The organism is Geomonas agri, from assembly GCF_020179605.1.
GTDB classification, from domain to species: Bacteria; Desulfobacterota; Desulfuromonadia; order Geobacterales; family Geobacteraceae; genus Geomonas; species Geomonas agri.
The window spans coordinates 454,975-512,224 of the sequence record NZ_JAINZO010000002.1 but is presented as its reverse complement, the minus strand read 5'-3'; the positions used below and the strand labels follow the sequence as shown (position 1 = coordinate 512,224).

General features: G+C 59.2%; 52 protein-coding genes (2 of these 52 running past the window's edge). 37 read left to right on the top strand and 15 right to left on the bottom strand.

The window, feature by feature from the left end; genetic code table 11:
* A protein-coding gene (locus tag K7R21_RS13715) for a GspE/PulE/PilB domain-containing protein (RefSeq protein ID WP_224983862.1) crosses the window boundary here: on the top strand, nt 1-546 show its 3' portion. Its footprint begins 510 nt before the window's first position; the window shows 546 of its 1,056 coding nt (coding positions 511-1,056); its start codon lies off the left edge, out of view; its stop codon occupies nt 544-546.
* Between the two features lie 342 nt (nt 547-888).
* A complete protein-coding gene (locus tag K7R21_RS13710; protein WP_224983861.1) occupies nt 889-1,917 on the top strand; it encodes a GspE/PulE/PilB domain-containing protein in 1,029 nt (342 codons plus the stop codon).
* 88 nt (nt 1,918-2,005) lie between these two features.
* Here K7R21_RS13710 and hemL read toward each other — a convergent pair whose 3' ends face one another.
* Complete coding sequence (gene hemL, locus K7R21_RS13705) at nt 2,006-3,289, bottom strand: glutamate-1-semialdehyde 2,1-aminomutase (RefSeq protein WP_224983860.1); 1,284 nt, start codon at nt 3,287-3,289, stop codon at nt 2,006-2,008.
* Nucleotides 3,290-3,693: 404 nt separating this feature from the next.
* On the opposite strand from hemL, the gene K7R21_RS13700 reads away from it, so the two are divergent.
* From K7R21_RS13700 to K7R21_RS13625, 16 genes are all read left to right on the top strand, one after another.
* Nucleotides 3,694-4,050 (top strand): NADH-quinone oxidoreductase subunit A, encoded by a 357-nt coding sequence (locus K7R21_RS13700; protein WP_216508830.1) that lies wholly within the window; start codon nt 3,694-3,696, stop codon nt 4,048-4,050.
* Nucleotides 4,041-4,553 carry an NADH-quinone oxidoreductase subunit B gene (locus tag K7R21_RS13695; RefSeq protein ID WP_216508829.1) on the top strand — a complete coding sequence of 171 codons (513 nt, stop codon included), beginning with the start codon at nt 4,041-4,043 and terminating at the stop codon, nt 4,551-4,553. The genes K7R21_RS13700 and K7R21_RS13695 overlap by 10 nt, the downstream gene beginning before the upstream one ends.
* A gap of 33 nt (nt 4,554-4,586) precedes the next feature.
* The gene (locus K7R21_RS13690) at nt 4,587-5,072 is read left to right on the top strand and encodes an NADH-quinone oxidoreductase subunit C (protein ID WP_224983859.1); all 486 of its coding nucleotides are present in this window, start codon (nt 4,587-4,589) and stop codon (nt 5,070-5,072) included.
* Between the two features lie 57 nt (nt 5,073-5,129).
* Nucleotides 5,130-6,299, top strand: coding sequence for an NADH dehydrogenase (quinone) subunit D (gene nuoD / locus K7R21_RS13685; RefSeq protein ID WP_224983858.1), 1,170 nt, complete (start codon nt 5,130-5,132; stop codon nt 6,297-6,299).
* A gap of 30 nt (nt 6,300-6,329) precedes the next feature.
* Nucleotides 6,330-6,836 carry an NADH-quinone oxidoreductase subunit NuoE gene (gene nuoE, locus K7R21_RS13680; protein WP_224983857.1) on the top strand — a complete coding sequence of 169 codons (507 nt, stop codon included), beginning with the start codon at nt 6,330-6,332 and terminating at the stop codon, nt 6,834-6,836.
* Nucleotides 6,837-6,872: 36 nt separating this feature from the next.
* Complete coding sequence (gene nuoF, locus K7R21_RS13675; protein ID WP_224983856.1) at nt 6,873-8,654, top strand: NADH-quinone oxidoreductase subunit NuoF; 1,782 nt, start codon at nt 6,873-6,875, stop codon at nt 8,652-8,654.
* A 96-nt stretch (nt 8,655-8,750) separates the two neighbouring features.
* Entirely contained in the window at nt 8,751-11,216 is a 2,466-nt protein-coding gene (locus K7R21_RS13670) for a molybdopterin-dependent oxidoreductase (RefSeq protein WP_224983855.1), read from the top strand.
* A gap of 41 nt (nt 11,217-11,257) precedes the next feature.
* Nucleotides 11,258-12,307 (top strand): NADH-quinone oxidoreductase subunit NuoH, encoded by a 1,050-nt coding sequence (gene nuoH / locus K7R21_RS13665; protein ID WP_224983854.1) that lies wholly within the window; start codon nt 11,258-11,260, stop codon nt 12,305-12,307.
* A gap of 42 nt (nt 12,308-12,349) precedes the next feature.
* On the top strand, nt 12,350-12,748 hold the full coding sequence (gene nuoI, locus K7R21_RS13660) for an NADH-quinone oxidoreductase subunit NuoI (RefSeq protein ID WP_216500200.1): 399 nt from the start codon (nt 12,350-12,352) through the stop codon (nt 12,746-12,748).
* A gap of 10 nt (nt 12,749-12,758) precedes the next feature.
* Entirely contained in the window at nt 12,759-13,262 is a 504-nt protein-coding gene (locus K7R21_RS13655; RefSeq protein ID WP_224983853.1) for an NADH-quinone oxidoreductase subunit J family protein, read from the top strand.
* Nucleotides 13,263-13,281: 19 nt separating this feature from the next.
* A complete protein-coding gene (nuoK, locus tag K7R21_RS13650; RefSeq protein WP_224983852.1) occupies nt 13,282-13,584 on the top strand; it encodes an NADH-quinone oxidoreductase subunit NuoK in 303 nt (100 codons plus the stop codon).
* Nucleotides 13,585-13,721: 137 nt separating this feature from the next.
* Entirely contained in the window at nt 13,722-15,725 is a 2,004-nt protein-coding gene (gene nuoL, locus K7R21_RS13645) for an NADH-quinone oxidoreductase subunit L (RefSeq protein ID WP_224983851.1), read from the top strand.
* Between the two features lie 50 nt (nt 15,726-15,775).
* Nucleotides 15,776-17,455 (top strand): NADH-quinone oxidoreductase subunit M, encoded by a 1,680-nt coding sequence (locus K7R21_RS13640; protein ID WP_224983850.1) that lies wholly within the window; start codon nt 15,776-15,778, stop codon nt 17,453-17,455.
* Between the two features lie 31 nt (nt 17,456-17,486).
* Nucleotides 17,487-18,941, top strand: a complete 1,455-nt coding sequence (locus K7R21_RS13635) for an NADH-quinone oxidoreductase subunit N (protein ID WP_224983849.1) — start codon at nt 17,487-17,489, stop codon at nt 18,939-18,941.
* Between the two features lie 638 nt (nt 18,942-19,579).
* A complete protein-coding gene (locus tag K7R21_RS13630; protein WP_224983848.1) occupies nt 19,580-20,026 on the top strand; it encodes a glycoside hydrolase family protein in 447 nt (148 codons plus the stop codon).
* Nucleotides 20,023-20,556 carry a hypothetical protein gene (locus K7R21_RS13625; protein ID WP_224983847.1) on the top strand — a complete coding sequence of 178 codons (534 nt, stop codon included), beginning with the start codon at nt 20,023-20,025 and terminating at the stop codon, nt 20,554-20,556. The genes K7R21_RS13630 and K7R21_RS13625 overlap by 4 nt, the downstream gene beginning before the upstream one ends.
* 15 nt (nt 20,557-20,571) lie before the next feature.
* Here K7R21_RS13625 and K7R21_RS13620 read toward each other — a convergent pair whose 3' ends face one another.
* Nucleotides 20,572-20,811, bottom strand: a complete 240-nt coding sequence (locus tag K7R21_RS13620; protein WP_224983846.1) for a DUF2442 domain-containing protein — start codon at nt 20,809-20,811, stop codon at nt 20,572-20,574.
* Nucleotides 20,812-20,813: 2 nt separating this feature from the next.
* A complete protein-coding gene (gene dhiT / locus K7R21_RS13615; protein ID WP_224983845.1) occupies nt 20,814-21,086 on the bottom strand; it encodes a type II toxin-antitoxin system toxin DhiT in 273 nt (90 codons plus the stop codon).
* A 274-nt stretch (nt 21,087-21,360) separates the two neighbouring features.
* Between dhiT and K7R21_RS13610 the strand changes: the two genes are divergently transcribed.
* From K7R21_RS13610 to K7R21_RS13555, 12 genes are all read left to right on the top strand, one after another.
* Nucleotides 21,361-22,011 carry a fibronectin type III domain-containing protein gene (locus K7R21_RS13610; protein ID WP_224983844.1) on the top strand — a complete coding sequence of 217 codons (651 nt, stop codon included), beginning with the start codon at nt 21,361-21,363 and terminating at the stop codon, nt 22,009-22,011.
* Nucleotides 22,012-22,691: 680 nt separating this feature from the next.
* The gene (locus K7R21_RS13605; protein ID WP_224983843.1) at nt 22,692-23,711 is read left to right on the top strand and encodes a restriction endonuclease; all 1,020 of its coding nucleotides are present in this window, start codon (nt 22,692-22,694) and stop codon (nt 23,709-23,711) included.
* Nucleotides 23,696-24,070: a hypothetical protein gene (locus K7R21_RS13600; protein ID WP_224983842.1), complete on the top strand. Its 375-nt coding sequence runs from the start codon at nt 23,696-23,698 to the stop codon at nt 24,068-24,070. Before K7R21_RS13605 ends, K7R21_RS13600 begins: the two co-directional genes overlap by 16 nt.
* Before the next feature lie 159 nt (nt 24,071-24,229).
* Nucleotides 24,230-26,479 carry a GmrSD restriction endonuclease domain-containing protein gene (locus K7R21_RS13595; RefSeq protein WP_224983841.1) on the top strand — a complete coding sequence of 750 codons (2,250 nt, stop codon included), beginning with the start codon at nt 24,230-24,232 and terminating at the stop codon, nt 26,477-26,479.
* A gap of 115 nt (nt 26,480-26,594) precedes the next feature.
* Nucleotides 26,595-27,926: a PIN-like domain-containing protein gene (locus K7R21_RS13590; protein WP_224983840.1), complete on the top strand. Its 1,332-nt coding sequence runs from the start codon at nt 26,595-26,597 to the stop codon at nt 27,924-27,926.
* Nucleotides 27,927-28,664: 738 nt separating this feature from the next.
* Nucleotides 28,665-29,693: a hypothetical protein gene (locus tag K7R21_RS13585; protein ID WP_224983839.1), complete on the top strand. Its 1,029-nt coding sequence runs from the start codon at nt 28,665-28,667 to the stop codon at nt 29,691-29,693.
* A gap of 87 nt (nt 29,694-29,780) precedes the next feature.
* The gene (locus tag K7R21_RS13580; protein WP_224983838.1) at nt 29,781-29,975 is read left to right on the top strand and encodes a hypothetical protein; all 195 of its coding nucleotides are present in this window, start codon (nt 29,781-29,783) and stop codon (nt 29,973-29,975) included.
* Between the two features lie 204 nt (nt 29,976-30,179).
* The gene (locus K7R21_RS13575) at nt 30,180-31,220 is read left to right on the top strand and encodes a formylglycine-generating enzyme family protein (protein WP_224983837.1); all 1,041 of its coding nucleotides are present in this window, start codon (nt 30,180-30,182) and stop codon (nt 31,218-31,220) included.
* Nucleotides 31,221-31,576: 356 nt separating this feature from the next.
* A complete protein-coding gene (locus K7R21_RS13570) occupies nt 31,577-32,128 on the top strand; it encodes a chalcone isomerase family protein (protein ID WP_224983836.1) in 552 nt (183 codons plus the stop codon).
* A 107-nt stretch (nt 32,129-32,235) separates the two neighbouring features.
* Entirely contained in the window at nt 32,236-33,882 is a 1,647-nt protein-coding gene (locus tag K7R21_RS13565) for a PhnD/SsuA/transferrin family substrate-binding protein (protein ID WP_224983835.1), read from the top strand.
* A gap of 417 nt (nt 33,883-34,299) precedes the next feature.
* Nucleotides 34,300-35,565: a porin family protein gene (locus K7R21_RS13560; protein WP_224983834.1), complete on the top strand. Its 1,266-nt coding sequence runs from the start codon at nt 34,300-34,302 to the stop codon at nt 35,563-35,565.
* Between the two features lie 159 nt (nt 35,566-35,724).
* Nucleotides 35,725-36,210 carry a VOC family protein gene (locus K7R21_RS13555; protein WP_224983833.1) on the top strand — a complete coding sequence of 162 codons (486 nt, stop codon included), beginning with the start codon at nt 35,725-35,727 and terminating at the stop codon, nt 36,208-36,210.
* A gap of 59 nt (nt 36,211-36,269) precedes the next feature.
* On the opposite strand, the gene K7R21_RS13550 is transcribed toward K7R21_RS13555, so the two are convergent.
* From K7R21_RS13550 to K7R21_RS13525, 6 genes are all read right to left on the bottom strand, one after another.
* Complete coding sequence (locus K7R21_RS13550) at nt 36,270-36,626, bottom strand: hypothetical protein (protein WP_224983832.1); 357 nt, start codon at nt 36,624-36,626, stop codon at nt 36,270-36,272.
* A gap of 256 nt (nt 36,627-36,882) precedes the next feature.
* Nucleotides 36,883-37,773 carry a YMGG-like glycine zipper-containing protein gene (locus K7R21_RS13545; RefSeq protein ID WP_224983831.1) on the bottom strand — a complete coding sequence of 297 codons (891 nt, stop codon included), beginning with the start codon at nt 37,771-37,773 and terminating at the stop codon, nt 36,883-36,885.
* Nucleotides 37,774-37,910: 137 nt separating this feature from the next.
* Nucleotides 37,911-38,525 (bottom strand): hypothetical protein, encoded by a 615-nt coding sequence (locus K7R21_RS13540; protein WP_224983830.1) that lies wholly within the window; start codon nt 38,523-38,525, stop codon nt 37,911-37,913.
* Between the two features lie 88 nt (nt 38,526-38,613).
* A complete protein-coding gene (locus tag K7R21_RS13535; RefSeq protein ID WP_224983829.1) occupies nt 38,614-39,327 on the bottom strand; it encodes a DUF3108 domain-containing protein in 714 nt (237 codons plus the stop codon).
* A gap of 44 nt (nt 39,328-39,371) precedes the next feature.
* Nucleotides 39,372-39,554 carry a hypothetical protein gene (locus K7R21_RS13530; protein ID WP_224983828.1) on the bottom strand — a complete coding sequence of 61 codons (183 nt, stop codon included), beginning with the start codon at nt 39,552-39,554 and terminating at the stop codon, nt 39,372-39,374.
* Between the two features lie 224 nt (nt 39,555-39,778).
* Nucleotides 39,779-41,341, bottom strand: coding sequence for an acetyl-CoA hydrolase/transferase C-terminal domain-containing protein (locus K7R21_RS13525; RefSeq protein ID WP_224983827.1), 1,563 nt, complete (start codon nt 41,339-41,341; stop codon nt 39,779-39,781).
* Between the two features lie 186 nt (nt 41,342-41,527).
* Here K7R21_RS13525 and K7R21_RS13520 point away from each other — a divergent pair, with 186 nt between their 5' ends.
* Nucleotides 41,528-42,118 carry a TetR/AcrR family transcriptional regulator gene (locus tag K7R21_RS13520; RefSeq protein WP_224983826.1) on the top strand — a complete coding sequence of 197 codons (591 nt, stop codon included), beginning with the start codon at nt 41,528-41,530 and terminating at the stop codon, nt 42,116-42,118.
* Nucleotides 42,119-42,479: 361 nt separating this feature from the next.
* Nucleotides 42,480-44,534, top strand: a complete 2,055-nt coding sequence (locus K7R21_RS13515) for a PAS domain-containing sensor histidine kinase (RefSeq protein WP_224983825.1) — start codon at nt 42,480-42,482, stop codon at nt 44,532-44,534.
* A 20-nt stretch (nt 44,535-44,554) separates the two neighbouring features.
* On the opposite strand, the gene K7R21_RS13510 is transcribed toward K7R21_RS13515, so the two are convergent.
* From K7R21_RS13510 to K7R21_RS13500, 3 genes are all read right to left on the bottom strand, one after another.
* Entirely contained in the window at nt 44,555-45,487 is a 933-nt protein-coding gene (locus K7R21_RS13510) for a cation diffusion facilitator family transporter (RefSeq protein ID WP_224983824.1), read from the bottom strand.
* A gap of 129 nt (nt 45,488-45,616) precedes the next feature.
* Nucleotides 45,617-45,835 carry a hypothetical protein gene (locus K7R21_RS13505; protein WP_224983823.1) on the bottom strand — a complete coding sequence of 73 codons (219 nt, stop codon included), beginning with the start codon at nt 45,833-45,835 and terminating at the stop codon, nt 45,617-45,619.
* A gap of 117 nt (nt 45,836-45,952) precedes the next feature.
* Nucleotides 45,953-46,825, bottom strand: coding sequence for a DMT family transporter (locus tag K7R21_RS13500; RefSeq protein ID WP_224983822.1), 873 nt, complete (start codon nt 46,823-46,825; stop codon nt 45,953-45,955).
* Nucleotides 46,826-47,158: 333 nt separating this feature from the next.
* Between K7R21_RS13500 and K7R21_RS13495 the strand changes: the two genes are divergently transcribed.
* The 5 genes from K7R21_RS13495 (at nt 47,159) to K7R21_RS13475 (ending at nt 55,479) form a co-directional block, all read left to right on the top strand.
* Complete coding sequence (locus tag K7R21_RS13495; RefSeq protein WP_224983821.1) at nt 47,159-47,983, top strand: HhH-GPD family protein; 825 nt, start codon at nt 47,159-47,161, stop codon at nt 47,981-47,983.
* A 195-nt stretch (nt 47,984-48,178) separates the two neighbouring features.
* Nucleotides 48,179-52,177 carry a PAS domain S-box protein gene (locus K7R21_RS13490; RefSeq protein ID WP_224984906.1) on the top strand — a complete coding sequence of 1,333 codons (3,999 nt, stop codon included), beginning with the start codon at nt 48,179-48,181 and terminating at the stop codon, nt 52,175-52,177.
* 125 nt (nt 52,178-52,302) lie between these two features.
* Nucleotides 52,303-53,472, top strand: coding sequence for a S8 family peptidase (locus K7R21_RS13485; RefSeq protein ID WP_224983820.1), 1,170 nt, complete (start codon nt 52,303-52,305; stop codon nt 53,470-53,472).
* 274 nt (nt 53,473-53,746) lie between these two features.
* Nucleotides 53,747-54,190, top strand: a complete 444-nt coding sequence (locus K7R21_RS13480) for a MarR family winged helix-turn-helix transcriptional regulator (RefSeq protein ID WP_224983819.1) — start codon at nt 53,747-53,749, stop codon at nt 54,188-54,190.
* A 56-nt stretch (nt 54,191-54,246) separates the two neighbouring features.
* The gene (locus K7R21_RS13475) at nt 54,247-55,479 is read left to right on the top strand and encodes a multidrug effflux MFS transporter (RefSeq protein WP_224983818.1); all 1,233 of its coding nucleotides are present in this window, start codon (nt 54,247-54,249) and stop codon (nt 55,477-55,479) included.
* A 60-nt stretch (nt 55,480-55,539) separates the two neighbouring features.
* Here K7R21_RS13475 and K7R21_RS13470 read toward each other — a convergent pair whose 3' ends face one another.
* The 3 genes from K7R21_RS13470 to K7R21_RS13460 all read right to left on the bottom strand — a co-directional run.
* A complete protein-coding gene (locus tag K7R21_RS13470; protein WP_224983817.1) occupies nt 55,540-55,767 on the bottom strand; it encodes a hypothetical protein in 228 nt (75 codons plus the stop codon).
* A 326-nt stretch (nt 55,768-56,093) separates the two neighbouring features.
* On the bottom strand, nt 56,094-56,996 hold the full coding sequence (locus K7R21_RS13465) for a protoglobin domain-containing protein (protein ID WP_224983816.1): 903 nt from the start codon (nt 56,994-56,996) through the stop codon (nt 56,094-56,096).
* Between the two features lie 215 nt (nt 56,997-57,211).
* A protein-coding gene (locus tag K7R21_RS13460; protein WP_224983815.1) for a SulP family inorganic anion transporter crosses the window boundary here: on the bottom strand, nt 57,212-57,250 show its final stretch. 1,545 nt of this gene lie beyond the right edge of the window; only the last 39 of its 1,584 coding nucleotides appear in the window; its start codon lies beyond the right edge, outside the window; its stop codon occupies nt 57,212-57,214.

Sequence of the window (57,250 nt, the reverse complement as noted above, 5' to 3'; positions counted from 1 at the left end):
TATAATCCACTGGAAAGCCGGCATATCGCGCCGGCCGGTGAGCCCGTCTTTGCCGACCACTTAACCGTCAAGGACCTGGCCGGCATGATGTCCAGCGCCGGCAGCGAGAAAGAGGTGGTACAGGCCCTTATCTCCTATATCTCCGGAGAGTTCGACCGTGGCGGTTTCCTGCGTCTGAAGTCAGGCATGGCGGTCGGGGTCCAGGCTGTCGCCGACGGCCTGGACGTGGAGAGTTTCGCGGGGTTCCAGGCCGAGATCGACAAGATGACCCATCTACAGCGCATGGTGCAGGATAAGGGACTGGTGATCTGCGAGTTTGCCGTCGGTGACGCCGAAGGGACCCTGGTCCGGGCCATGGGCGGCAAGCTCCCCGCGTCGGCGCTGCTCCTTCCCGTCTCGCTCGGGGGGCACGTGGTCGGCGCCATTTGCGCCAGTGACAGCAAGGGCAGGCTCGGCGGCGGCGCCTTCGAGTTGCAGCGTGTAGGTGTCATGGCCGAGCTCAGCCTGGAGATGCTCTCCCTGCGCCGGAAGATCCAGAGCGCGTAAGGCTCGTCCACCTCGCCGGGTGCATCCCGGTAGAAAGAATATTTAAACGACGTGGGGCGTCACCGAAACAGGTGACGCCCCTTTTCTTTGCCCCATCTGCGAAATAGCACCCGTCGAGTATGTTGCCACGGCCGATCGCACGTGCCCCAGCGTCCCCCCCCCTTACGAAAGGGGGGCCGGGGGGGGATTTGCCTTTGCTTCCCGTCTTTCAACTGCCATGCGTTGCGCCCTCAGGCTGACCCTGTAGAATAATTGGCGTTGTCTAATCTGAACTTCCGAACGTCATCCTACTAACCCCTGTCACCGCACCGCTGGTGCGGCGCCGTGCGGAGGAGGTGTGACATGGCGGCACGCCTTGGCGAGATGTTGATGAAGATAGGTGCGTTGAACGCTTCCCAGCTGGAACAGGTGCTGAACGCGCAGGCGATCTACGGCGGCAGGCTGGGAACCAACCTGGTGGAGATGGGGCTGGTGGAAGAGGATCAGCTGGCGCGGGTCTTGAGCGAGCAGCTCGGAGTCCCCTGTGTCGATCACGATCTGCTGGCTGCCGTCCCTAAAAGCGTGCTGGAACTACTGCCGCTTGACCTGGTGGAGCGCTACCGCGTGCTGCCGGTGGCGCTGGACGGCAAACGCCTCGTCATCGCCATGTCCGATCCCTCTGACTTCAAGGCCATCGACGAGATCGGGTTCATCACCGGTATGGTGATCATCCCGCGGATCTGCTCGGAACTGCGCCTGACCCTGGCGCTGGAACGCAGCTACGGCATCAAGCGTCCGGTGCGCTACATCCCGGTGCAGGGCGGGGTCCGCTCCAAGTTCGCTCCACCGGACCTGAAGCCTGCTGTGCTGGACGCCGACGGCAGCGACGAAGCTTGGCCCCCGGAGCGCGTCCCCCTCTCGGAACTGGCCGATCGGCTGGCGGCGGCCTCTTCCGAGCCGGAAGCGGTCCAGGCGCTGCTTTGCTACGTCGCCGGTGAGTTCGATCGCGGTGCGCTGGTCCGCCTGAAGAACGGGCAACTGGTCGGCGTGCAGGCGGTGGCCGCGGGGGAACCGGTGCCGGGCTTCAGCGGCTGCGCTCTTTCCCTGGAGCAGGCCTCACAATTGCGGCGCGTGGTGCAGGAGCGCGGCATGTTCCTCGGAGAGGTCTCGTCCGGAGCGGAGGGGGAGCTGCTGCAGGCCATGGGTGGAGAGTTGCCGGCGCCAGCACTCCTGGTCCCCTTGACGCTCGGGGGGCAGGTCGCCGCGGTGATCTGCGCGCACGACAGCCACGGGCGGCTCGGGGGCGGTGCCTTTGAGTTGCAGCGAGTCGCCGTGATGGCGGAACTAAGCCTGGAGATGATCGCGCTACGGCGGAGGCTCATCTCGGTCTAGGCTTCCTCTCCCCGGCACCAGCCATGAAAAAAGGCGCCCGCGGTAAACGCGGGCGCCTTTTTGTTTGCGTGAAGCGGAAAAGGTTGGCCTAGAGGGCCTTGAAGCACTTGGCTGCGGCGGTGATGGTCTTCTCCAGGTCCTTCTCGGTGTGGGACGCGCCGACGAAAGCGGTCTCGAACTGCGAGCAGGCCAGGTAGACGCCTTCTTCGAGCATGCCGCGGAAGTAGGTGGCGAAGGCCTTGGTGTCGCACTTAGCGGCGCTGTCCCAGTTGGTCACCGGATCCTTGGAGAAGAAGCCGCAGAACATGGAGCCGACGCGGGTGGAGTAGAGCGGGAAGCCGGCGTCCTTGGCGGCCTTGGCGATCCCTTCGGCCACGAACTTGCTCTTCTCCTCCAGCTTCTCATAGAAGCCCGGCTCCTGCAGCAGTTTCAGGGTCTCGATGCCGGCGGTCATGGCCAGCGGGTTGCCGGAGAGGGTGCCGGCCTGGTAGACGCCGCCCGCCGGGGAGAGCTGGGACATGATTTCCTTCTTGCCGCCAAAGGCGCCCACCGGCAGGCCGCCGCCGATGATCTTGCCCAGGGTGGTGAGGTCCGGGGTGATGCCGAAACGCTCCTGGGCCCCGCCGTAGGCGACCCTGAAGCCGGACATGACCTCGTCGAAAATGAGCACGATCCCTTCCTCGGTGCAGATCTCGCGCAGTCCTTCCAGGAAACCTTCCTGCGGCGGCACGGTACCCATGTTGCCCGCTACCGGCTCGACGATGACGCAGGCGATGGTCCCCTTGTTGGCGGCCACCAGCGCGCGCACGGAGTCGAGGTCGTTGTAGGTCGCGGTCAGGGTGTGCTTGGCGAGGTCGGCCGGAACGCCCGGGGAGTCGGGCACGCCGAAGGTGGCGAGACCGGAACCGGCTTTGACCAGCAGGGAATCGGAGTGGCCGTGGTAGCAGCCGGAGAACTTCAGGATGTTGTCACGGCCGGTGTAGCCGCGGGAAAGACGGATGGCGCTCATGGTCGCCTCGGTCCCGGAGCTCACCATGCGCACCATCTCGATGGAGGGGACCGCCTTGATGACCATCTCGGCCAGGGTGATCTCCAGTTCGGTGGGCGCGCCGAAGGAGGCGCCGCTCTCGGCGGCCTTCTTGATCGCCTCGACCACCTTCGGGTGGCAGTGACCCACGATCATCGGACCCCAGGAGCCCACGTAGTCGATGTAGCCGTTGCCGTCCTCGTCGAAGATCATCGGGCCGGCAGCGCTCTTTATGAACAGCGGATCGGAGCCTACCGAGCGGAAGGCACGCACGGGGGAGTTGACCCCGCCGGGGATAGATTTGAGCGCCTGCTGAAAGAGTTGCGACGAACGGCTGTTTTGCATGACTGGGTTCTCCTAACTGGCTGGAAATTATTAACTATCGGGCTCTCTGGTAGCATAGCCGCGGATAATCTGTCAAGGATTAAAAAATTTTCTCGTATACGGCCGAAGGGGGTGGGAAGGGTGCCAGCGGGGGGAAGGCCTAAGGGTGTAATACAATTTGAGAAAAAGTATACGTGGTTCTGTAAACGGTTCGGAGATAATTGGATAATTTCTGCTTGACAAAGATGGTGAAATGAAATAATTTTCGGTCGCAATGTTGTATACAGTATACTTTTTCGAAGGCGCAGCGCTTGCTAAGTATCGGAAGCAGCGGGGCTAGTTGGTCGAGAAGCGTGCAGTATACGGCATTTCCGCGTGTTTGGAAAGAAATTAACAACAAACCTGGTGGTACGGGAGGATAAGGGATGCTTGGTGCATATCTGCCAATCTTGGTGCTGGTCGTCATAGCGTGCTTGTTCGGTCTGGGGTCGGTGGTCTTTTCATCGCTCATCGGCCAGAAGAAGCCGTCTCAGGTAAAGCTTGCACCTTACGAGTGCGGTTGCGAGCCGGTGGGTAGCGCACGCGAGCGCTTCTCGATCAAGTTCTACCTGATCGCGATGCTCTTCATCCTGTTCGATATCGAGGCCGTCTTCATGTACCCCTGGGCCGTCCTGTTCAAGCGCCTGGGCATGTTCGGCCTGGTCGAGATGGGTCTGTTCATCGTCATACTCTTCGTAGGCTACATCTACGTTTGGAAAAAAGGAGCACTGGAATGGGAGTAACTCAGCCGCTGGGCGACAACATCATCACGACTTCCCTGGACAGCCTGGTTAACTGGGCTCGGAAGTCCTCCATCTGGCCGATGACCTTTGGTCTTGCCTGCTGCGCGATCGAGATGATGGCGACCGGTGCGGCCAAGCACGACCTGGACCGTTTCGGTATCATCTTCCGCGCCTCCCCGCGTCAGTCCGACTGCATCATCATCGCCGGCACCGTGACCAAGAAGATGCTCCCGGTCATCAAGACCGTGTACGAGCAGATGCCGGAACCGAAGTGGGTGGTCGCCATGGGCGCCTGCGCCTGCTCGGGCGGCATCTTCGACACCTACTCCGTCGTGCAGGGTATTGACGAGGCCCTCCCGGTGGATGTCTACATCCCGGGGTGTCCGCCGCGTCCGGAGGCCCTTCTCTACGGCCTCATGAAACTCCAGGACAAGATCGCCAACGAGAAGAACTCCTTCGGTTCTTCCATCGGCTTGGGCGAAAGACTCGAACCCGCCGCGTAATCTACAACGACCAAAGGGAAAGGTAAGGCTGACATGGCAGAAAATAATCGCGCTGTAGTGAAGCTGAAAGAGCGTTTCGCGGATGCCCTGCTCGAATACAAGGAGCATCGCGGCGAGGTGACGGTGACCGTGAAGAAGGAGAGCATCCTCGAGGTACTCAAGTACCTGAGGGACGACCTGCGCTACAACTTCTTGTCCGACGTTACCGCCGTTGACTATCTGGGTCAGGAGCCGCGTTTCATGGTGGTTTACCACCTCCTCTCCATCCCCAACAAGGATCGGGTCAGGGTCAAGGCGCCGGTGACCGAGGCGGACTGCTCCATCGATTCCGCCGCCGTCCTGTGGAACTCCGCCAACTGGCTGGAGCGCGAGGCGTACGACCTGTTCGGCATCAACTTCAAGAACCACCCGAACCTGGTGCGCATCTTGATGACCGATGACTGGGTCGGGCACCCGCTCAGGAAGGATTACCCCCTCCAGGGACCCGACCGCGAGCCGTACAAGGGGCGTCTGTCGTAAGACGGATCCAGTTCGAAACCAGGGACGATTTTCATTTCCAAAAAATAGAGGCGATCAATGGCTAGTGAAATAATGACTTTGAACATGGGGCCCCAGCACCCCAGTACCCACGGCGTTCTCAGGCTCGTAGTAGAGCTGGACGGCGAGGTGATTCAGAAGATCACCCCTCACATCGGTTACCTGCACCGGGGCATCGAGAAGCTTGCCGAGCACCGTACTTACCACCAGACCCTGCCCCTCACGGACCGCATGGACTACCTGGCCCCGATGCACAACAACCTGGGCTACGTGCTGGCGGTAGAGAAGCTCCTGGGACTGGACGTTCCCGAGCGCGCCAAGCTGGTGCGTATCATCATGGCCGAGCTCACCCGTCTTAAGAGCCACCTGGTCTGGATCGCCTGCCACGCCCTCGACATCGGCGCCATGACCGTGTTCCTCTACGCGTTCCGCGAGCGCGAACTGGTGATGGACCTCTACGAGATGGTTTCCGGCGCCAGGATGACCTCCAACTACTTCCGCGTGGGCGGCCTGTCCCGCGACCTCCCGGCCGGCTTCGAGCAGAAGGTCCAGGAGATCGTCGACACCTTCCCGGGTCACTTCGACACCTACGAGGGGCTCCTCACCAAGAACACCATCTGGCTGCAGAGGACCATCGGTAACGGTGTCATCTCTGCAGAGGACGCCATCGACTTCGGTATCTCCGGCCCGGCCCTCAGGGGTTCCGGCGTCGACTTCGACTTGAGGCGCGACCTCCCCTACTCCGGCTACGAGGACTTCGACTTCAAGGTGCCGGTCGGCGAGAACTGCGACACCTTCGACCGCTATAAGGTCCGTCTGGTAGAGATGCGCGAAGCCGTCAAGATCATCGACCAGGCCCTGAAGAAGCTCAAGCCCGGACCGATCCTGGCCGACGCGCCGCAGGTCTGCTACCCGCCCAAGGAGAGCGTCTACAACTCCATCGAGGGGCTGATCCACCACTTCAAGATCGCTTCCGAGGGCTTCCCCGTCCCCGAGGGCGAGGTTTACATGGCCGTCGAGAACCCGAAAGGGGAGCTTGGCTACTACATCGTGTCGGACGGCGGCAACATGCCGTACCGCATGAGGGTCCGCCCGCCGTCATTCGTGAACCTGGGCGCCATCGAGAAGATGGCCAAGGGCTCCATGCTGGCCGACCTGGTTGCCGTCATCGGAACGCTGGACATCGTACTTGGCGAAATCGACCGTTAGTTTAATCAACAAGTAAAGGAGATGGGGTAAATGTCTAACGCTCCAGCCGAAGAAATTGCGGCCGAAGAAATCGATTTAACCGAGGCCAACGAAATCATCGACAAGTACCTGACACTGCCGGGCAACCTCATGCCGGTTCTGCAGGGGATCCAGGACGCCTACGGGTTTGTCCCGAAACCGACCATCGACCTGGTCGCCGAGCGCCTGAACGTCTACCCGAGCCAGATCTACGGCGTGCTCACCTTCTACGCCCAGTTCCACCTGAAGCCGCGTGGCAAGTTCATCATCAGGGTCTGCGTCGGTACCGCCTGCCACGTACAGGGTGCGGAGCGCATCACCGAGACCTTCTTCGGGCGCCTGGGCATCGGGCACGCGGAGACCACCGAGGACCTGCGCTACACCTTCGAGAAGGTGGCCTGCCTGGGCGCCTGTGGTATGGCCCCGCTGGCAATGGTGAACGACGACACCTACGGCAAGATGACGGTCCAGAAGGTGGACGAGATCATTGAAACCTACAACGCACGGCCGATGAAGTAGCCGAGACGTCAATTTCTCAGCAGGGGACCTTTTGTCATGAGCGATAACGCAGGAATCAAAATACTTATCTGTCAGGGTACCGGCGGTATCTCGGCCGGCGCCAAGCAGGTCGAGGCCGAGTTCACCAGGCTGATCGCCGAGAAGGGGATCGTGGCCCAGGTCGGCAAGCGCTGCGACGTCGTCAAAACCGGCTGCCGCGGCCTGTGCGCCAACGACGTGCTCGTCGACGTCATCACCCCTGAATTGGGTCGGATCACCTACGATTTCGTGGTACCCGAGGACGTAGCTGCCATCCTGGACCAGCACATCGTCGCCAACGAAGTCATTGAGAAGAAAAAGGCGAAGGCGTACTACAACACCTTCGTCGACCAGCAGATGCGTGTGGTCATGACCGGCTGCGGCCAGATCGACCCGGAGCGCCTGGACGCCTACCTCGAGGAGGACGGCTTCAAGGCCATCGAGAAGTGCGTCAAGGAGATGAAGCCTGCCGAGGTCATCGACGAGGTGAAGAAGTCGGGCCTGCGTGGCCGTGGGGGCGGGGGCTTCCCGACCGGCATGAAGTGGAGCTTCTGCGCCGCTTCCCCGGGCAACCACAAATACCTCATCTGCAACGCCGACGAGGGCGACCCGGGCGCGTTCATGGACCGCTCCATCCTCGAAGGCGACCCGTACTGCGTCATCGAGGGTATGATGATCGCGGCCTACGCCATCGGCTGCGACGCGGGCTACGTCTACGTCCGCGCCGAGTACCCGCTGGCCATCGACCGCCTCCAGAAGGCGCTCGACACCTGCTACGAGAAGGGGTACCTGGGCAAGAACATCCAGGGTTGGGGCTTCGACTTCGACATGAGGATCAAGAAGGGCGCCGGCGCCTTCGTCTGCGGCGAAGAGACGGCTCTCATGGCCTCCATCGAGGGCGAGCGCGGCATGCCGCGTCCCCGTCCGCCGTTCCCGGCGGTCAAGGGCCTCTGGGGCTTCCCGACCAACATCAACAACGTTGAAACCTTCGCCAACGTGCGCCACATCATCAACAAGGGCTCCGACTGGTACGCATCCCTGGGCACCGACACCACCAAGGGGACCAAGATCTTCGCGGTCACCGGCAAGGTGAAGCACACCGGTCTGGTCGAGGTTCCGGCCGGTATGTCCGTGCGCGACGTTATCTACCAGGTCTGCGGCGGCATCGCCAACAACCGCAAGTTCAAGGCGGTCCAGGCAGGCGGCCCCTCCGGCGGCTGCATCCCGGCCGAGGTGCTCGACACCCCGGTCGACTACGACTCGCTGATCAAGGCGGGCGCCATGATGGGTTCCGGCGGTCTGGTCGTCATGGACGAGACCACCTGCATGGTCGACGTAGCCCGCTTCTTCCTGACCTTCACCAAGATGGAGTCCTGCGGCAAGTGCGTTCCCTGCCGTATCGGCCTTAAGGCGATGCTCGACATCCTGGAGCGCATCACCGAAGGTCGCGGCGAGATGAGCGACATCGACACCCTGCTGGAAATGGGCGCCACCATCAAGAAGGCATCCCTGTGCGGTCTGGGCCAGACGGCCCCGAACCCGATCCTCTCCACCGTGAAGTACTTCCGTCACGAGTACGAGGCGCACATCCAGGACAAGCGCTGCCCCTCCAACTCCTGCAAGGAGCTGCTCCTGTGGCAGGTGGTCCCCGAGAAATGCGTCAAGTGCGGCGCCTGTCTGCGGGCCTGCCCGTCCAACGCGATCAAGTGGGAGAAGGGCGAGGTCGCCGAGCTGATCAAGGAAAACTGCACTAAGTGCAAGTCCTGCTACGACGCCTGCCGCTTCATGGCCATTGAATAAAACGGTTCAACGTTCCGGGTTCCGACCCGGAACGAGCCGAACGCCTTAACGTTGAACATTGAACGTTGAACCGATTTCAGGGAGACAGAGGTCGAGATGGTAAATCTTACGATAGACGGAAAACAGGTTGCGGTAGAAAAGGACGCCACCATTTACGACGCCGCCAAGGCTTGTGGCATCAAGATACCGATCCTTTGCCATGACAAGAAACTGCATCCGTTCGGCGGCTGCCGCATGTGCCTGGTCGAGGTCGAGCAGATGAAAGGCCGCCTCATCCCGGCCTGCACCACCCCGGTCACCGAGGGGATGATCGTGCAGACCACCACCGATGAGATCGTCAAGGCCAGGAAGCTGGTGCTGGAGCTCTTGCTCCTCAAGCACCCGATCGACTGCCCGGTCTGCGATGCCGCCGGCGACTGCGACCTGCAGAACCTCACCTACGAGTACAAGGTGAACATGAACCGGTTCGTGGACGAGAAGTTCAACCACGAGATCGACTACGAGAACCCGCTCATCGAGCGCGACATGAACCGCTGCATCCACTGCGGCAAGTGCGCGAGGATCTGCGACGAAATCGTGTCCTACGGTGCCTACACCTTCATCAACCGCGGTATCGAAGCGAAGATGGGTACCGAGTTCGACGGACCGCTCAACTGCGAGTTCTGCGGTTCCTGCGTCTCGGTCTGCCCGGTCGGCGCCCTCAACTCCCGCCCCTTCAAGTTCAAGGCCCGTTGGTGGGCGCTGCAGAAGACCAAGAGCGTCTGCTCCTACTGCGGCACCGGCTGCCAGCTGACCCTGGGTTCCAAGGACGGCAAGGTGCTCACCACCATCTACGACGAGAACCAGGGCTTCCATAACGGCCAGCTCTGCACCCGCGGCCGCTTCGGTTACCAGTTCGTCAACTCCGACAAGCGCCTCACCGCGCCGATGATCCGCAAGAACGGCAACCTCCAGGAAGCAACCTGGGAAGAGGCGCTTGCCGAAGTGACCTCCAGGCTCTCCGCCGGCAAGAGCGACCCGGCTTCGGTCGCCGCCCTCGCCACTCCGCGCCTGACCAACGAGGAGCTCTACCTGTTCGGCAAGCTCTTCCGCGGCACCGTCGGTACCGACAACATCGACCACTCCGCCGGTTACGCCCACGAGGCGCTGACCAAGGGCGCTGTCGCCTCCTTCGGCGTGGCTGCCTCCCCGGCTGAGATCGCCGACGTGCAGAAATCCAACCTCCTCCTCGTGGTCAAGAGCGACGCCTACGAGACCCACCCGGTCATCGGCTTCGAGATCAACCTCGGCGTGAAGAGGAAGGGGATCGCACTCAGGATCGTTTCCGACAAGAAAGGGAAACTGACCCGCCTGCCGGGCGCCAAGACCACCGTCCACGCGCCGGGCAACGAAGTCGCCCTGTTCAACGCCCTCTGCAAGTCGGTCATCGACCAGGGTCTCGCCGCTGAAGGCGTCGCCGGCCTCGATGCACTGAAAGCCGCCGTTGCCGACGCAACCGCCGAGAAGGCAGGGGTAACCGCTGAAGAGATCGCCGCCATCGCCAAGGAGTTCGCCTCCGCCGAGAAGGCGCTCATCATCCTCCCCATCGGCCAGGGCTACCCCGGCCACAACGCGGCGCTTGCCAACGCGGCAGCGAACCTCGCCATCCTCACCGGCCAGTACGGCAAGGAAGGCGCGGGCCTCCTGATCATGGGCGAGAAGAACAACAGCCAGGGCGCCGTTGACATGGGCATCTACCCGAAAGGGACCGGCCTCAACGCCGCCGCCATCATCGACGGTTGCGCGAACGGCAACATCAAGACCCTGTTCGTCGCCGGCGAGAACCCGGTGGTGTCCTACCCGAACCGCAAGAAGGTCGAGAAGGCGCTCGAGAACGTCGAATTCATGGTGGTCTCCGATCTGTTCCTGACCGAGACCGCGGCCATGGCCGACGTTGTGCTCCCCGCCTGCTCCTTCGCCGAGAAGAGCGGCACCTTCACCTCGCTGGGCCGCAGGGTCCAGAACGTGAGGAAGGCGATCCCGGCCGTGGGCCTCGCCAAGAGCGACTTCGACATCCTGAACGCTCTCTCCCAGGCCCTGGGCGGCGCACGCTACAACAACCAGGGCGAGGTCTTCACCGAGATCGCCGCCAACGTCCCGGCCTACAAGGGTCTCACCCAGGCAGGCCTCAAGGACGAAGGTGCCGTGTACCCGGTAGCCCTCTCCGCCAAGCTGGTCCCGGCGGCTGCCCAGGCTTCCGCACCGGTAGCCGGCAAGCTGACCCTCGTTACCGGCAGCGCGCTCTACCACTGCGGCACCATGAGCCGCTTCGGTGAAGGCCCGATGTACGTCTGCCCGGATGCCTACGCCGAGCTGAACGTCGCCGACGCGGCGGCGCTCAAGGTCGCCGAGGGTGACCAGGTTACCGTGACCTCCGGTACCGGCGCGGTGCAGGTTGTCGCCAAGGTCGGCAAAAGGGTACCGCAGGGCGTGGTATTCTCCCCGTACCACTTCGGTGAGGGGAGCGTCAACACCATCACCGACGGTTCGGAAGTCACCTACGTCACCGTCGCGAAGAAATAACTGACAGCTAGAAAATCTACACAAGAGGGGAAGACTATCAGATGGATACGCTAATCTTAGGACTGCCGGTCGCGTACTACATAGCCATGGTTGCCAAAGTGCTCGTAGCTTTTGTCTTCGTGCTCCTTACCGTGGCCTACGCCACCTACGCGGAGCGCAAGATCATCGGGCACATGCAGGTGCGTCTGGGTCCCATGAGGACCGGCTGGCACGGCCTGCTGCAGCCGATCGCGGACGGCGTCAAGCTGTTCTTCAAAGAGGAGATCATTCCGTCGCAGGCGAGCAAGTTCGCCTTCCTGATCGCTCCCCTCGTCGCCCTGATCCCGGCGTTCATCTCCTTCGCGGTTATCCCCTTCGGTGACAGCATCACCATCGGGGGCTACACGGTACCGCTGCAGATCGCCGCGTACTACGACCAGGCCGGCAAGCAGGTCTTCGACATCAACGTCGGCGTCCTCTACATCCTGGCCATGGCATCCCTGGGCGTCTACGGCATCGTGCTCGCCGGCTGGGCCTCCAACTCCAAGTACTCGCTTCTGGGTGGCCTGCGCTCCGCGGCGCAGATGATCTCCTACGAGCTGGCCGCCGGCCTCGCCATCATCTCGGTGTTCATGCTTTCCGAGAGCCTCTCCCTGCACAAGATCGTTGCCGATCAGGCAGGTGGCGCATGGTACGCCTTCAAGCAGCCGCTGGCCTTCGTGATCTTCTTCATCTGCTCCCTGGCCGAGATCAACAGGACCCCGTTCGACCTTCCCGAGGCCGAGACGGAGCTGGTCTCCGGCTTCTGCACCGAGTACTCCTCCATGAAGTACGCGATGTTCTTCATGGCAGAATACGCCAACATGATCACCGTCTGCGCCGTCACCACCACCCTGTTCCTGGGCGGCTGGCATGGCCCGGCCTTCCTCCCCGGCTGGTTCTGGTTCATCGCCAAGGTGTACTTCCTGATCTTCCTCTGCATGTGGATCAGGGCCACCTACCCGCGTTACCGTTACGACCAGCTGATGCGTCTGGGTTGGAAGGTGTTCCTGCCGCTTACCCTGGTCAACGTGATGGCAACCGGCCTCTGGGTCATGTTCATCAGCAAGTAGAGAGAGAGTCAAGCTACACAACTTCTAGGCGAGGTGCCGCAAATGATAATGCCGCTCATCAAAGGTCTTCAGATCACCATTTCACATATGTTCAAGAAGCCGGTCACGCTGCAGTACCCGACCGAGCGTCCTGACGTCAAGCCTGGCTTCCGTGGCCTGCACGCGCTCAACGTGTCCCACGACAAGGCCAAGTGCGTTGCGTGCTACCTTTGCCCCACCGTCTGCCCGGCCAAGTGCATCACGGTCGAGGCGGGCGAGGACCAGAACCACGACAAGTACGCTGCCAAATACGAAATCGACATGCTGCGCTGCATCTTCTGCGGCTACTGTGTGGAAGCGTGCCCGGTTGATGCGATCCGGATGACGGAACAGTTCGAACTCGCCAACTACTCGCGCGCCGACTTCACCTACACCAAAGACAGACTCTTAGAAAAGAAATAAAGGAGCAGCAATGGAATCGATCTTCTTTCTCGTCGTGGCTGCGGTGGCCGTTATTTCCAGCATACTCGTGGTCACCTGCAAAAACCCGATCAACAGCGCGCTGTCGCTGGTGATGACCTTCTTCTGCCTGGCGACCTTCTACGTCATGCTGGACGCCCCGTTCATGGCGGCCACCCAGGTGATCGTCTACGCCGGAGCCATCATGGTCTTGATCATCTTCGTGATCATGCTCCTGAACGTGAGGGTTGAGACCGTGAAGCGCGGCACCCACGCGGTGGTCGCCGGTTCCGCCATCGGCCTGTTCGTTCTCTTCCAGACCGTCTGGTTCCTGATGAAGGGCTCCATGACCGGCAAGGTGGGCGAGATGACCAAGGAGCAGATCGTGAGTGTCGGCCACGTCGAGCTGATCGGCAAGGCGCTCTTCACCGACTTCCTGCTGCCGTTCGAAGTCACCTCGGTGCTGCTGCTGGCCGCGATCGTCGGCGCCGTCATCCTGGCCAAAAAGAAAATCTAACGCTACGAGGGGAACTGACATGCTAGCGATCGAAAATTACCTGATAGTTTCGGCCATACTCTTCGCCATCGGGACCATCGGGGTCCTGACCAAGAGGAACGCCATCGTCATCTTCATGTGCATCGAGCTCATGCTGAACGCGGTGAACCTGACCTTCATCGCCTTCTCCAGGCACCTGGGCAACATCGACGGACAGGTCTTCGTCTTCTTCGTCATGACCGTGGCCGCCGCCGAGGCAGCCGTTGGTCTCGCGCTGATGATCGCCTTCTTCAAGAACCGCGAGTCCATCGACGTCGAAGACGTCAACCTGCTGAAGCTCTAGAAGCGGGGCTTCAGGCCGCCGCCACTGGACACGCTCAGCTGCTGGCGGAGCAATCCGCGACAGTCACAAGCGAATGGGCGGCGACGTGCCGCTTGCCAAGATACGACTTATAAGAATACAGAACAAAGGAGTCAGGGATGTTTGATTTAGTATGGTTGATCCCACTGTGCCCTCTCATCGGCTCGGTCATCAACGGCCTACTCGGCAAGAAGATAAAGAACGAGACGGTCATCGGCGGTATCGCCGCCGGTAGCGTATTCGCCTCCTTCATGGTCGCCTGCGGGATCCTGTTCCAGCTCCTGAGTCTGCCGGGCGAGGAGCGGGTGTTCCAGAAGACCATCTTCACCTGGATCCAGTCGGGTACCTTCAAGGCCGATATCGGCTTCCTGATCGACCCGCTGTCCGCAACCATGCTGATGATCGTAACGGGGATCGGTTTCCTGATCCACCTCTACTCCATCGGCTACATGCACGGTGAGGAAGGGTTCTACCGCTACTTCTGCTACCTGAACCTCTTTACCTTCTCCATGCTCTGCCTGGTGTCGGGCAACAACCTCCTCCTCATGTTCATCGGCTGGGAAGGCGTGGGTCTGTGCTCCTACCTGTTGATCGGCTACTACTTCCACAAGAAGAGCGCCGGCGACGCGGGCAAGAAGGCATTCGTGATGAACAGGGTCGGCGACTTCGGTTTCCTCCTCGGTCTCTTCACCCTCTTCTGGTACCTGGGTGCCAACCACAACGTCTGGACCATCAACTTCGTGGAGCTGGCCAAGAACGCCGACCTCCTGGTCCCGGGCGCCGTGGTAACCACCGTCTGTCTCTGCTTCTTCCTGGGCGCCACCGGTAAGTCCGCCCAGATCCCGCTGTACACCTGGCTGCCGGACGCGATGGAAGGCCCGACTCCGGTCTCCGCGCTCATCCACGCCGCCACCATGGTCACCGCCGGCGTCTACATGATCGCCCGCATGAACTTCATCTTCATCAAGAGCCCGACTGCGCTCCTCGTCATTGCCTGCGTCGGCGCCGCCACCGCGCTCTTCGCGGCGACCATCGGCACCGCGCAGAACGACATCAAGCGCGTCCTCGCATACTCCACCGTTTCCCAGCTCGGCTACATGTTCCTGGCCATGGGTGTCGGCGCCTTCACCGCCGGCGTGTTCCACCTGATGACCCACGCCTTCTTCAAGGCCTGCCTGTTCCTTGGTTCCGGCTCCGTCATCCACGCCATGCACCACGCGCTGCACCACGAGCACTCCGAAGCGGACCCGCAGGACATGAGGAACATGGGTGGCCTTCGTAAGAAGATGCCCATCACCTTCATGACCTTCCTCCTGGCCACCATCGCGATTGCGGGTATCCCGGGCTTCGCCGGCTTCTTCTCCAAGGACGAGATCCTCTGGCAGGCGTTTGCCAACCCGCACCACCACGCCGTTAACTACGTGCTCTGGGGCGCCGGCGCCGTTGCCGCAGGCCTCACCGCCTTCTACATGTTCCGCCTGGTCTTCATGACCTTCTTCGGCGAGACCCGTCTCTCCGACAAGGCCTTCCACCACCTGCACGAGTCCCCGTGGGTCATCACCGTGCCGCTGGTCTGCCTGGCGCTGCTCTCCGTCGTCGGCGGCTGGGTCGGCGTACCCAAGGTGCTCGGCGAAGTGCTGGGCGGCATGCCGAACCTTTTCGAGCACTGGCTCGAGCCGGTCTTCGCTTACTCCACCCACTACACCGAGGCGCACGGCGCGCACGGTCTCCACTCCGTCGCCATGGAGTGGGGCCTCATGGGTGTCTCCGTCCTGATCGCCTGCGGCGGCATCGGCCTCGCCTTTGCACTGTACATCGTTGCCCCGGGCTTCCCCGAGAAGTTCACCTCGACCTTCCCGGCGCTGCACCGCGCGGTTTACAACAAGTGGTACGTGGACGAGATCTACGACTTCGCCTTCGTCAACCCCTGCAAGGCCTTGGGCAACTTCCTCTGGAAAGGGTTCGACGTGCTGGTGGTCGACGGTGCCGTGAACGGCGTGGCGGCAGTGGTCCGCGGCTTCTCCGGCATCCTGCGCTACGTGCAGACCGGCTTCGTTCACAACTACGCCTACACCATGGTGTTCGGCGTGGCCCTGATCGTCGCGGTGTACATCTTCCGCTAAGATTCGAGACTTGAGATAATTTTGACCTGTAAGTAAAAGGAGCAGAGTAAATGAACCAGCTACCGTTACTGAGCATATTAACCTTCACACCGCTGATCGGGGCGATACTGCTCCTCTTTGTGAACAAGAACAGCCACGGCGTGCTCCGTAGCATCGCCATGGCGGTTACGGTGGTGACGTTCGTCCTCTCGTTGCCCCTGATCACCGGGTACAACGCGCCGGGCAGCGACATCGGCGGGTTCCAGTTCCTTGAGAATGTGCCCTGGATCGCGGCCGGTCCCTTCCAGATGAGCTACCATCTGGGCATCGACGGCATCAGCCTCTGGCTGGTCATCCTGACCACCTTCATCATGCCCATCGCCGTCCTCTCCACCTACACGGCGGTTGAGGAGAAGGTGAAGGAATACATGATCTGCCTGCTGCTCCTCGAAGTCGGCATGGTCGGCACCTTTATCTCGCTCGACCTGTTCCTCTTCTACATCTTCTGGGAGATCATGCTGATCCCGATGTACTTCATGATCGGTATCTGGGGCGGCAAAAACAGGATCTACGCAGCAGTCAAGTTCTTCATCTACACCGCGGTCGGCTCGCTCCTCATGCTGGTCGCATTGATCTCCCTCTACTTCAAGGCGGGCGGCGGCGACTTCAGCATCCTGCGCTTCTACCAGCTGCACCTTGACCCGACCACCCAGATGTGGATGTTCCTGGCCTTCGCCCTGGCCTTCGCCATCAAGGTCCCGATGTTCCCGCTGCACACCTGGTTGCCGGATGCCCATACCGAGGCACCGACCGCTGGCTCCGTGATCCTGGCCGCCGTCATGCTGAAGTGCGGTACCTACGGTTACGTCCGTTTCGCAATGCCGCTGTTCCCGGAAGCCAATGCACAGTTCACCCCGCTCATCGCCACCCTGTCCGTGATCGGCATCATCTACGCATCGCTGGTCGCCATGGTTCAGCAGGACGTCAAGAAACTGGTTGCTTACTCTTCCGTAGCCCACCTGGGCTTCGTCATGCTGGGCGTCTACGCCCTCAACCAGCAGGGCGTCACCGGCGGCATGCTGCAGATGCTGAACCACGGTGTTTCCACCGGCGCATTGTTCCTCATCGTCGGCTTCATCTACGAGCGTCGTCACACCCGTCTCATCACCGACTTCGGCGGCTTGGCCAAGCAGATGCCGGTCTTCGCCACCATGTTCATGATCGTCACCTTCTCCTCCATCGGCCTGCCGGGCACCAACGGCTTCGTCGGTGAGTTCCTGGTGCTCCTGGGTTCCTTCGAGAGCGGCCTGCGCTGGTACGCCATCATCGCCACCTCCGGCGTCATCCTCTCCGCCGTGTACATGCTCTGGATGTTCCAGAGGGTTATGTTCGGCGAGCTGAAGAACCCGAAGAACCAGACCCTGAAGGACCTGAACGCACGCGAAGTGGCCATCATGCTGCCGCTCATCTTCCTCATCTTCTTCCTGGGCATCTACCCGCGCCCGATCATCGACACCATGGCGCCGTCCATCGACAAGATGATCGCGCAGACCAAGGTCCAGAAGCAGGTAGCACAGGTAGCAGCACCGGCAGCTCCGGCGCTTCCCCCGGGGCACATGGCAGTACCGGAAGCAGGTGCGGCACCCGCCGCCATGCCCGCAGGTCATCCGGCCATGCCGGAAGCAGGCGCGGCACCGGCAGGCCTGCCTGCAGGACACCCGGCCATCCCCGCAAACAACGAAGCAAAATAGACCGCTTAGAACTACTGACGGAGGATTATAGATGGAAACAATTGCTATGCCGGCCATAAACCTGGCAGTGATCATGCCTGAGATCCTACTCTCATGCATCGCCATGGTGCTGCTGCTCGTCAACGTCTTCGTGCCGGGCAAGAACAAGGCCTACCTCGGTTACCTGAGCATCATCGGCCTTGCAGTGACCGCGGCGAGCGCGGTGGGCGGCTGGGGGCCGTCGGTATCAGCGTTCAACGGATCGGTAGTGCAGGACAACTACGCAATCTTCTTCAAGGTCATCTTCATCATCTCCGCCGGCCTTGCCATCCTGATCGCGGACCGCTACATGGTCCAGGAGGATTGCAACCAGGGCGAGCTCTACCCGATGGTGCTCTTTGCCACCGTCGGCATGATGCTGATGGCATCCGGGACCGACCTGATGGTCATCTTCCTGGGCCTCGAGCTTCTCTCCATCCCGCTGTACATCCTGGCAGGCTGGAACCGTGACAACCTGGCGTCGAACGAGGCGGGCCTCAAGTACTTCCTTCTGGGCGCCTTCTCCACCGGCTTCCTGCTCTACGGCATGGCGCTCACCTACGGCGCAACCGGCAGCACCAAGATCCAGGCCATTTCCGCCTATGTCGTAGGCAACCCCGGCGTAGCCAGCAACCCGCTCTTCATCGTGGGCATGCTGCTCATCGCCGTCGGCTTCAGCTTCAAGATTGCCGCCGCACCGTTCCACATGTGGACCCCGGACGTCTACCAGGGCGCTCCGACCCCGATGACCGCGTTCATGTCCGCCGGCCCCAAGGCCGCCGGTTTCGCAGCCTTCATCCGCGTCATGATCTTTGCCTTCCCGATGCTGAGGGCCGAGTGGAGCGATCTCCTCTGGGTACTGGCCGTACTGACCATGACCGTCGGTAACATCATCGCGCTGTCCCAGGACAATGTGAAGAGGATGCTGGCTTACTCCTCCATCGCCCATGCCGGTTACGCGCTGGTAGGTTTCGCCGCAGTGAACGCCGAAGGTGCAGCAGGCATCCTGTTCTACATGCTCTCCTACGCCTTCATGAACATCGGCGCCTTCGGTGTCATCGTTCTGATCACCAAGAAAGGCGAGGTCAACGGCAACGTGCAGGATCTGGCCGGTTTCGGTCACAAGAAGCCGCTGCTGGCAATGGTACTGAGCATCTTCCTGTTCTCCCTGGCCGGCATGCCGCCGACCGCGGGCTTCATCGGGAAGTTCTACCTCTTCTCTGCAGCCATCAAGGCCGGTTACGTGTGGCTTGCCATCATCGGCGTTCTGAACTCCGCAGCCTCCCTGTACTACTACCTGCGTGTCATGGTCTTCATGTACATGAAAGACCCGACCGAAGACTTCGAGTGGGCAGGTGCCACCCCGGCCATCGCAGTGTGCCTGTTGGTAGCCGTAGGTGCCACCCTGGTTCTCGGCGTAGTCCCCGGCACCGTCCTCGAGCTGGCACAGAAAGCCGTCCAGTTCTAAGACAAGCAGGATAGATAAAGCAAAAAGCGAGGGCACCCGACCGGGTGCCCTCGTTGCGTTTATCGTTGTTATCTCTTAAAGCCTCTCAAAAAACACCCAGCATAAAAGTCCCCACGAAGGCATGTGCAAGCCCAAGCGTCCCCCCCTTTGCGAAGGGGGGACAGGGGGGATTTGCATTTAGTCCCCTTCCCGCCATTCTCATCCCTCCCATTTGACACCCACTCCCGCCTTGGTACATTTCCATCTTCACGCCCCCTCCCGCAGGAGGTTCCAAGATGGCCAACTCTCGTCAACTCCACCTCCGTCGCGACCCTTTCCAGCGCCCCTCCCTCACCCCCGGCCCCCTCGGCCAAAATGTCGTTGCAGCACCTAACGCGCCACAGGGATTGGTTGAAAACACTCCTGGTCCCTTAGGTAGAAATGACCGTGGAGACCCTGCATTCGCAGCATCGGTAAGCCAGAAACCACGAAACGGAAATAATCCAGAAGGAAGACTTGGCGCTCATTCGCCTGGTTTGTTGGTTACCTCTGGGCGTGGTGTCAGGTTTATATGGAATGAGGAGTATGTAGCTGGAATATCGGAGCGGTTACATTGGCCAAGAGGTGCGAGTGGGGTTACCCTGGGCGCAGGATATGACATGAAGACCCGGACCAAACAGCAGGTGTATAACGACCTATTGAGTTGTGGCCTCAGCAAGAGGGACAGCGAGCTCGCATCAGAAGGGGCAGGGCTTGAAGGTGTTGCAGCCAACTCCTTCGCTTATGATAACGGGAACAAATTTCACTTGTCAGAAGAACAGGCCCTAAGGCTTTTAAGACTCATTCTGCCGAGCTACGAGATGTTAGTGAAGAAATTTGTTCATGTGCCCTTAGTGCAGCACGAGTTCGATTCTCTTGTGAGCTTTGCTTACAACCCAGGTGGCCGTCTCCGCAGCGTCACCACATTCATCAATAATGGCCAGATTGAAGCAGCGATGGCGTGTATGAATGCAGCAAATACTTCAGGGGGGAAAGTGATGAAGGCCCTGACTGTACGGAGAAGGAGGGAGACCAACCTTTACCGCCACGGGAGGTATGAGCTATGAGAAGAATTGCCGCTTACGCCAGTGCTTTCCTCGCACTTGTATTGATAGTTTCTGTTCCCCCCGTGGCGTGGGCTGGCCCAGCTGATCTAAAATGGTTGTTCGGGACGTGGAAAGTGACTGCTGTTCGAATCGATGAAACTCTGCCGCGCACACCTGCTTACGACATAGACGATCCAGAGTTGCTAGGGCGCGTAGTAGTGGTGAGCGGCGAGAGAATCAGTACCACCATGCCGGAAGGCACCTGCCGAAACCCTCAGGCCACTCGAAAGACTGTGACAATTGACAATCTGATCGAGCAAACGATGGGGAAAGGAAAGTACGGAGGTAATCAGAGCAACAAGTTCGATCTGCCAGTGGATCCAAAAAAGGCAGTGGATGTACTTTGGGTAAAATGCAGGGAAGGTCATTTTGGACCTGATTACCCGTTTGGCCCAAAGGGTTGCAACTGGATCACCAAACTCTCAAAAGATAAAGCCGCCATGCGTTGGTACGACAACACAATTCTGATCTTGAAGCGAGAGGGCCGGTAGCGGGTAAGGACGGAGCTATTCCGGGGCTACCTCCAGCTCTGCGGCAATAGTATCCGGTCCGAGATCCTGTCCTTCGGGCCAACCGATGCCGGTAAAGAAGAGGGAGACTTGGCTAAAGTAGGAATCGTCATTCAACCGTTGGAAGAATTCCGATTTGATGTAGGGTGAGACATCGAATACGCCAGAGCGACCATCAGAAAGTACGATGGCGACCTTTTTACCGTCCAGGGGTTTCACGGAAACGACTTTGTTCATGGCTACTCCAAAGGTTTGATCGGCAGCGGATTCTGACCATTTACTGCTAGTCGCCAATCCGTCAGCAGATCTTCCCTGTGTATTTCGATCCACGCTTGAACGAGCTTCTGCTTAGTTTTGGGAAGCGCACCTTCCAGCAACTCCCCATCGTCGATCGAAAACACAGCGTCATGCTCACCAAACGTTGCGTGCAGGTGCGGCAAGGAATGCTTCTTGTTGTCGTAGAAGAACATATAAATGACGATTCCGTAAAACATGGAGATGGTAGGCATCATCAACCTCCAACATCTAAAGTTTCTACGGGATCGTGTGCAGATGCTCCTCGGCAGATACACCTAATATACAGCATTTGGTGACGTGGCTCAATCCCCACCGACACCAGGTTTGCGAGGCTGGGGGCACTTTAGCTCACACCCTGTGCCCTCAATGCCGCTCTGTCCCTCTGTGGTAAAGCTTCCGCCTTAGACCCCTCCACCCCTCGCTTGACACCGCCTTAAAGCGGGCTAATACTTGTCCCCATCGTATCCACCCCAAGCACCTGGAGGACTTATGCCCGAACTCTTCGACATCCCAAGTTTGAAGGATCTCAGCGACGGTGATCTGGCGCTTCATGGGGAGAACATCGCCGAGAACCTGGAAGAGCACCCCGCTTTCAAGTTCCAAACCCTCCCACCCTGCATACCCGGTCCGTCCCAAATCCGGCAGGACGCAACCCTGGTGAAGCAGACATCAACCGCGGCAAGGCTGGACCCTTCCAAGGAGCCGGAGCGGCAGGCAGCCCGGGACAAAATGATCCAGTCGATCAGGTTCTCCTGCCAGTATGTGGTGATGTATGCCACCCATGAAAACGACCCCAGCCACCTCGACACCGTCGGCGTGCCACGGGCGCACAGGGCCGTGCGGAACACAACAGCGAAACTCCCGGAGAAGTTCAGCAAGGTCAAAGTCAGCCATGGAGACAAATCTGGCGCAATCAAGATCTACGTCAACAAGTGGGAAGGTAAGGGGAGCGTGGAGGTCCAGATCTGTTACGGGGATCCCGGCTCGGAGGGGTCCTGGCAACTCCTCAAAATTGCACATTACTGCCATATCGCCCACGAAGGGCTGGAACCTGCGCGGAGAGCTTATTTCAGGGCGCGACTGCTTAACGAAGCCGGTGTGGGCCCATGGTCCGACGCTGTTGAATTGATCATCATCTGAAAAGATGAGGACGGCTGCTTCGCCGGCAGCCGCCCTCGCGTCTTCCCCTCCCGGAATCCCACCTTCCTTTTCCCAACTCCACTCTTCAGCCGCTCGCTCCCACAGCCTTAACCCATGAAAGGTCCGCGGCCGCCGCCAGAAGGCCAGTCCCAGGCCGCCGCTCCTTATCTTTCAGAAAATAGTGCTATTCTGCCAGCGACATAGCTTCTTTCGCCAGAAATAGTAAGATCCTGAACCAAATAGTGCTGTTTTGGTAAAGATAGTACCTGTTTCAGCAGGAATAGTACTATTCTTGGTGAAATAGTGATATTTGCCGCCAAAATATCACTATTCCGGAGGGAATAGTGTTGTTTTCTAGAAAATAGTGCTATTCCGTCTGGAATAGCACTATTTCAGATAGGAATTGGCTTATTGTGTAGGAAATAGTGCTGTTCCGGGACAAACAGTGCTATTTCAAGATGGCGATGCCGTCACCCGTACTCAAGATCATAAGTCCGTCTCAAGTTATCCCCTCCATCCCCTTTATCCCTGTTAATCGTCTTTGCCCTGAGCGTCTTCGCGCCTTTGCGTGAGCTAAAGAAGTTGGTTTGTGGGGTTTCTTTGATGAATTTACTTTCTTAGAAGTTCTCTATGTGTTATTCATGTTTACGATATCTCCCCGAGGAGTTCCGTAAAGTCCCATGGCACGAAAACAGCGTCCCAGCACTTTCGAAGATCTGATTACAATCGCCAGCAAATTCCCGTGGTGGGCCTCAGCCATTTTAGCCCTCGTGTTTTACCTCGTTCTCCACTCCATGGCCTCCCGCCCAGCAACGCCACCCACAGTAACACCTGGACAGTTGGGTGATGCCGTGGGCAGAGCTCTCGTTAGGGCCGTGGCAACCTTTCTTCAGTTTGTTGTGCCTATCGCGATCCTGCTGGGCGGTGTCATCTCGCTTTTCCAGTCATTAAAACAGCGCAAGCTCTACGAGACCGTCAAGTCGCGTGCGGGCGTCAGCGCGCTCAACGAAATGAGCTGGGGCGAGTTCGAGACTCTCGTGGCCGAGCATTTCAAGCGGAAGGGATTTGAGGTCGCACGAGAGGGTGGTAGCGGGCCGGATGGCGGGATAGATCTCGTCCTCCGTAAGGGAAGAGAAAAGCACCTGGTGCAGTGCAAGCAGTGGAAGGCGTACAAGGTCAGCGTCCAGCCCGTGCGAGAATTTTACGGAGTAATGGCCGCCGCAGGAGCCGCAGGCGGTTACTTCGTGACTTCCGGCACCTTTACAGAGGACGCCAAGGCCTTTGTGCGGGGGCTCAACCTCGAACTGATCGACGGCCAGAAGCTGAAGTCCGTGATTGGAACAGTGGCCACCGTAGCACCAGTGCCGTCCCCATCTAATGTTGCTCCCTCAGTCGCACCGCAATGCCCGAAGTGCGGAGCAGCGATGCAAATCCGAGTAGCCCGTAAAGGCGGCAATGCCGGACAGAAGTTCTGGGGCTGCAGCAACTACCCGAAATGTAACGGAACCCAGATCTTCGCGGATGCGGGTCCGATACCAACATCACCGGATACAGCGGTGGTGCAGCCGAAAGAAGAACCGAAAAGAAATTGCCCGGATTGTGGCAGCGAACTTGTCCTGAGGAAGTTCCAGAGTGGGCCGAAAGAGGGCCAGAGCTTTTACGGGTGCCTCCCTTGTAAGAAGGCATGGCCAGCAACGTAGCAGGAGGAAAGAATGACCCCTTCTGGAATCAAAAGCAAAGCCGTCTTTGCCGCCGTTTACATGTACGTCGTGCCCAACTGGAGCTTCTCAAAAGGCGACAGGGTTGGCAATGTTCAGAAGTTCTCAGAAAAAGGGTGGGTAAGCAAGGCCTTGGGAGGGCGAATTTGCAAATGCTCCCCGTACCCGAAGCGATTCCAGAACGGTTCCCATTCTCAGTTCGAGACAAGGCAGTGGTTGCAAAAATAAATGCAGCCGTGGGCAAAAAGGTGACCATGTCCTACGAACAGCACAAGGGCACCCCGACCACCTTGTTTGGAGAATCTGGATATTTCATTGTTGACGTAAAGGCGCTTGAATAGCAGGCTCGTTATGTCAAAAGCAAATTGAACAGGCGCGAGGGTCTTGTCAGCTTTTACATCCCATGAATGTAGGGGCATACGCCTTTCCAACACGTGGGGGGGATGTGTGTTGAATCAAATTGTTTACCTTTGCTATTCGTCTAGGAGAAAACTCTACTAATGAGTGAAACTATTTTTAAACAAGTAAACTACGACCTGAATTCTTTGGTGAAGTTTGTCGAACTTGGGCAAATCGGCCTCCCCGACCTCCAGCGGCCCTTCGTCTGGAAAAATTCCAAAGTCCGCAACCTTTTCGATTCGATGTACCGTGGGTTTCCTGTCGGATACTTGCTATTCTGGGAAAACGCCCTTATTGAAGGAGTGAAGACTATCGGTACTGACAAGAAACAGTTGGTGCCGAATCTTTTGTTAGTGGATGGTCAACAACGACTAACATCTTTGTTTGCTGTGGTTAAAGGAATTCCCGTCATTCGAGAAAGCTATGCTGCTGAGCAGATTGAAATAGCTTTTAATCCCTTAGACGGGAAGTTCGAAGTTGCTGATGCTGCAATACGCAAAGACAAGACTTATATTCCTAATATCTCGGTGGTCTGGTCCAAGGACGCTGATATTTTTGAAATCACCGACAACTACCTTACCAATTTAGCAACGTCTCGAGATGTCTCTGTAGACGACACAAGGAAAGTACGTAAGGCGATTACCAGACTGCAACAGCTACTCAGTTTTCCTTTCACCGCACTGCAGTTAGCCGCCACTGTTGACGAAGAACAAGTTTCAGAAGTGTTTGTTCGCATTAACAGCGAAGGAAAGACTCTGAACCAGGCAGATTTTATACTTACCCTAATGTCGGTTTTTTGGGAAGAGGGGCGTAAAGAACTGGAAAGTTTTTGTCGTGCGGCAAAAGTGCCGACTGTCGGCAAGCCCTCACCCTTCAACCACTTTATACGACCAAAACCGGACCAATTGCTTCGTGTTGCTGTCGGAGTGGCGTTCCGTCGTGCTCGCCTTCAGTACGTTTATTCTATTCTGCGAGGAAAAGACCTCACTACTGAGGAATTTAGCCCCCAACGCCGTGACGCTCAGTTCGAGGTCCTAAAGCAGGCCCAAGCCCGTGTACTTAATCTGCAGAACTGGCACGACTTCCTAAAAGCACTACTGCAGGCGGGTTATCGCAGCGAAACCATGATCAGTTCTGAGAACAATCTATTGTATAGCTATGTTTTCTACTTGATAGGTAAAACGGAATTTAGCGTTGATGAACATATCCTGAGGAGGGTTATCGCACAGTGGTATTATATGGTCAATCTGACTGGACGCTACACTAGTTCACCCGAATCTAAGATGGAATTCGACCTTGCTCGCTTGCGCACGGTAAAGACGGCGGAGGAGTTTGTAGACACACTTCGGCAAGTTTGCGAATCGTTTCTTACTAGTGATTTCTGGTCCATTACCCTCCCTAACGAACTTGCTACAGCCGCTGCACGAAGCCCCTCACTCTTCGCATATTTCGCGGCACTGAACCTTCTCGATGCGAAAGTGCTTTTCTCACATCACAAAGTTTCTGATTTGTTGGATCCTTACACCCATGCCCATCGTGCATCATTAGAGAGACACCATCTTTTCCCCAAGGCTTATCTCAAGGAACAAGGAATCATCGATAGTCGAGATACCAATCAGGTAGCAAACTTTTCCATGATTGAGTGGGGCGACAACGCTAAGATTTCCGACAAGCCGCCGAAAGAATACGTTCCGGAGTTGAGCAAGCGCTATTCCTTACTCGAAATGGAACAGATGCGATACTGGCATGCTTTGCCAGACGGATGGGAGTTAATGGAGTATTGGGATTTCTTGAAGCAACGGAGGGAGATGATAGCCAAGGTGATATCAGATGCATATAAGTTGTTGGACAAGGGAGACGTGATTACAACCTCGGATACTATATCCATCGCAAATCTGGTAGCGCAAGGTGAAGGGACGTCTATAGAGTTTAAGGGTACTTTGCGGACAAATCTACACACAGGCGAAAAAGATCAACGGATGGAAATGGGTATTTTAAAAACCATTGCAGCATTCCTAAATTCACATGGCGGGAACCTTGTAGTGGGTGTGCTGGACGATGGAAGTCCTGTCGGCGTGGAAGCGGACAAGTTCGAAAATGATGACAAGATGCTCCTGCATCTTGACAACTTGGTCAAAGATCGCATTGGACCCCAACATTCCCTCAATATCCAGTCCCGTTTCGATGACTACGAGGACAAGAAAGTGCTGATAGTGGAGTGTAAAAAGGGAAAGGCACCAGTATTTGTGAAAGACGGGTCAATTGAAAGGTTTTTCGTTCGTGGCGGAGCGTCGACAGCAGAGCTCAGTGCAAGTCAGACCCAAGAATTCATTAAACAAAGATTTGTTTAAGAAAGGCGGCGGGCTCTGGTAGTGGCATCAATGCAGCTGTTCTATGGAGGGAGTGGTTCCCACCATGTGACAATTTAAGATAAGCGGCGAGTTCAATTTTAGCGTAGAGGTAATCGTGAGAAACGCGGTCCCGGGATATTATCAGCCTTCCAAGAATGAACTTAATGACATCTGGAAGGACTGTCGTTTTGTTTTTGATGCGAACGTTTTGTTGAATCTGTACAACTACGACAAATCAGCTAAAAATGACTTTCTGCACCTTTTGAGGTCCATTGCTGAACGAACATGGATCCCTCATCAGGTAGCGTTGGAATTCCAAAGGAACAGACTTAGACTTCTTGCGGATAGGAAAGGTATCTTTTTCCGAGCGTATAATGCAATTGACTCATGTTTTAATGGATTATCGAAAAAATTATCTGATATAGAGATCACAAAGCGTCACCCAACTATAAAGCTGGAAAAGCACATAAAGACGTTAGAAACAATAGGTGAAAAGCTACGAATTGAGCTTCAAAAACATGAGCAAGAACAACCAGGAGTCCGATCTTCTGATGATATTAGGGATGTACTCGATGAAATCTTTGAAGGCAGGGTTGGGCGGGTTCCAGATCAGTCCTATTTAGATGAATTATACAAAGACGGTGAGCACCGTTATAACAACAAAATTCCCCCAGGGTTTATGGACCGATCAAAGGACGCGGATTCGGATGGGGCAGAGTATTTTTACGCCGGCCTGCGATTTGAGAGGAAGTTTGGCGATTTGCTTCTCTGGAAACAGTTACTGGTGGAAGCGAAAGAAAAAGAATGGAACAGGCTTATTTTTGTAACCGATGATGCAAAAGAGGATTGGTGGCAAAAGGTTGATGCTCAAGGTGAAAAAATAATAGGGCCAAGGCCCGAACTCGTAGATGAGGTATATCGACAAACATCAGTGACTTTGTTTCAGATGTACAATTCTGCTGACTTCATGCGGGCGGCTAACGAATACCTGGGTTCGAAGATTGATGAATCAAGTATAGAGGAGGCTGGGAAAGTAGCGGCTGATCATCTGTTCCTCCAGATGTCTCACTACACCAACGAATATCAATCTCGATGGGATAGATTACAGCTTAAACAACATTTGTATCCTATTGAAAGCCAAGCATTAGAGACTGCGTGGAGAGACGCTGCTTTACACTTTAATTTCGTTGAATCCCGTACTGAACAAAACAAGTATAAGGTGTTCCATAACGAACTCAGAGCAGCAGGAGTCTGTCATCTCAATATTTTTGCTGTAAGGAATTCCGAAGTCGTTACAGTAAAAGAAATACAGGGCTATGATGCTGTGAATTCCCTTGTATATACTAATGTAGATGTGTTGAGGGGGCAGAAGTTCAATAATGATATGGAACTACAAGGATTTTTGTCTTTTATCACGGATCTACCGTTTTCATTGACGTTTCTTTAGTGCCATTACAGGAATCAGTGGGACGTAGGTTACTTTTGCAGTTCATTAAGGGGATCTGGGGTCAGGCTTGCAAAGTTGCAAAGTTGAACTAGCTTTGTCTAATGGCTCGCCGACAGAGGATACATTTTCCAGGTGCTCACTATCAAGTCATCCTGCGCGGCAATGACCGGCAGGACATTTTCTACGATGAGGTGGGCCGGTACCTATCAAGGATCATCCAGAACCTCGCCTTTAGGTACACCCGCTGGATAAACTCGCAAATAAGCAGAGTCGGGCACCTCTTCCAAGGACGGTACAGGACGATCCTCGTCGACGCTGACGAATACTTCCTTTGACGTCGTACATTCACCTTAATCCAATACGAGCCAATCTCGTAAAGGACCCCACCTCCTATCCGTGGAGCAGCCATCGTGCTTATGCTTGCAAAGAGATCCTACCGTGGTTGCGGACGGAACCCATCTTGGCCTACTTTGGCAGCAACTGCGTGATGTATGGGATGGACGCGCAACAGTGATGGTGTATGGTATGGACGTCGTTGAGCTGCTGAAGTCACCACAATACCATGAACTCACTAGGTCCGCCTGACGTCGCCCAATAGTTTGGTCTCAATTGCAGGGGTCGGTGAATCGAATCTAGGTATGTATGGGGCAACCTACCCTGCATCGGGAAATGGTGCACTCCTGTTTCCACATTTGAAAACTGAGGGAGGTGGTGTGTCCGCGAACCAGCGAGGCAAACATGATGTCTATTCTAAATCCTGAGATTTTAGAAGTTTTCGCTCGATCTTACGATCCACCTCACTGGATAATAGAGGATCTACTAACTTCTGGGGACGCTCAAGTGAGGTCGGCGTTGGACGCCGCTCTTAAGGGAATACCGGATGCTGCAATTGCTGACCTTGATCAAGACACGAATGCGAAAAGCGTTATAATGTTTCGCAGCAGCGATTATGCACTTAAGACGAAACTCTATTTAGTGAGTCAAGCCATTGAGAAGGAACTTCAACAGAGAAGGCTAACAGAAATCACTGCTTGTGATGGAAGTCGCTCCCAGCCTTATGACCACCCCGTACTCCGAGATATAGCTGTTGATGCAGAGGGCCTTATTCCGCTCTCGGCATTTAAAATTGATGGAGATGCATTATGTCTCAGTGGCCACGCTTTCTTCGTTTTGCCGGCAGTACCATCAACCAATTCAAATTACTGGCTTTTGCAAAACATTCAGCGACACGCTCTCGGCAATACTGTTAGTGTCAGACTGGATCCTCTGCTCCATGGGCCGGAGGCTGAGTTGGCTGGACATATTTACAGGATGGATGTCTATGGGAGGCCGCTTGATTGGGATCGGATACGAGCCCTGAGGGAGCCTGAGCACGGGCGATGGATGGCGGGGCCTCTTAGCCGAAAGAGCCTTTTCACGGATTATGCCTGGATTCCGCATGCCAACGAGGTTGATTTTATCTGTGAAGAACTGCCTCCCCTCTCAGAGGTAGATATCCGCGGGGCCAGGTATCTTCACGCCGTTTTTGACAAGCAAACGAACTGTCTCACTCATCTTGATGGAGCAATTCGCGCCTATACTAGTGAGGAGCTCGATCACCGCACAACTCTGCATGTCCGGAATGCAGGTAAAAGTGGTCAACGAGTTAAGGTGTTTCGGACTGATTTCCCGGTCGACCCCGCAGTGATGGGGGACATTGTGTCAGCTTTTTTTGTGTGGAATAACGATGTTGCCCGATATTTTAATCCTTCGCTCCCCGAACTCTGATTCCAACCCCAAAAACAAGGGAGTCTGTACCATAGGGGGACGTTGCTGAGATTTTGACATTTGATTGGTTGCAGCGAATATTTTCGCATGCCAAGGTTCGCTAGACTTGATGCGGTTGGTTTGCTGCAGCACGTGATGGTCCGCGGAATCGAGAAGTCCGACATCTTCCTCGATGACAAGGACCGTTACTCTTTCCTTGATCGTCTATCAACGCTGCAGGTGAAGACGGGTACCTCGTGCTTCGCCTGGGCGCTGATGACCAACCACTTCCATCTTCTGTGAGACCGGAAAAGTCCAAATTATCCTCCTTCATGCGCCGCCTACTCACCGGGTACGCGGTGACATTCAATCAAAAGCTTAACGCGCCGGCCATCTCTTTCAAAATCGTTACAAGTCCATCGCCTGCGAGGTAGAGCCTTACTTTTTTGGAACAGGTAGGCTACATTCACCTCAATCCTGTCAGGGCGCGCCTTGCATCGGATGCACATGCATATTAATCTGAAGCAGAGCGCCCGTCTTCCAAGTGCGCCGTCTGCCTGCTTAGGTACAGCAAAGGAATCGACCATGTCTCCGGGACTAACCCTTTTTATGTTGCTTATATTAATTCCGGCAGTCGGAATAGAGAAAAGTAGCGCCGAGCCAGTCGGTGCACCGGAAAGCACAGCGTTGGCGTCCCGCACCCTGGCCCGAGGCAAGACAACTGCTGAGGGGATAACTGATCCGACCTTGGGAATTCATTTCACAAAGGTCAATGGTGGTTGCTATCGGATGGGGGACATCCTTGGAGAAGGAAACCGGGACGAAAAACCGGACCATGAAGTGTGCGTGGATGATTTTTACCTTGCGCAGTATGACGTGACTTTGGGGGACTATCGTCGCTTTGTTCGGGCAACTGGGTACCAGACTGAAGCCGAAAAGGGGGGCGGTTGTGGGTTCTGGTCCGGGCAGAGGTGGGCGTACGATGCCGGCAGGAATTGGGGATCTCCCGGCTTCAGCCAGGACGAAAGTCATCCGGTGGTTTGCGTGTCGTGGAACGACGCCACTGCCTTCATCACTTGGCTGGAAAAAGCAAGTGGTAGACACTACCGGCTTCCCACCGAGGCCGAGTGGGAATATGCGGCACGGAGTGGAGGCAAGGCTGAAAGATTTGGAGGGTTTTCAGACGAAAAGGCACTTCATTTGTACGCAAACTTTTGTGATAGCAACTGCGACATGCCGTGGAAAAGTGCGACACAAAACGATCATTACCAGAATACGTCCCCAGTCGGAAGCCACCAGCCCAATGGCCTTGGTTTATACGACATGACCGGCAACGTGTGGCAGTGGCTGTCCGACTACTACGAGCACGGATACTATAAGCAAAACGTGCGGGTAAATCCAAAAGGCCCGGTGGCCGGCGAGAAACACACTTTGCGAGGCGGCTCGTGGGCATCGAAGCCGTACTACTTAAGAACGACAAATCGGTTCAGGAGCCTTCCGCTATACCGAACTTATGACACTGGTTTTCGCCTCGCTGTTTCTCCCTGAAAAAGCCATAGGGGGACGTTGCTGAGATTTTGACATTTGGTTGGCTGCTGCTAATGTTTTTGCATGCCAAGACTTGCCCGCCTTGATGCCGTCGGTGTCCTGCAGCACGTCATGGTCTGCGTTATCGAGAAGCGTGACATCTTACTCGATGACAAGGACCGCCACTCTTTCCTTCACCGTTTATCAACTTTACTCATCAAGACCAATACGGCATGCCTCGCCTGGGTCTTGCTGCTCGTAACTGATTTTGTAGTGGTCTGCGACAGCTTGTAGGCCGGAATCCATGGCGGCAACTCCCCCGACCGGAAAGCCGTAGACAACGTCCCCCAAGGGGTGATGAGAGGAGGTGGCAAGGTATGAGAGTGCTACTGGTGTTGATCTTGGTGCTGGTTGTTGCCGGTACGGCGGCGGCGAAGGATATCGAGGGGGTGAAGATCGAACCGCAGGTGGCGGTGAACTCCGAAACGCTGCAGCTGAACGGCAGCGGCATCAGGAAAAAATTCTTCTTCAAGGTCTACGTGGGCTCGCTCTACTCTGCGAAACGCCTGACCAGCGGATCGGAGGCGCTGCGCGACACCGGGGACAAGTTGATCAGGATGAATTTCGTGATTGCGAAAGTGGAGAAGGAAAAGATCATTGAGGCGTTCCAGGAGGGCTTTCGCAACAACACGCCTGAACTTGCCGATTCGGCGGAGGTGAAAAAGTTCCTGTCTCTTATCACCGATGACTTCAAACGCGGCGACCAGGTCGATCTCTTTCTCGGCGGCGACGGCACCGTGACCGGAAAGCTCAACGGCAAACACCTCGGCACCTTGGTGTCCCGTCCCCTCGCCACCGCCATCCTCGCCATCTATGTGGGCGAACATCCGGCGGACGCGAGTCTGAAAAAGGGGATGCTCGGCAAGTAAGAGCCGGAGCTGCTCGCATAAGGTCGGCATATAGATTTTTCGCGTGCTCTTTTAATTTCAAAAAATCAAGTTAATCTTGATGCAGCCATTGATTGTTCGGAGCGCGCATGCTTATAAGGCAACATCCCACACTGAGAAAACTCGTGCTGTTCCTGCTTTTTCTCGTATCCTTCAGTTTTGTACCCGTCTCCATATCGTCCGCAGCCGAACCGACCATAAGAATCGGTGTTCTGGCACACAGACCAAAACCTGAGACGGCAGCCCGATTCCAACCCCTCGCGCGGTACTTGCAAGAAGCCTTGCCCAACCGCGAGGTGCGCCTCGACGTATATTCCTACACCGAATTGGAAGCCGAACTGGCCGCTCACAGGCTCGATTTTGTCCTCACCAACCCGGGACATTACGTGCAGCTCAGGCACGCGAACGGCATGTCCGGTGTCCTGGCGACCATGATAGAGGACGAAGGGGAGACGGAAATTCACTCGTTCGGCGGGGTCATCTTCGCCATGGCCGACCGGGCCGATATCAGGAACATCACCGACGTCAAGGGGAAGCGCATCGCCGTCGTCGGAACCGGGTCGCTCGGTGGGTACCAGGCCCAGGCGTACGAGCTAGCCAAGAACGGGATCCGCCTTCCTGAGGATGGGAAGCTTATGGTTACTGGAATGCCGCACGATTCGGCGGTGGCTGCGGTCGTCGACGGCCGCGCCGACGTGGGCATGGTCAGGACCGGTGTCTTGGAGGAAATGGCGGCGGAGAAAAAAGTCGACCTCTCCCGGCTCAAAATACTGGACCGGAAAACCCTTCCCGGCTACCCGGTCATCACCTCCACGCCGCTCTATCCGCAGTGGCCATTCGTGGCGCTCCCCCAAGCGGACCAGGATACGGCGCGCCAGGTGGCCGCTGCGCTTCTTGCCATGAAGCATGAGAATAGGCCCAACGGACTGCATGGCTTCGCGGTTCCGGCGGACTACGCTCCGGTGGAGGAGCTCTTGAGAGAGCTCCGCATGCCGCCGTTTGAGAACTCCCCTTACTTCACCTTCCGGGATGTCTGGGCCCGTTACGGCAAGGAGATGGCGGCCCTCTCCATCGGCGGGCTCATGATAGCCTTTCTCGGGGTGCGCCTGATCGTCGCCAACCGGAAGCTGCAGGAGAGCGAACTCCGCTACCGGACCGTGGCGGATTTCACCTCGCACTGGGAGTTCTGGCAGGCGCCAGACGGGGCGCTCAGGTACATCTCCCCTGCATGCGAGGATGTGAGCGGCTACTCCGCGGAGGAGTTCTACCGGGACCCGGAACTGCTGACGAGGATCCTGCACCCAGACGACGTCGCCGCTTACGAAGACCAAGTGCAGCACGTGTCCGGGGACGGGAGCCCGAAACCGATCGACCTGCGCATCGTACGCAAGGACGGCACCGAGCGCTGGATTTCCCACAGCTGCCGGAGGGTGTCGTCAGGCGATGGAAGGAGTCTCGGGCGGCGCGCCTGCAACCACGACGTAAGCGACAGGAAGCTCGCGCAAATGAGGCTCTCCGACAAGGTGACGGAGCTGGAAGAGAGCATGGCAAAGGTCAAGCACCTCGAAGGGATCATCCCTATCTGCATGCATTGCAAGAACATTCGCAACGACAAGGAAAGCTGGCAACAGCTGGAAACCTATATAAGCTTGCATACGGACGCCATGTTCAGCCACGGCATCTGCCCCTCCTGCAAGGACAAGTTCTACGGAAACTCAGCGTCGTTGACCTGTTAAAGGCCCATTGCCGGTAACTGTTCCAAAACCGGCACGTGTTCCAGCTTGGACCGCCCTCGCTGTTCCGTTTTATTCCACTCCATCAGACGTTCCTTTCCTATCTCGTCACACCCCCCTGACTAACTCCCCTTTGTTTACACAGAGTAACGTCCATTCCTGACTGGAATAGCAACAACCAGCCCGATGTAGGTACGGCAGTTGCTATAAAAGCATTCTATTTAACTGTATGCGCAATATTGTACCGAGAGACTGGATTCAATGAAATGCTTAAAACGATAGAAGTTGAGCAAAACGCATCCGGATATTGTCATACAAAAACAGATTTTTAACATGTGAACCAGCAGCGTTTGTTACAGAAACTCTGCTTTTACATACTTTCAGCAACTGTAATGCAATCAATAAAACCAGGAGGGGAAAATGCAGAAAGGCAAAATAACAATGCTGGCTGCGGTTTTGGCTGTCGCAGCGAGCGCGCAATCTGTGCAGGCTTTCGACATAGGCGGGGCCAACGGGTGGAAGTTTTCCACGGACGGCTTCCTCAACGTCTTCGCCACGTACGAGTCGGTCGGGCGGCGCCCGGCTGGTGTCATCGGCGGCGAGATCGGCGGGGACCAGACCGGTACCGGTGAGGTCCAGCAGCAGTTCCGGGTGAGGACGGGTCTTCTGCCGGTGGGCGTCGGCCTCAACATCCAGTCTCCCACCACCAACGGCGTGGACTACGCGGTGCGCCTGGGTCTCTACCCGCAGGTGCAGAACAACGGCGGCAGCCGCACCGACCTCTCGCCCAACATCGATTTCCGCGAGATCAACATGACCGCGACTGGCAGCTTCGGCCAGGTCCTGGCCGGCCGCGCCATCAACCTGTACCAGGCCAAGAACATCCTCACCGACATGACCCTGTTCGGGGCGGGGGTGATCGGGCCGGTGGACAACGGGCCGACCATGGGACACATCGGCTACGGCTACCTCTACCCCAATTTCGGCGCGCAGTTCAGGTACACCACTCCGGAGGTGAAAGGCTTCAAGGTCGCCGTCAGCGTGAACGACACCAACAACATCGGTGCAGCCACTGTCCGCAACGTGCCGCGCCTGGAGAGCGAGATCTCCTACGTGAACGGCTTCACCGGCGGCAAGTTCCAGGCATGGGTTTCCGGGTTGTACCAGCAGGCGAGTTTCTCGTCGGCCGAGACGGTGACCGTGCCGGTAACGCTGAACCCGGACGGGAGCATCACGCCTGAGCACACGGTTCCGGCGGTACGGCCGGGCGGTCACGTCACTTCACTCGGCGGCGCGGGGGGCGTCCAGCTCGACCTTGGCGGTCTCCAGTTGCTCACTTCCTGCTATGGCGGCAAGGCACTGGGGATGCTGGGCATGCAGGGTGCGGACGCGCTGTCCGCGGACGGCAAGGAGAGAACCAACTGGGGCTTCCTGAACCAGGCGACTTACCAAGTGACACCGGTGGTGAAACTGGGCCTCAACTACGGCCAGAGCAGGGCTGAGCAGGCAGGCAACGACACCGACCTGAACATACAGAAGCAGCAGGCGGCGGTGGTCGCGGTGACCTACAACGTGACCCCGTTTGTCCAGGTCATCGGCGAATACACCTGGGCGCAGGACCGTTGGTTCAACGGCGCCACCCAGGACGCCAACATCGGCGCCATCGGCACCTTTATCTACTGGTAGTTCAGCGGGGCAGGCAATACTACCCTGTGATTCAACGAGGGCGCATCCCATTTCGGGGTGCGCCTGTTTTCTTTCCAGGCACAGAATGATAGGGTAAAGGGAGGGTCAGAGTTTGGCCCTGCTGCGGCATCGGTGGCGATGACACAAGGAGAAGTGACTATGGAAAAGCCGGCAAAGAATACGATCTGCCTTTGGTACGACGGCGACGCTGAAGAGGCGGCGCGCTTTTATGCGGAGACCTTTCCGGATTCATCGGTCGACGCGGTGCACCTGGCGCCGGGCGACTACCCGTCCGGGAAGAAAGGGGATGTATTGACGGTGGAGTTCACCGTGATGGGAATCCCTTGCCTGGGGCTCAACGGCGGGCCTGAGGTGAAACACAACGAGGCCTTCTCGTTCCAGGTCGCCACCGTAGACCAGGAGGAAACGGATAGGTACTGGAACGCCATCGTGGGCAACGGCGGTCAGGAGGTCGTGTGCGGCTGGTGCCGCGACAAATGGGGCATCTCCTGGCAGATCACGCCGGTGGTGCTGACCGAGGCAATAACGGATCCCGATCCCGCAGCAGCCAAACGCGCCTTCGACGCGATGATGCAGATGGTCAAGATCGATATCGCTGCCATCGAAGCTGCGCTGCGGGGGTGATTGGCTTGGGGACACCTTTTGTCTTGTGATCCATTTCCCCTCCTGCCCCTCCGGAAGTTTCAGCTTTGGGTGTCCTCTACCGATCTCTTGCCCGCGTCCCAGTCGGAAACTGCCGCGAGCCAACTGGCCACGGAGACGATGTTGAGACCGTACAGGCCCCAGGCGGCGAAGTTCCAGGCCTCGGAAAGCAACAGCAGGCTGATGGCGGTCGATATGGTGGCCGTGATGACGCGCAACTTGTGCAGATCGAAGCAGGAAAAAACGGTATAGGCGAGGGAGCCGATCACCAGGATATAGCTGACATTCCCGATCTGCTTCCCCACGACGTACACGTTGAAACCCACCTTTACCAGCGGCATGAACCAGAGCACCATTCCCACGACGCCCAGAGCAACTCCTATCGCTTTGCCTCTCATGCAGTCCCCCTTGGCTGCGGCAGTGCCGCAACGGATGGCATCGTTTCTTGAGCCGGAGCGGCTCCCCTCGTGGCTCTGGTGCTGCAAAGACCGGTACAATCAATGAACTAAATGAAAGTATCCTAATGCTTCACAATGTCAATGCGCGAAGGAAGAAGAGTGGCGGGCTGCGGTGGCGGAATGGGGACAGAGAGAGTGCGGGCAACAAAAAAGGCACCCGGAGTAAGCCGGGTGCCCTGGTCGATCGGGAGGAAGGTCAGTAGCCGGGACGATGCCTCACCACGCGGCGGTACTCCGGGCGGTAGACCCGGCCGTCGTAGTGGCGCCGGTCGCGCACGTAGCGCCGGTACTCGACATCACGGTAGTGCCGTATGTTGACTACTTCGTAGCGCACGAACAGTTGTGGGTACGCCCGACGCGGGACGTAGCTCCAGGGACCGTTATAGTAAGCGCCGCGGTACCAGTTGCCGCCGTAGAAGTAGTAATATTCGTTGCCGCTGTAAATGAGGTCATAGGGAACACCGACGGCGACGTAGGCGTTCAACTGCGGCGAGTACACGAACTCGGGCGGCTCGGCCTCGTACTCCTCAGGGGCCGGCACCATCACTTCTTCGGGCGGCGGAGGCGCAACAACCGGCGACTCGGCTACCGGCGGCGGAGGAGGAGGTGCCACGCGGGCAGGAGGGGGCGGGGCAGGGCGGGCTGCGACCACGGTCCTGGTTCCCGGGACCTGGTTGTTGTAGGTGTACATGCACTGGACATAGGCGTTGTCGTACATGCGCTGCGCCTGCGCGCCGTAGACCTGGGAAGAACCGGAGCCGGCGGCGGTCCCGAACAGGAGCCCGGTTGCGGCGCCGATGGCGGCCCCGGCACCCGTGTTGCCCGAGGCGGAACCGAGCACTGCGCCCACGCCGGTGCCGACCGCGGTACCCACGACGGCGCTGGTCGCCACGTTCTTGTCGTAGGTTTCCTGCACCGGCGAGCCCAGCTGGGAATTGGCCCACTGGCGGCAGGTGGCGTCTTCCTTCATGAAGGTCTCGAAGGACTTGCCCTTGGTGGGAAGGACCTTGACGCTGGGGCCTGTGGGCACCGTCACGCATCCCCCCAGGGCCAGAAGCACTAAAAGTGACGAAATCCGTCTTTTCATTGTTACCCCCTTCTCTGTCGCTCTGCCTTCCGGTATGCGCCCGGATCAGGCGGATTCCTCATCGCACATCATTACCTTACTCATGAAATAGGGAAGCAATGTGGCAGAAATGAGGAAAGTGGTGCTTACGTGGTGTGTCAGGCACTGTTCTCCTGTGCCTGGTAGGATCCGCGTCCCGACCTGATCCTGCGCACCACCATCGGTACCAGGAGCATGAGTGCCAGGATGATCCACATGGTCGTGTCCGGGTTCTTGATGTACTTGTTCAGGCGTAGTGTAGTGAAGGCGATGACGGCGAAGTAGAGCATATCCCCCGCAATGGCGAAGGCCCACCCCGCCACGAAGCCGTGGCCGGCGGCAAGCGCGGAGGCCCGCCCGGTCATGGGATCGACGCCGAAGGCGATCATGATCAGCGCGACCGGCCCGGTCGCCGTAACCTGGAACTGGGCGGCGCTGCGGGCGTTGGCAGCCCGTATGGCGGCGCTGACGCGGCGCAGCAACGGGATCTTGCCGCAGACGAAGGCGATCACGCGCAGTAACGGTTCGAACGCGATGGCAAGGATGACGTCCGAGACGAGGTAGAGGAGCGTGGTGACCGGCCAGGCCAGCCCCTTCGCCTTGGCGAGGAGCACACCGGCCGGGATGCCGCCTCCCACGGGGATCAGGAACAGCTTCAGCACCGACTGCATGGCGGAAGTCGTCGGGAGCCAGTCGAGGAGGATCTTGAACAGGTGGGGAATGGTTTCTGTCATCGGGTTGGTACGCACTCTGATGTCGGTTTCGGAGCATCGTACCTTAAAGAAGGAGGGAACCGCAACTGCTTTCCCCGTGGGTGACGGACTAAAGACCGCCGACCAGGGTGAGGGTAACCTGGCCTACCTTCATGGTGCTGGTTATCTTCACGGGGATCCTGCGGCTGTCATCGGTAAACCAGAAGGTGGTATTGCCGACCTTGGCCTCCTCGCCATTGTGCCTGAGCCGGGAGGTGACCATCACGGTCTTGAATTTCCCGAGCGGCGTTTTTACTTCCTGTCGCTGCACCACCCGGACTTCCGTGTTCCACAAGTGCTTGGTGTCGTAGATCTCGAAGGAGAGGGAGCGCCCCGGGGGTAGATCGCTGGCGCGGATGAAGTAGATGCTGGAGAGGCTGTCGTAGGTGCCGGGGGTAATGGGATCGGTCTGTTCGATCTTTTTCAACAGGTCGACACTGTTGGCCCTGAGCGTGGTGAAGTTGAAGGTCGCTTCCCGCGCGGCCCGGTAACTCCCCTCCCGTTTGTTCTCCCGGAAGAACTTCGGCTTGCCGGCGCGGGTGATGACGGATTCGATCCGGTCATCGATCTTGAAGAAGGCGGAGACGACGCCAGTCGACCGGATAGTATTGGTAAGGCGGAGTTCGTCGCCCTGGGGGGTGACTTCGAGAATTGCCGAGCCGGCCTTGATGCCGGACCAGGTCGCCTCGTAGATCAGGCGCTCGGGGATGGGAAAGGCCGCGGCCGGTACAGCCGCGAGGACGAGGACAAGGATGGTGCATATCTGGATGCGGAGATTTTCCATCCCTAGAGGGTACAACAATATTTAAATTTTTTAACCTAAAAGGTTCAGGCTTCGGCAACCCGGGGCGTGGTGCGGGCCAACTGGTGATACCAGTCGCAGGTTTCCGCTTTCACGCCACACTGAAGGCAGGGATTGCCGCCGGTCCGGAACCAGAGGTAGACAAACTGGTGGGAGTTGCTTACTGCTTCGCAACTACTACCGACATAGTCGCTCATTGTTATTCTCATAGATCACCTCCTCGATGACAACAAGAGTACTGTCTTGTGCAGTCATTGCATCATTTCGGTCAAAAAAAATAATCCATGAGATGAATATTCGATTCAGTATTTTAAGAATGAAAAAAAGATCTATCGGTAGCAATAGATCATTGTGCTGTGCATGTTCAAACAGAAAACGGCAGGAGCCTCCCGGGCATCCTGCCGTTTTCCTGCTTTGGTGTGATGACGACTGTCTAGATGTCCCAGTTGTCGATCTTCATGGTTCCCTTCTTGGCCAGGTTCACCTGCATCTTGAAAACGCGGTCCAGAAGCTGCGGCTCGTGGCCGGCCTTCCTGCCCAGGCAGTCGTGCGCGGCGCGCTCGAAGTAGTCGGCGAGGAGCGGCTTGTAGTCGGGGTGCGCGCATTTCTGGATGATGAGCTTGGCGCGGCTCTTGGGATCGAGGCCGCGCAGGTCGGCGAGACCCTGCTCGGTGACCAGGACGTCGAGGTCATGCTCGGTGTGGTCGACGTGCGGCACGTGCGGCACGACGCAGGTGATGCCGGTTGGGTCGGTCTTGGTCGGGCGCGCCGACGGCGTGTGCATGATGGAGAGGTAGGCGTTTCTCAGGAAGTCGCCGGAACCGCCGATGCCGTTGATCATCCTGGTGCCGCCGACCAGGGTCGAGTTGGCGTGGGCGTAGATGTCGAACTCGACCGGGGTGTTCATGGCGATGCAGCCAAGGCGGCGGATCGGCTCGGGGTGGTTGGCGATGGAGAGCGGACGCATCATCACCTTGTTCGAGTACTTGTCCCAGTTGCCGTAGAAGCGCTTGAAGCCGTCCACGGAGAAGGAGAGCGACACGGTGGAGGCGAAGTCGAGCTTGCCGGAGTCGAAGAAGTCGAGCATGGTGTCCTGCAGCACTTCGGTCCAGACCTTCAACTCGGTGAAGGGGCCGTTGGCCAGGCCGCCGATGACGGCATTGGCGATGGAGCCGACCCCGGACTGCAGCGGCAGGAGGTTTTTCGGCAGGCGCCCGGCCTTCACCTCGGCGGAGAAGAAGTCGATGATGTGCGCGGCGATCGCTTCCGAGGTGTCGTCCTGCTCGCTGAAGGCGCGGCCGTTGTCCGCCTTGTCCGACTCGACGATGGCGACGATCTTGTCGTTATCGACGCGGACGTAAGGGGAGCCGGCGCGGTCGTCGACGCGGCAGATGAGGTACGGGAGGCGGTTGGGCGGGGTGATCGGCTCGACGATGTCATGCAGACCTTCGAAGTTGGGGATCGAGGTGTTGATCTCGATGATGATCTTGTCGGCGATCTGAACGATCTCGGGCACGGCGCCGCAGGAGGCGGTGAGGACGAGGTCGCCGTTTTCGGTGATGGCGGAGCACTCGATGATGGCGAGGTCGAGCCGGCCGCCGTTGTCCTTGGTGTAGAAGCCGTAGCCCAGATCCTGCGCGAACATGGAGAGGTGCTTGTCACCCATGCGGATGCGCCCCTCGTTGATGCCGGCCTGGATGTTCTTGCCGGTCTGGTAGGGCCAGCGGCGGTCGATCATGTCCAGCGAGGCCCAGCGGTCTTCGGTCTCGACGCCGACGGAGGCGCCGATGAAGAGGTTGAATCTCAGTTTGCCCTGCAGCTGGTTCTTCTCGACGTGGTCGGCGAGGGCGATGGGTACCGCCTTGGGATAGCCGGCGGGGGTGAAGCCGGACCAGCCGAGGCTCATGCCGTTTTTGAACATCGGTATTACCTGGTCGACGGTGGTGATCCGGGAGTGAAGGCTGGACTTTCTGATCCTGTTGTGCAATTCAGACATTAATCTGGATCCTCCTTTGCTGATGTGATCCCGTGCTCGCGACGGGAAGATTAATAAGCGTTATCGAACGATCGTTCGGGCGAATACAACATAACAGTACGATGTTTTATTTGCAATATAGAATTGGTATTTGGCGGGCTTTTTTGCTAATGTTGGCGCGCGCAAATCAATCGGCCGGGGTAGGCAATGGAAAAAACGGAGTGCAACAAGAAGTTATTGGATGTGGCGACGCAGCTCTTCTCGGAGCGGGGGCTGCACGGCGTGAGCATCCGTGAGCTTTCCCAGGCGGCAGGAGCGAGCATCTCGATGATCTCGTACCATTTCGGGGGGAAGGAAGGGCTTTACTCCGCGGTGCTGCAGCGGCAGTTCGCCTGTTTCGCGGAGATTCACGCCATCAGGGAGCGGGTGAGCGACCCGGTGGAGATGGTGGAGAGCTACCTGCGCTGGACCTTCCGCAGGCACCGGGACAACCCGTACCTGCTGCGCTTCTACACCAGTGAGCTAACCAACCCGACGGCTTTTTTCAGCACGCTGGTCATGCCGGTCATCGACGAGGTGATCGTGATCATGGCGCAGGCGATCGAAGAAGGGAAACGGCAGAAGAGGTTCCGTGAGGATGTGGACCCGACCAACGCGGCGCTGGCGCTGGCGGGGATGGTGAATTACTTCTTTTTGAGCAGCCTTGCCACCGAGAACCTGATCAGCCACTCGCCGGAGCGGGACGAGGACCTGGTGCAGCAGTACTTGAGGATCTTCACCTGCGGGGTGGGCGCCTGAGACTTCCCCCCCCCCCCCGATCTTCGGCTCGTATCGGAGGGATTTAACGAAATCTCATCAACAAAATGGAGAAGACGGCTTGCCATGCGGCAGCCGCTACCGGGGCGTTTCGAACTGAGACGCCCCTTTTTCTTTGCCGGTCTGCGGCTACCAAAAAGCCGCGCCAGACAGGCCTCGGCGCGTAAAGCCGAACCGGGAAACAGGGCAGCCCAGCGGCAGTCGACATCCGCCTTGTCGTCAGCTGCCGGTCTGCGGAGCAACGGACAGGCGGGAAGGAACACTCATTGACTTAGTTAAGCTATACGGTAGTTTTGATTAAACGCCGTCTGTTGAACTGTCACGAAATGGGAGTTTTCCTGTCATGATACCTGTAACGGCATCCCGAACAAGTGTCAGAAGAGTAAAATCCTTTCCTTCAACCAGTAACGACAATTTTCGCCTCTTTTTCACCAAGGCTTCTCTCCCCGCAGTACTCACCAAGCTTCCGGAGCATACATTCATCGATGCCAATCACGCCTTCCTCAAACTCTTCGGCTACACCAAGGAGGAACTGAGGGGGAGGACTTTCGTGGACGTCTGCATCAGCAGGGAAGCGGAGGAGTGGGGCCCGGTGCTCGCTGCACTGGCCAGGCGCAGAAGTGTCGTCAACCTGGAGCAGACTCTCTACGCCAGGTCGGGACAGCCGGTCACGGTGCTCACCAACGTGAATGTAATCACCATGGCCGAGGGCGAGTACGCCCTGACCACGCTGCAGAACATTACGGAGCGCAAGCGCACCGAGGAAGCGCTGCGGGCCGGGGCGGCGCGGCTAAAGCATGCCTACCAGGCGGCGCATGCCGGCGCGTGGGAGTGGAACACGGCCACCAACGAAACCGTCTGGAGCGAAGGGCTCTGGAAGCTGTACGGGCTTTCCCCGCGCAGTTGCAAGCCGTCGTACGACTCCTGGCGCCGGGCGGTTCATCCTGAAGACCGCGACCGGATCGAGCAGACCGTGCGGGAAGCGGTGCGTTCCAGGGGGGAAATCGAAGTCGAGTGGCGGGTCTGGGACCAGGAGGAGAGCGAGCGCTGGCTCTTGTCACGCGGACGGCCTCTAACCGAGGACGGGCCGATCTACATCGGCGTCGTGTTCGACATCTCCGAGCAAAAGATGGTGGAGCGGGAACTGCTGCAGTATCGCCGCCACCTGGAGGCGCTGGTCGAACAGCGGACGAGGGAGCTTGAGGAGCGCAACGCGGCGCTGCTTAAAGAGGTGAGCGAGCGCAAGAAAACCGAGGAAGCGCTGCGCCGCAGCGAAAGCCGCTACCGCGACCTCTTCGAAAACAGCATGGACGCGATCCTCGTGGCCGGCCCGAACGGCACCATCCTGGCCGCCAACGGTGCTGCCTGCGACATGTTCGGCATGACGGAGGCGGAATTCCGGGCCCGGGGCCGCAAGCCGCTCATCCACCCCGAGGAGCGGCGCCTGATGGGCTTTCTCAGGGAGAGGGCGGTACTGGGCAAGGTGAGACGCGAGCTTACCTGCCTGAGGAAGGACGGTACTCCCTTCATCGCCGAGATAAGCTCGGTGCTGCTGGACGATTCAGGCGGCTCCTTCGTGAACCTGCGTGACATCAGCGAGCGCAAGCGGCACGAAGAGAAGATCACTGCCCTCAACGCGGGACTGGATCAGCGGGTCAGGGAAAGGACGGCAGAACTGGAGGAGGCGATCCGGGAGCAGGAAGCCTTCAGCTATTCGGTATCGCACGACCTGCGTGCGCCGTTGCGGCACATAAACAGCTACAGCTCCATGATCGAAGAGGATTACGGGGAACAACTGTGCGCAGAAGCAAGGACCTACCTGCACCGGATCCAGGGCGCCTCGAGCAGGATGGGATCGATGATCGACCAGCTGCTGGAGCTGTCGAGAATGAGCCGGGCAACCATGGTGTTCGACTCGGTCGACCTGAGCGAACTGGTGCGGCAGGCACTGCGGATGTTCCGCGAGACCGAGCCGCAACGCGAGGTGGAGGCCGTGGTGCAGGAGCAGGTCATGGCCTGGGGTGACCGCTCCCTGTTGCGGCAGTTGATTGAGAACCTGATCGGCAACGCCTGGAAGTACACCGCCAAAAAAGAGCAGGCTCGTATCGAATTCGGGACCTGCGAGAAGGAGGGAGAGCAGGTTATCTTCGTCCAGGACAACGGGGCCGGCTTCGACATGGCCTATCGGCACAAGCTCTTCCGGGCCTTTGAAAGGCTGCACGGCTCCGCCGAGTTCGACGGGGCGGGGATCGGACTGGCGACTTCGCACCGGATCGTCAAGCGGCACGGGGGAAGGATCTGGGCCGAAGGCAAGGTCGGTGAGGGGGCCACCTTTTACTTCACCATCCCGGGGAAGAGGGACGTGGAGGACCTGCCGAAGGGCGAACAGGCCGATTGAAAGGGCGATCTGCCGCCGGCCTAGCGGTCACCTGGCGGAAGCTTGGGACACTCAAGCGTGCAGCGGTCGCAGCCGCCGGGGCAGGGCTCGAGGTGCACCAGGATGTGGCTGTAGGGTAGCCGCTGCTCGATCTGGGCGGTGATCTCGTGGCTCAGCGTGTGCGCCGCCTCCACGGTCATCTGCCGGGGGACCACGAGGTGCATGTCGATGTAGCGCAGGTGTCCCGATTTGCGGGTGCGCAGCTTGTGGTACTCGATGAGGTGCTCGCGGTAGTGCTCCAGCACATCGTGGATGACCGCCTCCTCTTCTTCCGGCAGTTTCACGTCGAGGATGTGGAAGAACGCGCTCTGGGTCAGGTCCCAGGCCGCCTTGATGATCATGAGCGCGACCACGATGGCGACCAGCGGGTCGAGCATCGGGATGCCGGTGAGCTTGATGGCAACCAGTCCGCCCAAGACGCCGGCCGAGGTGTAGACGTCGGTGCGCAGGTGCATGGCGTCGGCTTCCAGTGCCACCGAGTCGGTGGCGGCGGCGACGTTCAACAGGTGTCGGGAGACGAGGTAGTTGGCGATCGCCGAGACGGCCATAACCGCCGCACCCAGCCCCAGCCCCTCGATTTCCACCACCCCGGCGCGAAGCTTTTGGACCGCCTCCCAGATGATGTAGAAGGCGGCGCCGAAGATGAGGACGGCCTCGATGGTGCCGGCGACGTTCTCGATCTTGCCGTGGCCGTAGTGGTGGTCCTCGTCGGCGGGCTTGCCCGACTCCCGCACCGAGTACCAGGCGATCCCCGCGGCGACGAGGTCGACGCCGGAGTGGACCGCCTCGGACAGCACCGAGACCGATCCGGTGATCATGCCCACTGCCAGCTTGGCCACCACCAGCGTCGCGTTCGAGGCCACCGATAGCCGGGCCGCTCCCCTTTTCAATGCATCGTGTTCTGCTGAAACCATTTCCCCTCTACCTCTGGCCACTGCGGGTTCCCTGCAGCACTAAAAAAGGCCTCGGATTCCCGCGGCCTTTTATCTGTGCTTAAGCGCTACCTTGCCAACACGGTTCTATACAACTCCCGCCGTGCGATGTCAACCCCTGCCCAGGACCTCCCTGGCCCGGTCAGCCTGGTTGGGGAAGAGGTCCTCAGGGACGGCATCCTTTCCCAGCTGCTTGCGCACCATGTAACGCGCACATCCCTCGAAATTGTCATTGCAGTACATCATCTTGAACACGGTGCTGGTGGACGGCATGTTGGACATCTTGTCGTTGAAGAAAATGCATCCGGACAAAAGCTCGCAATCAGGCATTACTCTCCTCCTCAGTTTCTGACAAAGGTACACCTCGCGGTGTGGTGACCGACGCAGGTAAACCCGCGCAAGTCATGCGGCAATATATACCTTTGCTTTTTTTGCTGCAATAGGATTTTAAGAGGAGGCTAAGGGATATTTGGGAACCCTGCGGGCGCTGATCAAGCTGGCGAGGGTGACGGAGCCGAGGATGAGCGCGCCGCCGACCAGGGTGTTGGCGGTTGGTGCTTCACCGAGGACCAGGAAGACCCAGACCGGGTTGAACACCGGCTCGATGACGGCCAGGAGGTTGGCGGTGACGGCCGAGATCCGTTTTATACCGTAGGAAAAGAAGAACGCGGCCAGGCCGATCTGCACCACGCCGAGGATGAGGATGCTGCCGATCCCCTTGGCGGTGAAGACAGGGAGGGGGAGGAAGACGGCAACGCCCAAGGCGACCAGGGCGGCCACGGCGTGGGAGGCCATGAACGACTGCAGCGGGTCTCCGTCCTTTTGCATCCGGGTGAAGATGAACATCAGCGCAAAGGTGAAGGCCGAGGTGAGGGCCATGAGGTTGCCGAGGAGCTGTCCCGGAGAAAGGCGGTCCAAAAACAGCACCACCATGCCGACGAGGGTCATGACCAGGGCGAGCACCTGCTCGCGGTACAGGTGCTCCTTGAGGAACACGACGCTGAAAATGGCGGTGAACACGGGTGCCAGGTACTGCAGCAAAATGGCGTTGGCCGCGGTGGTGGTCTTGTTGGCAGCGACGAACAAAAGCATGGTGGCCGCGTTGGCGAGGGCGGCGCCAAGGAGCGGACGGGACCACTTGAGACGCACCGTGCCGACCAGGGCAAAAAGGAACAGGAAGGCGATCAGGCTCCTCAATCCGGCGATGAGAAAAGGGTTCCAGTTTAGGATCTTGATGAACAGGCCGGCGAGGCTCCATAAAAAGCCGCAGATGACCATGGCCAGGGCGCCGGTGAGGGCAGGTGAAAATCTGCTGTGCATGTCGTGACCTTGCTACGGTGGAGGTGAGGCGACAGGTTAAGGTAGTGGCCGGGGGATGTCAAAGGGTAAATGGGGTGAAAGCACAGGCAAAGGGGGGAATCCTGGCCACGTGTAGCGCTAGGGAGCGGCACCCAACAATCCGCGAAATTCCCAGGTGAACCTTCACAAAGGGAAATGCGCACCGGGAGCGCTTTGTGGGGCAGCCATCCTGCCGAGCACGTGAAATTACGCCGGACAGGGGGGGCTCGATTTATATTGGTTACCGAGAGCAAAGCCGCTACAATCGCGGACGGGCCGAGCGGAAGGACGCCGACGGCGCTGTGGAGGCGGCAGATGCATGAAACTGTTACGACAGCAGACCTGAACCTGTTTCGGCACACGGTCCTCGACCACTACCGCAGCCAGGGGCGGCGCCTCCCCTGGCGGGAGACCCACGACCCGTACGCCATCCTGGTGTCGGAGATCATGCTGCAGCAGACCCAGGTGGACCGGGTGCGCGACAAGTACCTCGAGTTCCTGGCGGTATTCCCCACCTGGCAGGAACTGGCCGAGGCGGAACTCTCCCGCGTGCTGTCGCTTTGGCAGGGGCTGGGCTACAACCGGCGGGCGGTATCGCTGCAACTGTGCGCCCGTGCAGTGCTGGAGCGCTTCGCAGGAACGCTTCCGTGCGAGGTGGCACAGCTGGAGTCGCTGCCGGGCATCGGCCCCTACACCGCCCGCGCCGTCGCCGCCTTCGCCTTCGGCATCGCCACTCCCTTCATCGAGACCAACATCCGGTCCGTCTTCATCCACCACTTTTTCCCGGACAGCGAGTCGGTGCGCGACGCCGAGATCCTTCCCCTGGTCGAGCTCACCCTGGACCGGGACGACCCGCGCCAATGGTACTACGCGCTGATGGACTACGGCGCGTCCCTCAAGCGCGGCCGGGCCAACCCGAGCCGCAAGAGCGCACACCACGTGCGCCAGTCGCCGTTTCGGGGCTCCAACCGCGAGCAGCGCAGCCTGATCTTGAGGGCGATCCTGGCCGAGCCGGGGGTGCCCCTGGGGCGGTTGGAGGAAAAGCTCACCCTGGAAGGAGCGCTGCTGGCGCGCAACCTGGCACAGCTCGAGCGGGAGGGTTTTATCAGGCAGGAAGATGGCAGGTTCTGGATCCGCTGACACTTAGGTGTGAGTTGCAAATGAGATTCGGCAAGGTAGACTAGTCTCTGCCGCTGGTACTCCTAACTGCTGCCACGCCTGCGGAAACTCCTATCTCGTTCTTCCTGATAGAGTTCAAAATCTACTCATTGTCAGTAACCTCGGGGTGCATGATCAGCTCCTGAGTGTGCACTGAAGGAGGAACGCTTGGACGAAGTGCCTACAAAGAAGAAGGTTCTACTGGCACTTCTGCTCCCGTTCCTGGCCTGCGCGCTCCAGTTGCTGCTCTGGAATTACTTGCAACCATTCGCCTACCTGCTCTTCTACCCCGCCGTCTATCTCAGCTCCCGCCTGGGAGGCAAACGGGCTGCCGTCGCCGCCACCGTCATCTCCGCACTGCTCATCATCTATGTCTTCATCCCGCCGCCGTTCTCGCTGCTGCTGTACCAGCCGAGCCACCTCGCCTCGGTTCTCGTTTTCGTCGTTATGGGCATCCTGTTCGGCTATTTGCACGAGCGGCTGCAGACGGCCCTCGACGGCGAGACGGACGCACGCGCCGAGGCAAGCAGCTCCGAGGCGAAGCTGGCTGAGGCGCGCATCGAGCTCCTGGAGATGGAGCGGCGCATGGCCGAGGAGCGTCTACAGGAAACGGAAGAACAGTTCCGCATCATGTTCATGGAGTCGAGCGTCGGCGAGGCAAGGCTCGAGCCCGTCAGCGGCAGGTTTCTCAAGGTCAACCCCGCCTTCTGCCGCATGACCGGCTACCAAGAAACGGAACTGCTGGACATGGACCTGTTCGCCGTGACCCATCCTGAGGACCGGCAGACCTGTCGGGAGAGCCTCGGCAGCCTGGGCGGGAGCCGACGTGAGGCGGTGCAGACGGAACTCGGCCTGCTGAGACGGGACGGCGCGTCGATCTACTGCCAGACCACGCTCAACCTCCTGCCCAGCGGCGGCGGAGCAAGCTCGGTGCTGGCGGTGCTCCAGGATGTTTCCGCGCGGCGCCAGGCCGAAGAGGCCCTGCTGAAGTCGGAGGAGAAGTTCTCGCGCGCCTTTGCCGGCAATCCGGCAGCCATCGCCCTGAGCCGGTTCGAGGACGGCATCTTCCTGGATGTGAACGAGACCTGGGAGGCCCTGACCGGGTACAGCAGGGAAGAGGCGATCGGCAGGTCGGGGCGTCACATCTGGCCCAATCGGGACGACGTAGAGCGCTTCCTGGGGCAGTTGCGGGAGACTGGGACGCTGCGTGGGTGGGAACAGGAATTCTTGCGCAAGAACGGGGAGCGGTTCGTCGCCCAGCTGTCGTCGCAACTGCTGACGGTGGGGGGGGAGCGGGTCATCCTTTCGACCCTGGTGGACATCACCCAGCTCAAGCAGACCGAGGCGGCCCTCAGGGACAGCGAAAACCGCTTCCGAACCATCTTCGACCACGCGCCGGTGGCGATCGGAATTGCTGCCGTCGACGACGGGCGACTCATGGACGTGAACCCGGCCTGGCTGCGCCTGCTCGGTTTTCAGCGGGAGGAGGTGCTGGGCCGCACCGCACAGGAACTAGGCATCTACCTCGACGATGAGACCCGCGGCAAGATCGTCGCGGCCATCCGGGCGGGGAACGGCTTCAGCCAGGAGCTGCAACTGAAGCGCAACTCGGGTGAGGTGATCGATGTCCTCTACGCGGCCGACGTGGTGGTGCTGGAGGGGATTCCCTGCCTGCTGGTGATGCTGAGCGACGTCACGGTGCAAAAACAGGCGGAGCGGGCGCTGCAAAAGAGCAAGCAGGACTACCAGCAGCTGTTCCAGAACATGCTGGAGGGGTTTGCTTCCTGCCGCCTGGTCCGGGAGCCCTCGGGAGCGGTGGACGATTTCGTATTCCTGAACGTGAACCGCGCCCTGCTGCAGCTGACCGGGGTCGAGGAACTGGTCGGCAGGCGGGTTTCGCAGGTGCTCCCCCGGGTGCGCGAGACCAATGCCGAGCTCATCGCCGCCTGCGGCCGGGTGGCCGATCCGGGACTCCCGGAACACCTGGAGATCTACCTTGCACCACTCGAACAGTGGTGGGCGGTATCGCTGTACAGCGTGGAGCACGGCTTTTTCGTAGCCTTGTTCGACAACATCACCGGGCGCAAACGCGAGGAGATGCGGCGCAACGCCACCGTCGAACTGTTGCGCATCTGCAACGAGGCCGTGAACCTCGACGAGCTGATGTCGCGCACGGGGCGGTTTTTCCGGGACCTCACCGGGTGCCGCGGCATTGGTATCCGGCTGCGCTCGGGGGACGGGTATCCGTACTACCACAGCATCGGCCTTGCCGAAGAACAGTCGGACGCCGGTGCCGGCCTGTGCGGCCTGGGTGCGCCGGGTATGGTGCTGCCCGACGCGGGTGAGGGGACTGGCTTGCGCTGCCTGTGCGCCGAGGTCCTGGCCGGGAGTGCGGTCGGGGAGGGGAGGGAGCAGGGGAGTTACTGGACCTCGACCGGGGTCCGTACCGCCCAGGGGGGAGCCGAAACGGTCTGCCGGGCCGAGTCGTTCCAGTCGCTAGCCCTGATTCCGCTGCGGTCCCACGGCGAGATGATTGGCCTGTTCCAGTTCAGCGATCCGGCACCCGGACTCATGTCCGGGGAGAAGGTCGCCCTGTACGAGGACCTGGTCGACTACATCGCCATCTCCTGCTCCAAGCTGAAGGCGGACCAGGCCCTGCTCGAGGCAAGCCAGTACAACCAGCAGATCATCGCGGGGGCGCAGGAAGGGATCATCGTCTACGACCGGGAGCTGCGCTGCCAGGTCTGGAACCCCTACATGGAGCATCTCACCGGGCTCGGTGCCGGCGAGATGCTGGGACGGTGGCCGCAGGAGGTCATCCCGGCGCTCAAGGAGAGCGGCGTGGTGGCGCTGCTCGCCAAATCGCTGGAGGGGGAGGAGTCCTCTCCCGTAGATTTCCCGTTCTCCGTGGCGCAGACCGGGCGTTCCGGGTGGGTGACCGACACCCGCGCCCCGCTCAAGGACGTGCAGGGGGGGATCATCGGCGTCATCACCACGGTGCGCGACATCACGGCGGAGCGCCGCCTGGAAGAGCAGCTCCGGCAGGCGCAGAAGATGGAGGCGGTGGGGCTCCTGGCGGGAGGGGTGGCCCACGATTTCAACAACGTGCTGCAGGTGATCATGGGGTACTGTTCTCTGCTTGCCGCCGATCCCAAACTGGACGATCCGCAAAAGGGGGAGGTAGAGCAGATCCTGATGTCGGCCGAGCGGGCAGCGCAGCTCACCAAGGGGCTATTGGCCTTCAGCCGCAAGCAGGTCATGGAGCCCAGGCGGATCAACCTGTGCGACATCGTGCAGCACGTGCAGAAGTTCCTGGTGCGCATCATTGGGGAGGACATCACCCTGAAGGTAGTGCACTGCCCGAGACCGGACCTGCCCGTGATAGCGGACAGCGGCCACATCGAGCAGGTGCTGATCAACCTCGCCACCAACGCGCGCGACGCCATGGCCAAGGGGGGGACGCTCACCGTGGGCATGGAGGTGGCGCAGGTCGAGGCGGCGACCGAGACGGAGTTCGGACCCCCCGAGCCGGGGAGATACGCCTGCGTGATCATGTCCGATACCGGCTGCGGCATGGACGAGGAGACCCGGGGCAGGATCTTCGAACCCTTCTTCACCACCAAGGAGGTGGGCAAGGGGACCGGCCTGGGGATGGCCATCGTCTATGGCATCGTCAAACAGCACGGCGGTTTTATCAACGTCTACAGCGAGCCCGACCTGGGGACGACCTTCAGGGTGTACCTGCCGCTGGCAAAAGATAACGACGCCGCGGCGGCGACACAGGTCGAGCTCCCGCCGCCGCGCGGCGGCACCGAGACCCTGCTCCTGGCCGAGGACGATGCGGAGGTGCGCAAGTTGCTGCTGACCATTCTCACCAGGTTCGGTTACACCGTCATCGAGGCAGTCGATGGCCAGCAGGCGGTGGATCTCTTCACCGTGCACCGCGAGAGCATCGCGCTGGTGGTGATGGACCTGATCATGCCCAGGAAAAACGGCATGGACGCCGGGGTGGAGATCGTGCAGTTGAAGCCGGGGACCAAAATCCTGTATTCCAGCGGCTACACGTCCGACTTCATGGAACGGCGCGGCATCTTAGACCATGGGATCCAGCTGATCATGAAGCCGGTACAGCCGGTGCAGCTTTTGCGCAAGGTGCGCGAGATGTTGGACGGGTAAGGGGCGAACCGTGCCGCCGTGGTGGAAAAGGAGTATTGAGAAAAGTCTCAGGGAGTCATATGTTTGGCTGATCTGATGGCGCCGCTGGCGCAGCAGCAATGACGGGTTGACAGGAGGCAGTTGTCATGACCAAGACACTATTCGGATTAGCACTCCTCGGTATCGTTTCCCTGGCGCAGGCAGCGTCAGCCGCTCCCGATGCAGCGGCCCCCCTGTACGGTGTGGGAGCCGAGCGCGCTATCCCCGGACGCTACATCGTCGTCTTCCGCCCCGGCAGCCCGGGGCACCAGGTGAGCGCCGCGCTGCAGGCGGCAGGGCGGCTGGGAGGGACGGTGCACTACGTCTATACCGACGCGCTGCAGGGATTCGCGGCGACGCTTCCCGACCAGGCCCTGCAGGGGCTGCGCCACAACCCCAATGTCGAGTACATCGAGCAGGACCAGGCGGTCTCCCTCGGCATCGAGGTTTCCGAGTCCGCCTCCACCTGGAACCTGGATCGCATCGACCAGCGCAACCTCCCCCTCGACGGCTATTACGGCTACACCAGCACCGGCGTCGGCGTGACCGCCTACGTCATCGATACCGGCGTCCGCACCTCCCACACCGAGTTCACCGGCCGCGCCTCCATCGGCTACGACGCCCTGGGGGGTAACGGTCAGGACTGCAACGGGCATGGCACCCACGTATCCGGCACCATCGGCGGCTTCCACTACGGCGTCGCCAAGGACGTCACCCTGGTCGGCGTGCGGGTGCTGGACTGCTCCGGATCGGGGACCACCTCCGGCGTCGCCGCCGGCGTGGACTGGGTCACCCGGAACAAGAAGCTCCCTGCCGTGGCCAACATGAGCCTCGGGGGAGGGGCCTCCATCTCGCTCGACAACGCCGTGGCCAACTCGATCAGCAGCGGGGTGACCTACGCCATCGCCGCGGGTAACAGCAAGCAGGACGCCTGCCGGTACTCGCCGGCCCGGGTCCCGGCCGCCCTCACCGTAGGCGCCACCACCTCCAGCGACGCGCGCGCTTCCTACTCCAACTACGGCGCCTGCCTCGATATCTTCGCGCCCGGCTCCAACGTCACCTCCTCCTGGTACAGCAGCGACTCGGCGACCAACACCCTGAGCGGTACCTCGATGGCTACCCCCAACGTGACCGGTGTCGCCGCGCAGTACCTACAGTTGAACCCGACGGCCACCCCCGCCGGCGTCGCTGCCGCCTTGACCGGAAACGCGACCACGGGCGTAGTGGGCAACGCCGGCAAGAAGTCGCCCAACCTCCTTTTGTTCACCAACTACTAGGCGCGGCGATTAACCGCAGCGTCGAAGACCGGGGCCGGCCGCGATAGTTTTCGCGGCCGGCTTTTTTATTTTGTCCTGCCAGGCCCATTGCAGCCACAATGCGCGCTGCTCATGGCAGCTTCCCCGTCCCCCCAGCCCCCTCCCGCACGGGGAGAGGGGACCAGGGGGGCGGGAAGGGGAGCAGGGGCATGCGACAGGTGACCAGCTCCTTTTGGTCCCGGACCGACAAAACCGGGTTGACGTGGCGATGGATTAAGTTGTATGGTGCAACTATATGGACGACATGACCGAATACAAGTTGGACAAGTCGCTGGGGCACCTCGCTTCCCGTTTCTCCCGGATCGTGCTCAGGCGCTTCAACGCGGTGCTGCAGCAAAACGGGATGCCGATCACCTCGGAGCAGTACTCGCTGCTGGTGCAGCTTTGGGACAGTAACGGGCTGCCCCAGGGGATGCTGGCGGAGAAGACGGCCAAGGACAAGACCACCATGGCACGGCTGGCCGCAGGACTCGAGGAGCGCGGGCTGATCGTGCGGCTGCCGTCCCCCAACGATGCGCGGGAGCGACTGCTGTACCTGACGGACAAGGGGAAGGAACTGATGGATCGCGCCACCGCACTGGCCCGCGGCATTCTGGAAGAGGCGCAGCAGGGGATCGACGCGCAGGAACTGGAGATCTGCCGGGATGTGCTGCGCCGGGCCTGCAGCAACTTGAGGTAGTTTTTTTCTCCGATTAGTTGTATGAGGCAACTTTGTCGGGCAGTGAGGTAACAGTAATGCGTTTCACCAAAGTGGCGGCGGCAACTCACCCGAGCCAGATGAGCCGGCGCCAGATGACACTCTTTGTTCTCATCCTCGGGGCGCTGACGGCCTTCAGCGCCATGTCCATCGACATGTACCTGCCCGCCTTCCCGCAGATGGCCCGGGACCTGGGCGTGCCGCTCTCTACGGTGCAGCTCTCGGTGTCGGCCTTTCTCTTCGGGTCGGCGGCGGGGCAGCTGGTGTATGGCCCGCTGGCGGACCGCTGGGGGAGGCGCAGGCCGCTTTTGCTCGGACTGTCGCTGTACGTCGCCTCGACCATCGGCTGCGCCACGGTGCACACCGGCAGCGGGCTGTTGATCTGGCGGGTGGTGATGGCGCTGGGCGGCGGGGCGGGCATGGTCATCTCGCGCGCGGTGGTGCGGGACCTCTACGACACCGCCGATGCGGCGCGGATGTTCTCCCTGCTCATGCTGGTCATGGGGCTCGCGCCGATCCTGGCGCCGGTTGCGGGTGGGCAGATGCTGCTTCTGACGGGGTGGCGGGGGATCTTCCTGTTTCTCGGCGTGTTCGGCATGGCCTCGCTGATCGCGGCGGCGCTGGCGTTGCCGGAATCGTTACCCGCCGAGCGGCGCATCCGGCGCAGCGCGTCGGACATGGCCAAGGTGTACTGGCACCTGTTGAAGAACCGTCACTACCTGCGCTACGCCGTCGCCCTGGGGTGCGTGGCCGGTGTCAACTTCTCCTACATATCTGGAGCGCCCTTCGTCTTCATCGAGCTGCACGGCCTTTCGCCCCAGTTCTTCGGCGTCTTCTTCGGCGTCAACGCCTGCGGACTGATCGGCGCCTCGCAGATGAACCGGCGGCTTTTGCGCCGCCACTCCCCCGCGGCCATCGCCCGTACTGCCTTCATGGTCGCCGGCAGCGCCGGCATTGCGCTCATCGCGGCGACCGCGACCGGTTTCGGCGGCTTCCCGCTGCAGATGGTGCTCATCTTCGCGAGCCTGTGCATGACCGGGCTGCTCTACCCGAACATCACCGCGCTGGCCCTGGCCCCCTTCGAGAAGGCGGCGGGGAGCGCCTCGGCACTCCTAGGGACGATCCAGTACCTGTTGGGAGCGTCCGGTGGCGCCCTGGTCGGTGCTTTCCACAACGGCACTGCGCTCCCCATGGCCGGCACCATGGCCCTGTGCGGCACGCTCGGCTTTGTCGCAGTACTGGGGGCGGGGCGGAGCAAGGCGCAGCACTGAGCCGCCTCGTGAGTGCAGACCGGGTGGTCGATCGGGACGCAGTCCGGGGAAGGGGAGGAGTTAGCTGGTCTTGAACTCCGCGGTGGGGCAGCAGTAGTAGTCCCTGCTGCACCAGATCATGACCTTGGTGCCGGGGCTGGGGGGGGTGGCACTGTCGATGGCGAACTGGTGGTTGTCGCAAAACAGGGTCCCGTCCTGGCGCACCTCGGCGAGGTAACGGCCGTAGAAGAGGGGCGTGAGTGCCGGCGGGTTGATTTCACGTAACTCGATGAGGTGATAGATGTGCATCCTGAACTCCAGTTGGTCCTTCCTACTGCTAGCCGTATCGGCATCACTCCGTTTTTATTTACCCCAATAACAGCAACTTCTGCCGGTTGAGCAGAGGTGCTTTGCCAGCGTCTCCTTTGACTGCGGAGCATGCAACATCCCCCCTGTCCCCCCTTTCGCAAAGGGGCGGACGCCAGGCTACGTGTGCCGCTAATGGTCGACACTCCACACTCTTCCAATTTCCAGATGGACCTTTGATTGAAATAAATACTAAAGGGCGCCCTGTTTCCGGGGCGCCCTTTGCTTTTGGGGGGTGGCTCGTGCGAGTGGGCCGGAGGCGGACCTGGTCAGGAGTGGGCGCCGTTGTGCTGGCTTTTGGCCACGAGGTAGTAGACGATGCCGAGGATGAGGAGGGTGCCGGCCAGAAAGGCCTGGGTCTCCAGTGCATCGTGGCGCAGGGTGGAGATGAGGATCTCGCGGATCAGGGCCACGATGATCACACCGATAAAGATGAGGATGTTGAACTTGCCCCCCTTGAGCGTCTTGATTTCGTTGTCCATGAGCTCGATCATCATCCAGAGGATCAGGAGCGAGCCGAGCGCCGACAGGATCCCCTTCTCGAAGTCGCCCCGGAAGATGTGGACCAGATCCCAGAAAAAGAGGCTCACCACGGAAAGCGAGACGCCGGCCAGGGCGATCACCAGGATCAGGTTAAGTCCGTAGGTGAAGCGCTCGGCGGCGTGGATCAGGTGGGACTCCAGCCGGTGCGAGACGAAGACGCGGCGCAGTTCCTCCTCCTGGTACGAGGTGCTCATGATGTCCAGGTTGATGTCGAGGATCTTCTCCACGGCAATGCGGTACTTGCGGCGCACCGAGATGTCCGGGAAATTGGCCTGCAGCATCTCGATCAGGAAGCGGCGCACTACGTTCATTGCGGCGTTGACGTAGTGGGCACTGACCTTGATGCGCACGTGCGCCTGGCCGATGGACTGCAGGGTGAGCATGTATTCGTTGTCGTAGCGTCCGCAGAACAGGGAGAGGAACCACTCGGCGTGGGTCTTCTTGAGCCGGGCCAGGTCCTTAGGTTCGCGCAGAAAGACCGCGGTCTCGGGGATCTTCAGCAGGTAGGTGTAAAACTCTTCGACCATCGCTTCGCTTTTGCTTTGGGCGAGGGGTAAGAGCTCTTTGAGCAGCTCGGCATCAGTTTCGGTGAAGTAATAGTGATTCTTTATTTCCTGCATGGTAAGCATCAAATCTCTCCTGCGACAGCAGCAGCTGCAATTTATGTCAGTAGTCACGTTCAAATGATCGGGTGACAACCAATGCTAGCACACGCTGGTCCTTTTGCCAGGGGCGTATACGCGGGCAGCGGCAACGAGAAAAGGCCGCCCCTGTGGGAGCAGCCCTGTCGATGGTGCGAAAGGGAAAGGGGGCAGGCACCTGCGGAGCCAGTCCCAACGCAGGGTCACTCCGGTGCGGCCGAGGCGGAGCCGACCAGGGCGAG

Bases quoted from the DNA above. Each gene is read 5' to 3' on its own strand.
- hemL (WP_224983860.1), bottom strand. From the start codon at position 3,289: ATGCAAAACAGCCGTTCGTCGCAACTCTTTCAGCAGGCGCTCAAATCT.
- K7R21_RS13500 (WP_224983822.1), bottom strand. From the start codon at position 46,825: ATGCACAGCAGATTTTCACCTGCCCTCACCGGCGCCCTGGCCATGGTC.
- K7R21_RS13570 (WP_224983836.1), top strand. From the start codon at position 31,577: ATGAGAGTGCTACTGGTGTTGATCTTGGTGCTGGTTGTTGCCGGTACG.
- K7R21_RS13475 (WP_224983818.1), top strand. From the start codon at position 54,247: ATGCGTTTCACCAAAGTGGCGGCGGCAACTCACCCGAGCCAGATGAGC.
- K7R21_RS13545 (WP_224983831.1), bottom strand. From the start codon at position 37,773: ATGAAAAGACGGATTTCGTCACTTTTAGTGCTTCTGGCCCTGGGGGGA.
- K7R21_RS13580 (WP_224983838.1), top strand. From the start codon at position 29,781: ATGCCAAGGTTCGCTAGACTTGATGCGGTTGGTTTGCTGCAGCACGTG.
- K7R21_RS13710 (WP_224983861.1), top strand. From the start codon at position 889: ATGGCGGCACGCCTTGGCGAGATGTTGATGAAGATAGGTGCGTTGAAC.
- K7R21_RS13655 (WP_224983853.1), top strand. From the start codon at position 12,759: ATGGAATCGATCTTCTTTCTCGTCGTGGCTGCGGTGGCCGTTATTTCC.
- K7R21_RS13605 (WP_224983843.1), top strand. From the start codon at position 22,692: ATGGCACGAAAACAGCGTCCCAGCACTTTCGAAGATCTGATTACAATC.
- K7R21_RS13565 (WP_224983835.1), top strand. From the start codon at position 32,236: ATGCTTATAAGGCAACATCCCACACTGAGAAAACTCGTGCTGTTCCTG.
- nuoK (WP_224983852.1), top strand. From the start codon at position 13,282: ATGCTAGCGATCGAAAATTACCTGATAGTTTCGGCCATACTCTTCGCC.
- K7R21_RS13535 (WP_224983829.1), bottom strand. From the start codon at position 39,327: ATGGAAAATCTCCGCATCCAGATATGCACCATCCTTGTCCTCGTCCTC.
- nuoE (WP_224983857.1), top strand. From the start codon at position 6,330: ATGTCTAACGCTCCAGCCGAAGAAATTGCGGCCGAAGAAATCGATTTA.
- K7R21_RS13470 (WP_224983817.1), bottom strand. From the start codon at position 55,767: ATGCACATCTATCACCTCATCGAGTTACGTGAAATCAACCCGCCGGCA.
- K7R21_RS13525 (WP_224983827.1), bottom strand. From the start codon at position 41,341: ATGTCTGAATTGCACAACAGGATCAGAAAGTCCAGCCTTCACTCCCGG.
- K7R21_RS13510 (WP_224983824.1), bottom strand. From the start codon at position 45,487: ATGGTTTCAGCAGAACACGATGCATTGAAAAGGGGAGCGGCCCGGCTA.
- K7R21_RS13495 (WP_224983821.1), top strand. From the start codon at position 47,159: ATGCATGAAACTGTTACGACAGCAGACCTGAACCTGTTTCGGCACACG.
- nuoH (WP_224983854.1), top strand. From the start codon at position 11,258: ATGGATACGCTAATCTTAGGACTGCCGGTCGCGTACTACATAGCCATG.
- K7R21_RS13670 (WP_224983855.1), top strand. From the start codon at position 8,751: ATGGTAAATCTTACGATAGACGGAAAACAGGTTGCGGTAGAAAAGGAC.
- K7R21_RS13520 (WP_224983826.1), top strand. From the start codon at position 41,528: ATGGAAAAAACGGAGTGCAACAAGAAGTTATTGGATGTGGCGACGCAG.
- nuoD (WP_224983858.1), top strand. From the start codon at position 5,130: ATGGCTAGTGAAATAATGACTTTGAACATGGGGCCCCAGCACCCCAGT.
- K7R21_RS13540 (WP_224983830.1), bottom strand. From the start codon at position 38,525: ATGACAGAAACCATTCCCCACCTGTTCAAGATCCTCCTCGACTGGCTC.
- K7R21_RS13610 (WP_224983844.1), top strand. From the start codon at position 21,361: ATGCCCGAACTCTTCGACATCCCAAGTTTGAAGGATCTCAGCGACGGT.
- K7R21_RS13695 (WP_216508829.1), top strand. From the start codon at position 4,041: ATGGGAGTAACTCAGCCGCTGGGCGACAACATCATCACGACTTCCCTG.
- K7R21_RS13700 (WP_216508830.1), top strand. From the start codon at position 3,694: ATGCTTGGTGCATATCTGCCAATCTTGGTGCTGGTCGTCATAGCGTGC.
- K7R21_RS13505 (WP_224983823.1), bottom strand. From the start codon at position 45,835: ATGCCTGATTGCGAGCTTTTGTCCGGATGCATTTTCTTCAACGACAAG.
- K7R21_RS13465 (WP_224983816.1), bottom strand. From the start codon at position 56,996: ATGCTTACCATGCAGGAAATAAAGAATCACTATTACTTCACCGAAACT.
- K7R21_RS13640 (WP_224983850.1), top strand. From the start codon at position 15,776: ATGAACCAGCTACCGTTACTGAGCATATTAACCTTCACACCGCTGATC.
- K7R21_RS13575 (WP_224983837.1), top strand. From the start codon at position 30,180: ATGCATATTAATCTGAAGCAGAGCGCCCGTCTTCCAAGTGCGCCGTCT.
- K7R21_RS13635 (WP_224983849.1), top strand. From the start codon at position 17,487: ATGGAAACAATTGCTATGCCGGCCATAAACCTGGCAGTGATCATGCCT.
- K7R21_RS13595 (WP_224983841.1), top strand. From the start codon at position 24,230: ATGAGTGAAACTATTTTTAAACAAGTAAACTACGACCTGAATTCTTTG.
- dhiT (WP_224983845.1), bottom strand. From the start codon at position 21,086: ATGATGCCTACCATCTCCATGTTTTACGGAATCGTCATTTATATGTTC.
- K7R21_RS13515 (WP_224983825.1), top strand. From the start codon at position 42,480: ATGATACCTGTAACGGCATCCCGAACAAGTGTCAGAAGAGTAAAATCC.
- K7R21_RS13625 (WP_224983847.1), top strand. From the start codon at position 20,023: ATGAGAAGAATTGCCGCTTACGCCAGTGCTTTCCTCGCACTTGTATTG.
- K7R21_RS13560 (WP_224983834.1), top strand. From the start codon at position 34,300: ATGCAGAAAGGCAAAATAACAATGCTGGCTGCGGTTTTGGCTGTCGCA.
- nuoL (WP_224983851.1), top strand. From the start codon at position 13,722: ATGTTTGATTTAGTATGGTTGATCCCACTGTGCCCTCTCATCGGCTCG.
- nuoF (WP_224983856.1), top strand. From the start codon at position 6,873: ATGAGCGATAACGCAGGAATCAAAATACTTATCTGTCAGGGTACCGGC.
- K7R21_RS13630 (WP_224983848.1), top strand. From the start codon at position 19,580: ATGAAGACCCGGACCAAACAGCAGGTGTATAACGACCTATTGAGTTGT.
- K7R21_RS13530 (WP_224983828.1), bottom strand. From the start codon at position 39,554: ATGAGAATAACAATGAGCGACTATGTCGGTAGTAGTTGCGAAGCAGTA.
- K7R21_RS13585 (WP_224983839.1), top strand. From the start codon at position 28,665: ATGATGTCTATTCTAAATCCTGAGATTTTAGAAGTTTTCGCTCGATCT.
- K7R21_RS13620 (WP_224983846.1), bottom strand. From the start codon at position 20,811: ATGAACAAAGTCGTTTCCGTGAAACCCCTGGACGGTAAAAAGGTCGCC.
- K7R21_RS13600 (WP_224983842.1), top strand. From the start codon at position 23,696: ATGGCCAGCAACGTAGCAGGAGGAAAGAATGACCCCTTCTGGAATCAA.
- nuoI (WP_216500200.1), top strand. From the start codon at position 12,350: ATGATAATGCCGCTCATCAAAGGTCTTCAGATCACCATTTCACATATG.
- K7R21_RS13550 (WP_224983832.1), bottom strand. From the start codon at position 36,626: ATGAGAGGCAAAGCGATAGGAGTTGCTCTGGGCGTCGTGGGAATGGTG.
- K7R21_RS13485 (WP_224983820.1), top strand. From the start codon at position 52,303: ATGACCAAGACACTATTCGGATTAGCACTCCTCGGTATCGTTTCCCTG.
- K7R21_RS13555 (WP_224983833.1), top strand. From the start codon at position 35,725: ATGGAAAAGCCGGCAAAGAATACGATCTGCCTTTGGTACGACGGCGAC.
- K7R21_RS13690 (WP_224983859.1), top strand. From the start codon at position 4,587: ATGGCAGAAAATAATCGCGCTGTAGTGAAGCTGAAAGAGCGTTTCGCG.
- K7R21_RS13480 (WP_224983819.1), top strand. From the start codon at position 53,747: ATGGACGACATGACCGAATACAAGTTGGACAAGTCGCTGGGGCACCTC.